The 55,623-nt window shown below is 73.2% G+C and carries 52 protein-coding genes and 1 pseudogene; 24 read left to right on the top strand and 29 right to left on the bottom strand.

The genetic code is table 11. From position 1 onward, the window contains the following. Positions 1-13: 13 nt before the first annotated feature. The 15 genes from ABZ923_RS24120 to ABZ923_RS24050 form a co-directional block, all read right to left on the bottom strand. Positions 14-904, bottom strand: a complete 891-nt coding sequence (locus tag ABZ923_RS24120) for a 2-hydroxy-3-oxopropionate reductase (RefSeq protein ID WP_361475259.1) — start codon at positions 902-904, stop codon at positions 14-16. A gap of 42 nt (positions 905-946) precedes the next feature. After that, positions 947-1,786 carry a TIM barrel protein gene (locus ABZ923_RS24115; RefSeq protein ID WP_361475257.1) on the bottom strand — a complete coding sequence of 280 codons (840 nt, stop codon included), beginning with the start codon at positions 1,784-1,786 and terminating at the stop codon, positions 947-949. 149 nt (positions 1,787-1,935) lie between these two features. After that, positions 1,936-2,694 carry a hypothetical protein gene (locus ABZ923_RS24110; RefSeq protein ID WP_361475255.1) on the bottom strand — a complete coding sequence of 253 codons (759 nt, stop codon included), beginning with the start codon at positions 2,692-2,694 and terminating at the stop codon, positions 1,936-1,938. 61 nt (positions 2,695-2,755) lie between these two features. Next, complete coding sequence (locus ABZ923_RS24105) at positions 2,756-3,268, bottom strand: hypothetical protein (RefSeq protein WP_361475253.1); 513 nt, start codon at positions 3,266-3,268, stop codon at positions 2,756-2,758. Next, positions 3,241-4,515, bottom strand: a complete 1,275-nt coding sequence (locus tag ABZ923_RS24100; RefSeq protein WP_361475251.1) for an MlaD family protein — start codon at positions 4,513-4,515, stop codon at positions 3,241-3,243. The genes ABZ923_RS24105 and ABZ923_RS24100 overlap by 28 nt, the downstream gene beginning before the upstream one ends. Beyond that, positions 4,512-5,795, bottom strand: coding sequence for an MCE family protein (locus ABZ923_RS24095; protein ID WP_361475249.1), 1,284 nt, complete (start codon positions 5,793-5,795; stop codon positions 4,512-4,514). The genes ABZ923_RS24100 and ABZ923_RS24095 overlap by 4 nt, the downstream gene beginning before the upstream one ends. Further along, a complete protein-coding gene (locus ABZ923_RS24090) occupies positions 5,792-6,901 on the bottom strand; it encodes an MCE family protein (RefSeq protein WP_361475247.1) in 1,110 nt (369 codons plus the stop codon). The genes ABZ923_RS24095 and ABZ923_RS24090 overlap by 4 nt, the downstream gene beginning before the upstream one ends. Next, positions 6,898-7,878 carry an MCE family protein gene (locus tag ABZ923_RS24085; protein ID WP_361475263.1) on the bottom strand — a complete coding sequence of 327 codons (981 nt, stop codon included), beginning with the start codon at positions 7,876-7,878 and terminating at the stop codon, positions 6,898-6,900. Before ABZ923_RS24085 ends, ABZ923_RS24090 begins: the two co-directional genes overlap by 4 nt. A gap of 176 nt (positions 7,879-8,054) precedes the next feature. Then, positions 8,055-9,095 carry an MCE family protein gene (locus tag ABZ923_RS24080; protein ID WP_361475245.1) on the bottom strand — a complete coding sequence of 347 codons (1,041 nt, stop codon included), beginning with the start codon at positions 9,093-9,095 and terminating at the stop codon, positions 8,055-8,057. Then, entirely contained in the window at positions 9,092-10,339 is a 1,248-nt protein-coding gene (locus ABZ923_RS24075; protein WP_361475243.1) for an MCE family protein, read from the bottom strand. The genes ABZ923_RS24080 and ABZ923_RS24075 overlap by 4 nt, the downstream gene beginning before the upstream one ends. Before the next feature lie 5 nt (positions 10,340-10,344). Further along, positions 10,345-11,160, bottom strand: a complete 816-nt coding sequence (locus ABZ923_RS24070) for an ABC transporter permease (RefSeq protein ID WP_361475241.1) — start codon at positions 11,158-11,160, stop codon at positions 10,345-10,347. 3 nt (positions 11,161-11,163) lie between these two features. Beyond that, positions 11,164-11,934 carry an ABC transporter permease gene (locus ABZ923_RS24065; RefSeq protein ID WP_361475239.1) on the bottom strand — a complete coding sequence of 257 codons (771 nt, stop codon included), beginning with the start codon at positions 11,932-11,934 and terminating at the stop codon, positions 11,164-11,166. Beyond that, positions 11,931-12,857, bottom strand: coding sequence for an ABC transporter ATP-binding protein (locus ABZ923_RS24060; RefSeq protein ID WP_361475237.1), 927 nt, complete (start codon positions 12,855-12,857; stop codon positions 11,931-11,933). The genes ABZ923_RS24065 and ABZ923_RS24060 overlap by 4 nt, the downstream gene beginning before the upstream one ends. Before the next feature lie 108 nt (positions 12,858-12,965). Beyond that, complete coding sequence (locus ABZ923_RS24055; RefSeq protein WP_361475235.1) at positions 12,966-13,976, bottom strand: sigma-70 family RNA polymerase sigma factor; 1,011 nt, start codon at positions 13,974-13,976, stop codon at positions 12,966-12,968. Between the two features lie 117 nt (positions 13,977-14,093). Continuing rightward, positions 14,094-15,137 (bottom strand): lytic murein transglycosylase, encoded by a 1,044-nt coding sequence (locus ABZ923_RS24050; protein WP_361475233.1) that lies wholly within the window; start codon positions 15,135-15,137, stop codon positions 14,094-14,096. A 240-nt stretch (positions 15,138-15,377) separates the two neighbouring features. Here ABZ923_RS24050 and ABZ923_RS24045 point away from each other — a divergent pair, with 240 nt between their 5' ends. From ABZ923_RS24045 to ABZ923_RS24010, 8 genes and pseudogenes are all read left to right on the top strand, one after another. After that, complete coding sequence (locus tag ABZ923_RS24045) at positions 15,378-15,629, top strand: hypothetical protein (protein ID WP_361475231.1); 252 nt, start codon at positions 15,378-15,380, stop codon at positions 15,627-15,629. Continuing rightward, entirely contained in the window at positions 15,626-15,994 is a 369-nt protein-coding gene (locus ABZ923_RS24040) for a helix-turn-helix domain-containing protein (protein ID WP_361475229.1), read from the top strand. The genes ABZ923_RS24045 and ABZ923_RS24040 overlap by 4 nt, the downstream gene beginning before the upstream one ends. Before the next feature lie 130 nt (positions 15,995-16,124). Beyond that, positions 16,125-16,637, top strand: coding sequence for a 2-oxo-4-hydroxy-4-carboxy-5-ureidoimidazoline decarboxylase (gene uraD, locus ABZ923_RS24035; RefSeq protein WP_361475227.1), 513 nt, complete (start codon positions 16,125-16,127; stop codon positions 16,635-16,637). 4 nt (positions 16,638-16,641) lie between these two features. Next, complete coding sequence (gene uraH, locus ABZ923_RS24030) at positions 16,642-17,049, top strand: hydroxyisourate hydrolase (protein ID WP_361475225.1); 408 nt, start codon at positions 16,642-16,644, stop codon at positions 17,047-17,049. A gap of 4 nt (positions 17,050-17,053) precedes the next feature. Then, on the top strand, positions 17,054-18,001 hold the full coding sequence (gene pucL / locus ABZ923_RS24025; RefSeq protein ID WP_361475223.1) for a factor-independent urate hydroxylase: 948 nt from the start codon (positions 17,054-17,056) through the stop codon (positions 17,999-18,001). Between the two features lie 244 nt (positions 18,002-18,245). Next, positions 18,246-18,581 (top strand): annotated as a pseudogene (locus ABZ923_RS24020) (solute carrier family 23 protein); the annotation flags it as partial. A gap of 80 nt (positions 18,582-18,661) precedes the next feature. Continuing rightward, on the top strand, positions 18,662-20,047 hold the full coding sequence (locus tag ABZ923_RS24015; RefSeq protein ID WP_361475221.1) for an 8-oxoguanine deaminase: 1,386 nt from the start codon (positions 18,662-18,664) through the stop codon (positions 20,045-20,047). Positions 20,048-20,244: 197 nt separating this feature from the next. Next, positions 20,245-21,660 (top strand): nucleobase:cation symporter-2 family protein, encoded by a 1,416-nt coding sequence (locus ABZ923_RS24010; RefSeq protein WP_361475219.1) that lies wholly within the window; start codon positions 20,245-20,247, stop codon positions 21,658-21,660. 16 nt (positions 21,661-21,676) lie between these two features. Here ABZ923_RS24010 and ABZ923_RS24005 read toward each other — a convergent pair whose 3' ends face one another. The 5 genes from ABZ923_RS24005 to ABZ923_RS23985 form a co-directional block, all read right to left on the bottom strand. Then, positions 21,677-22,297: an exonuclease gene (locus ABZ923_RS24005; protein ID WP_361475217.1), complete on the bottom strand. Its 621-nt coding sequence runs from the start codon at positions 22,295-22,297 to the stop codon at positions 21,677-21,679. Positions 22,298-22,360: 63 nt separating this feature from the next. Beyond that, on the bottom strand, positions 22,361-22,783 hold the full coding sequence (locus tag ABZ923_RS24000) for an acyl-CoA thioesterase (RefSeq protein WP_361475215.1): 423 nt from the start codon (positions 22,781-22,783) through the stop codon (positions 22,361-22,363). Positions 22,784-22,835: 52 nt separating this feature from the next. Next, a complete protein-coding gene (locus ABZ923_RS23995) occupies positions 22,836-23,456 on the bottom strand; it encodes a hypothetical protein (RefSeq protein WP_361475213.1) in 621 nt (206 codons plus the stop codon). 164 nt (positions 23,457-23,620) lie between these two features. Beyond that, complete coding sequence (locus tag ABZ923_RS23990; protein WP_361475211.1) at positions 23,621-24,220, bottom strand: histidine phosphatase family protein; 600 nt, start codon at positions 24,218-24,220, stop codon at positions 23,621-23,623. A 79-nt stretch (positions 24,221-24,299) separates the two neighbouring features. Further along, positions 24,300-26,102, bottom strand: coding sequence for a trypsin-like serine protease (locus tag ABZ923_RS23985; protein ID WP_361475209.1), 1,803 nt, complete (start codon positions 26,100-26,102; stop codon positions 24,300-24,302). A gap of 326 nt (positions 26,103-26,428) precedes the next feature. Between ABZ923_RS23985 and ABZ923_RS23980 the strand changes: the two genes are divergently transcribed. From ABZ923_RS23980 to ABZ923_RS23970, 3 genes are read left to right on the top strand one after another with little or no spacing between them, the layout of a single operon-like run. Beyond that, positions 26,429-28,780 (top strand): MMPL family transporter, encoded by a 2,352-nt coding sequence (locus ABZ923_RS23980; RefSeq protein WP_361475207.1) that lies wholly within the window; start codon positions 26,429-26,431, stop codon positions 28,778-28,780. Continuing rightward, complete coding sequence (locus tag ABZ923_RS23975) at positions 28,773-33,410, top strand: aminotransferase class I/II-fold pyridoxal phosphate-dependent enzyme (RefSeq protein ID WP_361475205.1); 4,638 nt, start codon at positions 28,773-28,775, stop codon at positions 33,408-33,410. Before ABZ923_RS23980 ends, ABZ923_RS23975 begins: the two co-directional genes overlap by 8 nt. Positions 33,411-33,425: 15 nt before the next feature. After that, entirely contained in the window at positions 33,426-34,064 is a 639-nt protein-coding gene (locus ABZ923_RS23970; protein WP_361475203.1) for a 4'-phosphopantetheinyl transferase superfamily protein, read from the top strand. 15 nt (positions 34,065-34,079) lie between these two features. On the opposite strand, the gene ABZ923_RS23965 is transcribed toward ABZ923_RS23970, so the two are convergent. Next, entirely contained in the window at positions 34,080-35,288 is a 1,209-nt protein-coding gene (locus tag ABZ923_RS23965; RefSeq protein ID WP_361475201.1) for a pyridoxal phosphate-dependent aminotransferase, read from the bottom strand. 81 nt (positions 35,289-35,369) lie between these two features. Between ABZ923_RS23965 and ABZ923_RS23960 the strand changes: the two genes are divergently transcribed. Further along, positions 35,370-35,996 (top strand): winged helix-turn-helix transcriptional regulator, encoded by a 627-nt coding sequence (locus ABZ923_RS23960; RefSeq protein ID WP_361475199.1) that lies wholly within the window; start codon positions 35,370-35,372, stop codon positions 35,994-35,996. A 61-nt stretch (positions 35,997-36,057) separates the two neighbouring features. Here ABZ923_RS23960 and ABZ923_RS23955 read toward each other — a convergent pair whose 3' ends face one another. From ABZ923_RS23955 to ABZ923_RS23945, 3 genes are read right to left on the bottom strand one after another with little or no spacing between them, the layout of a single operon-like run. After that, a complete protein-coding gene (locus ABZ923_RS23955) occupies positions 36,058-36,855 on the bottom strand; it encodes a hypothetical protein (RefSeq protein WP_361475197.1) in 798 nt (265 codons plus the stop codon). Beyond that, a complete protein-coding gene (locus ABZ923_RS23950; protein WP_361475195.1) occupies positions 36,855-38,117 on the bottom strand; it encodes a VWA domain-containing protein in 1,263 nt (420 codons plus the stop codon). Before ABZ923_RS23950 ends, ABZ923_RS23955 begins: the two co-directional genes overlap by 1 nt. Before the next feature lie 9 nt (positions 38,118-38,126). Then, on the bottom strand, positions 38,127-39,641 hold the full coding sequence (locus ABZ923_RS23945; RefSeq protein ID WP_361475261.1) for an IucA/IucC family protein: 1,515 nt from the start codon (positions 39,639-39,641) through the stop codon (positions 38,127-38,129). A gap of 130 nt (positions 39,642-39,771) precedes the next feature. Here ABZ923_RS23945 and ABZ923_RS23940 point away from each other — a divergent pair, with 130 nt between their 5' ends. Both ABZ923_RS23940 and ABZ923_RS23935 read left to right on the top strand, forming a co-directional pair. Beyond that, complete coding sequence (locus ABZ923_RS23940) at positions 39,772-41,271, top strand: IucA/IucC family protein (protein WP_361475193.1); 1,500 nt, start codon at positions 39,772-39,774, stop codon at positions 41,269-41,271. Positions 41,272-41,291: 20 nt separating this feature from the next. Beyond that, positions 41,292-42,206 carry a HipA family kinase gene (locus ABZ923_RS23935; RefSeq protein ID WP_361475191.1) on the top strand — a complete coding sequence of 305 codons (915 nt, stop codon included), beginning with the start codon at positions 41,292-41,294 and terminating at the stop codon, positions 42,204-42,206. A 52-nt stretch (positions 42,207-42,258) separates the two neighbouring features. Here ABZ923_RS23935 and aceB read toward each other — a convergent pair whose 3' ends face one another. Together aceB and ABZ923_RS23925 are read right to left on the bottom strand one after the other, a co-directional pair. After that, positions 42,259-43,884 (bottom strand): malate synthase A, encoded by a 1,626-nt coding sequence (gene aceB, locus ABZ923_RS23930; protein WP_361475189.1) that lies wholly within the window; start codon positions 43,882-43,884, stop codon positions 42,259-42,261. A gap of 184 nt (positions 43,885-44,068) precedes the next feature. Further along, on the bottom strand, positions 44,069-44,677 hold the full coding sequence (locus tag ABZ923_RS23925; RefSeq protein WP_361475187.1) for a nucleotidyltransferase family protein: 609 nt from the start codon (positions 44,675-44,677) through the stop codon (positions 44,069-44,071). A 144-nt stretch (positions 44,678-44,821) separates the two neighbouring features. Here ABZ923_RS23925 and ABZ923_RS23920 point away from each other — a divergent pair, with 144 nt between their 5' ends. Next, on the top strand, positions 44,822-45,136 hold the full coding sequence (locus tag ABZ923_RS23920; protein ID WP_361475185.1) for a DUF5955 family protein: 315 nt from the start codon (positions 44,822-44,824) through the stop codon (positions 45,134-45,136). A gap of 366 nt (positions 45,137-45,502) precedes the next feature. On the opposite strand, the gene ABZ923_RS23915 is transcribed toward ABZ923_RS23920, so the two are convergent. After that, complete coding sequence (locus ABZ923_RS23915; protein ID WP_361475183.1) at positions 45,503-46,300, bottom strand: IclR family transcriptional regulator; 798 nt, start codon at positions 46,298-46,300, stop codon at positions 45,503-45,505. 273 nt (positions 46,301-46,573) lie between these two features. Between ABZ923_RS23915 and allB the strand changes: the two genes are divergently transcribed. The 5 genes from allB to ABZ923_RS23890 all read left to right on the top strand — a co-directional run bounded on the left by allB (position 46,574) and on the right by ABZ923_RS23890 (position 51,048). After that, positions 46,574-47,914: an allantoinase AllB gene (gene allB / locus ABZ923_RS23910; protein WP_361475181.1), complete on the top strand. Its 1,341-nt coding sequence runs from the start codon at positions 46,574-46,576 to the stop codon at positions 47,912-47,914. Positions 47,915-47,962: 48 nt separating this feature from the next. Continuing rightward, positions 47,963-49,078: an allantoicase gene (alc, locus tag ABZ923_RS23905; RefSeq protein ID WP_361475179.1), complete on the top strand. Its 1,116-nt coding sequence runs from the start codon at positions 47,963-47,965 to the stop codon at positions 49,076-49,078. Positions 49,079-49,204: 126 nt separating this feature from the next. Next, on the top strand, positions 49,205-50,011 hold the full coding sequence (locus tag ABZ923_RS23900; protein WP_361475177.1) for an AIM24 family protein: 807 nt from the start codon (positions 49,205-49,207) through the stop codon (positions 50,009-50,011). A 103-nt stretch (positions 50,012-50,114) separates the two neighbouring features. Continuing rightward, positions 50,115-50,741, top strand: a complete 627-nt coding sequence (locus tag ABZ923_RS23895) for a dihydrofolate reductase family protein (protein ID WP_361475175.1) — start codon at positions 50,115-50,117, stop codon at positions 50,739-50,741. Between the two features lie 64 nt (positions 50,742-50,805). Next, complete coding sequence (locus ABZ923_RS23890; protein ID WP_361475173.1) at positions 50,806-51,048, top strand: hypothetical protein; 243 nt, start codon at positions 50,806-50,808, stop codon at positions 51,046-51,048. Between the two features lie 35 nt (positions 51,049-51,083). Here the strand turns inward: ABZ923_RS23890 and ABZ923_RS23885 are convergent, their stop codons facing one another. Continuing rightward, complete coding sequence (locus tag ABZ923_RS23885; protein ID WP_361475171.1) at positions 51,084-51,563, bottom strand: hypothetical protein; 480 nt, start codon at positions 51,561-51,563, stop codon at positions 51,084-51,086. Between the two features lie 130 nt (positions 51,564-51,693). Here ABZ923_RS23885 and ABZ923_RS23880 point away from each other — a divergent pair, with 130 nt between their 5' ends. Together ABZ923_RS23880 and ABZ923_RS23875 are read left to right on the top strand one after the other, a co-directional pair. Continuing rightward, positions 51,694-52,602: a DMT family transporter gene (locus ABZ923_RS23880; protein WP_361475169.1), complete on the top strand. Its 909-nt coding sequence runs from the start codon at positions 51,694-51,696 to the stop codon at positions 52,600-52,602. A gap of 85 nt (positions 52,603-52,687) precedes the next feature. Beyond that, positions 52,688-53,083: a ribonuclease domain-containing protein gene (locus ABZ923_RS23875; RefSeq protein WP_361475167.1), complete on the top strand. Its 396-nt coding sequence runs from the start codon at positions 52,688-52,690 to the stop codon at positions 53,081-53,083. A gap of 24 nt (positions 53,084-53,107) precedes the next feature. Here the strand turns inward: ABZ923_RS23875 and ABZ923_RS23870 are convergent, their stop codons facing one another. Then, complete coding sequence (locus ABZ923_RS23870; protein WP_361475165.1) at positions 53,108-53,311, bottom strand: hypothetical protein; 204 nt, start codon at positions 53,309-53,311, stop codon at positions 53,108-53,110. A 201-nt stretch (positions 53,312-53,512) separates the two neighbouring features. Here ABZ923_RS23870 and ABZ923_RS23865 point away from each other — a divergent pair, with 201 nt between their 5' ends. Together ABZ923_RS23865 and ABZ923_RS23860 are read left to right on the top strand one after the other, a co-directional pair. Next, positions 53,513-54,772: a histidine kinase gene (locus tag ABZ923_RS23865; RefSeq protein ID WP_361475163.1), complete on the top strand. Its 1,260-nt coding sequence runs from the start codon at positions 53,513-53,515 to the stop codon at positions 54,770-54,772. Positions 54,773-54,851: 79 nt separating this feature from the next. Then, the gene (locus tag ABZ923_RS23860) at positions 54,852-55,532 is read left to right on the top strand and encodes a response regulator transcription factor (RefSeq protein WP_361475161.1); all 681 of its coding nucleotides are present in this window, start codon (positions 54,852-54,854) and stop codon (positions 55,530-55,532) included. Positions 55,533-55,623: the final 91 nt, after the last annotated feature.

The following is a 55,623-nucleotide window of genomic DNA, read 5'->3' as shown; positions in this document are numbered from 1 at the left end:
TGGAGGAGGGCTGTCAGACCTGGGCGCCGGACAGGCGCTCCACGGCCCGCAGCAGGGCCGAGTGGTCCAGGCCGCCGTCGCCCTGCGCGCGCAGGGAGGCGACCAGCTGGGCGACCACGGCGCCGACCGGCAGGGCCGCGCCGACGTTGCGGGCGGCGTCGGTGACGATGCCCATGTCCTTGTGGTGCAGGTCGATGCGGAAGCCCGGCTTGAAGTCGCGGTTCAGGAAGTTGTCCTTCTTGCGCGTCAGCACGGTCGAGCCCGCGAGGCCGCCGCCCAGGACGTCCAGCGCGGCCGCCAGGTCCACGCCCGACTTCTCCAGGAAGACCACGGCCTCGGCGCACGCCTGGATGTTCACGGCGACGATCAGCTGGTTGGCCGCCTTCACGGTCTGGCCGGAGCCGTGCGGGCCGCACAGCACGATGGTCCTGCCCAGCGCCTCGAAGATCGGCTTGGCCTCGTCGAAGTCGGCCTGCTCGCCGCCGACCATGATCGACAGCACGGCCTCGACGGCGCCGGCCTCACCACCGGACACCGGGGCGTCCAGCACCCGGATGCCCTTGTCCTCGGCGGCCTTCGCGAGGTCCACGGAGGTCTGCGGGGTGATCGAGGACATGTCGATCAGCAGGGCGCCCTGCCGGGCGTTCTCCAGGATGCCGTCCGGGCCGTAGGCGATGGCCTCGACCTGCGGGGAAGCGGGCACCATCGTGATCACCACGTCGGCGTCCCGCACGGCCTCGGCGATCGAGCCGGCGACCGTACCGCCGGCGGCGGCCAGCCGGTCCAGCTTCTCCTGCTCCAGGGTGAAGCCGGTGACCTGGTAACCCGCCTTGATCAGGTTCTCGGACATGGGGGAGCCCATGATGCCGAGGCCGATCCAGGCGATCTTGGGGAGTGTGCTCATCGGAGGGGTGCCTTTCTCACTGCTCTGCAAAGTCAAGGGGGTTCAGCGGGCGGCGCGCGCTTCGCGCGGGAGCCAGTCGAAGGCCTCGGCGCTCGGGCGGTCGCCCGGCTTGTACTCCAGGCCGACCCAGCCCTCGTAACCTGCCTTCTTCAGCTGGTCGAGCAGCTCCTCCAGCGGGAGCGAGCCCGTGCCGGGGGCGCCGCGGCCGGGGTTGTCGGCGATCTGGACGTGGCCGGTCTTCGCCGCGTACTGCTCGATGACCGAGGGCAGGTCCTCGCCGTTCATGGACAGGTGGTACAGGTCCATGAGGAACTTCGCGTTCCCGAGGCCCGTCGCCGCGTTCACCTTGTCGACGACCCCGACCGCGGCCGGCGCCGACACCAGCGGGTACCGCGGCGACTCGGGCTGGTTGAGGGCCTCGATCAGCAGGATCGCGCCGATCCGGTCGGCCGCCCGGGCCGCGAGGGCCAGGTTCTCCAGGGCGAGCGCGTCCTGCTCGGCCGGGTCCACACCCTCGACGCGGTTGCCGTAGAGCGCGTTGAGCGCCGTGCAGCCGAGGGAGGCGGCGAAGCCGGCGGCCACGTCGATGTTGGCGCGGAACCTCTCCGACTCCTCACCCGGAATCGACAGGGCGCCGCGGTCCGGGCCCGGCAGCCGGCCGGCGTAGAAGTTCAGCCCGGTGAGCTGTACGCCCGCGTCCTCGATCGCCTTCTTCAGCGCGGCCGGCTCGGACGGGGCGGGGGTGGGGGAGTCGATCCAGGGCCACCACAGCTCGACCGCGGAGAAGCCCGCCGCGGCGGCGGCCGCGGGACGCTCCAGGAGCGGGAGTTCCGTGAAGAGGATCGACAGGTTGACGTTGAAGCGCTGGTCTGCAAATCCCACGGGGGCGGCGCTCCCTTCCCTGTAATTCCGTATTGCGGAAGTTCGTTTCTGCTTAATGGAAGATTGCCTGTGGGAGGGGAGGACTGTCAAGAGAGCCCACGAAAAAGTGCCCCCGCGCGTACTGCGCGAGGGCACTCGTGGCGGACGGGTCAGAGGGCGTCGATGCCGCTCACCTTCCAGCCGTCGGAGGTGCGCGCCAGGGTCATCCGCACCCGGTTCAGGTCCAGGCGGGGCCCCGAGACCCGGGTGCTCTCCGTGACCTGGTTGACGAAGAGCAGGACGACGGCCTCGTCCGGCGCGGCCGACACGACCGAGACCGCCGGCGCGCCGCCGTCGGCGGGGGCGGCCACGGTTGCCGTCACCACGCCGTGGTACTTCCTCGCCGTCGGCGCCACCACCGTCCTCGTGGTCCTGCCGTACTGCTCGCGGAAGTGCCCGGTCAGCTGGGCGCGGGCCCGGGCGAAGTCACGGTCCAGGTGCCGGTAGTCGTACGACAGCACGACCGGCGCCGCCTTCCGTGCGGCCGCGAGGGCCTCGCCCCGGGTCAGCTCCGCCCGCCGCCCCTCCCGGTACCGCCACCCGAGTACGGCGGCCACGACCAGGCCGGCCACCAGGACGGCGCACAGTGCGGCGGTGAGCAGCCTCCGTCCCGCCCGGCGCGGCGGCGTGCCGTCCTCGGGCTCTTCCCCGCACGACTCGGCCGGCGCGGGCTCCGGCGGGTCCTCCCAGCCGGTCGCCGGGGGCTCGATGAGCAGGGTGCGCCCGGACGGGGTCTCCTCCTTGCCGCGGGCACCGTGCTCGGGGCCCGCCGGCCGCCCGGCGCGCTTGGCCGCCGCGCGGGCGGCCGCGGTCATCGTGCGGCGGGCCGGGGAGCCGGTGCCGCGGGTGCGGGAGGTCGGGTTCGCCACGGTGTCTCTCCTTACTGGTGGGGCGCTGGGGGGACAGCGCCGATGAGGGCAGGCCGGCGGGTCAGCCCACGAACGTGACGTCCGAGGTCAGCCAGCGGCCGTCCGCCCGCACGAGGTCGAGCTGGAGCCGGTACGTGCGCGACTGGCCCTCGGGTGCGGCGGCGTTGGTCACCTTGCTGTCGGCCACGACCAGCACCCGGGCCGAGCGCTCGTCGGACCGCACGATGCCCGCTTCCAGGACCTGCCCCTCGGACACCGACTTGTTCCGGGCGACGAGCTTGGTCAACTGCGACGTCTGCGCGGCGAACTGCTTCCTGAAGTCGCCGGTGGCGCCCTTCAGCACGTTGCCGCTGTCCCGGTCGTAGTGCCGGTAGTCGAGCGAGGTGAAGTTCAGCGCCGACTGGCGGGCCGCCGCCAGGACGTCCTGACGGCGCTGCTCCGCCTCGCGCTGGTCGGCCAGCCTCAGGCTCAGCCACGCGGACAGCACGGTCGTCAGCGCGGTCGCGGTGACCAGCCCCACCGACAGCAGCCTCCTGCGCACCCCTGTCATGCCATCGGTCCCACGAGCAGCCATTGCCAGGACTCCTTTCCGAACACGGTCTGTTCGCCTCCCGTCGAGCCGATCTCGACGGGGGTGCCGTCCGGACCGGCCGCGGTGCCGGTCTCCGGGTCGTACGGGGCCACGAGCGTGGCCTGGTTCACGCCGGCCGAACCGGCCCTCGCGCCGGGGGCGTTCTGCGCGCCGCGCACCGAGGTCTCGCTGCCGCGCGGTGCCGTGCAGCGGGCCTCGGTGTTCGCCGGGCGCGTGCCGGTGTCGGCGGGGTCGCGCCGCTGTGTGCCGTAGCCCTGGGTGCAGGCGGGCGGGTCGTCGGCGTTCACGGTCAGCCCGAAGTGGGTGGTGCCGTCGCCGGGGATGACCGTGTAGCTGCCCGCCACGTTGAGCGGGAGGGTGACCAGGGCCTGCTCGACGCCGGGCAGCCGGGCCACGGTGACCTGGCCGCCGCTGATGAGGTTGGCCAGCAGGACCGGCACGTGCGGTCGCGTGGACCTCAGCAGGGAGCCGACCTCCTGCGCGGCGGGCACCGTGTTGCCGATCAGCCGGCGCAGATCCCCGTCGCTCGACTTCAACTGCGCACTGAGCGCGGCGAGATCGCGCGAGAACGACTTGATGGCCGAGCCCTGGTCGGCCTGCGTCCCGAGTACCTTCCGCGAGTCCTCGATCAGGGAGACCGTCTGCGGGAGCGACTCGGACGCCGACTCCACCAGCGCGTTCCCGGAGTCCACCAGGCGGCTCAGATGCGGCCCGGTGCCGGAGAACGCCTTGCCCAGCTCGTCGACGGTGACCCGCAGATCCTCCTTGCCGACCGACTCGACCAGCCGGTCGAGGCTGAGGACCAGGTCGGTGACCGGAAGCGGGGTCCGGGTGCGGCTGCGCGGGATCGGGCTGCCGTCGATGAGGTACGGCCCGCCCGACCGGCGCGGCTGGAGGTCGACGTACTGCTCGCCCACCGCCGAACGGTTGGCGATCACCGCGAGGGTGTCGGCCGGGATCTCCGGGGCGCCGTCCTCGATGTCCAGGGCCACGGACACCCCGGATCCGGTCAGCTTCAGATCGCCCACGCGGCCCACCGGCACACCCCGGTAGGTGACCTCGGCGCCGGGGAAGACGCCCCCGGACTCGGCGAAGTCGGCGCGCACGGTGTAGCCGCGGGCGAGGAGGCCGTCCACCAGGCCGGTGTACCGCGCGCCGACGTACGACACCCCGAGAGCGGTGACGGTCGCGAAGGCGAGCAGCTGGGCCTTGACCGTACGTGTGATCACGGCAGTATCCCCTTCAGCATCAGCTCGGCGAGGCCGAGGTCGGTCCCTGGCGGCAGGCGACGCGAGCCGTCCCCGGTGCCGTACGCCGCGGTGCACACCGGCGGGCACAGGAGCGTGCCGCCGTCGGAGGGCGTCGAGGGCACGGCGGGTGCGGACGGGGTGTCCGGCAGGGACGGGGTGTCCGGGACGGACGGCAGGGACGGGAGCGGGGTGGGCGTGGGGACGCCGGGAAGGTCCGGGGTCCGGGGCGTCGGGGAGGGCCTGCCCTTGCCCGGTGTGCCGCCGACGTTGCCGTAGACGTCCGTCAGGTCGAGGTCGGCGGTGATCCCCAGGTTGACGTAGTCGCCCTTGACGGCGTCCGTGGCGTTGCGCGGGAACGGGTAAGTGGTCAGGATCTCCAGCGAGTCGGGCAGGTCGTCGCCCGCCTTGTCCAGCTCCCGCAGGATGGGCCGGAGCTTCCCCAGGTTGGCGACGGTGTCGTCCCGGGAGGCGTTCACCACCTTGGTGCCGGTCCTGCCCAGCTCGGACAGGGCGGTGAGCATCTTCGTCAGGTCCTTGCGCTGGTCGGCGAGGGCCTTCAGGGCGGGCGGCATGGTGTCGACGGCCCGGGCGATCGTCTTCTTCTCCTTCTTCAGCCGCCCGGCCAGCCGGTCGACGCCCTTGAGTGCACGCACAATCTCCGCCCGCTGCTCGTCGAGGCCGCCGAGGAACGTGTCGAGCTGCTTCAGCAGGGACTTGACCCGGGTCTCGCGGCCGCCGAGCGCCTTGTTCAGCTCGACGGTGATCGTCTTCAGCTGGGCCACCCCGCCGCCGTTGAGGAGCGCGGACAGGGCCGACAGGACCTCCTCGACCTCGGGGTTGCGACCGCTGCGGGAGAGGGGGATGCGGTCGCCGTCGCCGAGTCGTCCGACGGGCCGGGTGCCGCTCGGCGCGGACAGGGCCACGTACTTCTCGCCGAGCATGCTGGTCTGCCTGAGGTCGGCGACCGCGTTGCCCGGCAGCTTCACCGAGTCGGCGACCCGCAGCCGCACGCGCGCGTGCCAGCCGTTCAGCTCCACCTTCTCGACCGCGCCCACCGTGACGTCGTCGACCTTCACCGCCGACTGCGGGACCAGGTCCAGTACGTCCCTGAACTCGACGGTGACGTGGTAGGCGTGGCCGTCCGAGGCGGCGCCGCCGGGAAGCGGGACGTCGTACCAGCCGTTGAACTCGCAGCCGGTCAGCACCAGCGAGCCGACCGCCGTCCAGGCGGCCACCCGCCCGTTGCGCAGGACGCTCATGCCCGTGCCCCCAGGATTCCGCCGAGGGTCTTGTCGACCGTGCCCGTCCCCGCCGGGGCCGACGGAACCTCGGGCAGGGAGTCGAAGAGTTTCTCCAGCCCGGCACAGTTGTCGTGGTCGTCCCCGGTCGTCTTCAGGACCGAGCAGAGCAGGGACGCCGGGTCCTGCGACGTCTGCGCGTTGTTGCGGGTGTCGAGGGTGCCGGCGGCCGGGTTGTAGGCGTTCTGGAGGTTCGACAGACCCGTGGGGGCGACGGTCAACAGTTCCTCCAGTGCGGCCCGTTGGCTGACGAGGACCTTGGTGACCTTGGCCAGGCCCCGCACGTCCGAGGTCAGCGCCTTCTTGTTGCCCTTCACGAAGCCGGCCACGTCACCGAGCGCGGCGGCCAGGTACTTCAGCGCGGCCGCGAGGTCCTTGCGTTCCCCGGCGAGCTGCTCGGCCACGTCGGCGAGGCTGGTGTTGAACGACCGCACGCTCTGGTCGTCCGCCGCCAGCGCGGCCGTGAACACCTGGAGGTTCCGCACGGTCCCGAACAGGTCGCCGCGCCCGTCGGAGAGCGTGGTGACCGCCTGGGAGAGGTCCTGGACCGTCTGGTTGAGGTTCTCCCCCTGTCCCTGGAGGTTGTCCGCGCTCACCCCGAGCAGCCGGGACAGCGAGCCCTTCTTGCCGGCGCCGTCCGGGCCGAGCGCCTCGGCAGTGGTGTGCAGGCTGTCGAAGATCCGGTCCAGTTCGACGGGAACGGCCGTGCGGGACTCGGGGATGACGTCACCGTCGCGCAGCACCGGGCCCCTCCGGTACACCGGCAGCAGCTGCACGTAACGGTCGCTGACCACCGAGGAGTTGACGATCGCGGCCTGCGCGTCCGCGGGGACCTTGCGGCCCTGGTCGTACTCCAGTTCCACGCGTACCCGGCCGCCTTCCGGCGTGATCTTCTCGACCTCGCCGATGCGGACACCGAGGACGCGGACGTCGGAACCGGGGTAGATGCCGACGGTGCGCGGGAAGTACGCCGTGACCCGGACGGGGTCGGGGTGCGGCCACAGGACCACGGCGAGCGCCACGACGACGGCGAGCGCGGTGAACAGGGCCAGGAGTCTGCGGATCACCGGGTGCCTCCCGTCCGCGGCGTGACCGGAGCGGCGACCATGTTCTGCACATAGGAGTCGAACCAGCGGCCGTTGCCGAGAGTGTTGGTGAAGAGCCGCACGTAGGGAGCGAGCAGCCGGACGCTGCGGTCGAGGCTCTCCTGATTGCGTTCGAGCATCTTCACGAAGATGTCGAGGTTCTTCAGGGCAGGCCCGATCTCCTTGCCGTTGTCGTCGACCAGGCCGGACAGCTCGATACCCAGCAGCGCCGAGTTCTTGAGCAGCTTGTGGATCGCCGCACGCCGCTTGCCGATCTCCTTGAACAGCTCGTCGCCGTCCTTCACCAGCGCCGAGAAGTCCTTCGTGTGGCCGGCCAGCACCTTGGTGACCCCGTTCGCGTGGTCGAGGAGCCCGCGCAGCGCCTTGTCACGCGAGGCCACCGTCTTGGAGATCCTCGACAGTCCCTTGATCGACGCGCGCACCTCCGCGGGGGAGTCCTGGAAGGTGACGGAGATCGTGTCCAGCGCCTTCGCGAGCCGGTCCGTGTCGACCTCCTCGGTGGTGGTCGTCAGGTCGCTGAAGGCCTGGACGACGTCGTACGCCGACACGGTCCGCCCGATCGGGATCTCGCTGCCCGGCCTCAGCCGGCCGCGCCCCTTCGGGTGCAGGGCCAGGTACTTGGCCCCGAGGATCGTCCTGACCCGGATCGACGCGCCGGTGTCGGCGCCGAGCGCCGGGTCGCCCTTCACCTTGAAGGTGACCTTGACGTGGTCGCCGTCGAGGTCGACGTCCCCGACCTTGCCGACCTTGACCCCGGCGATCCGCACCTCGTCACCCGGCTTGAGCCCGCCCGCCTCCGAGAAGGCCGCACTGTACGTGTCGCCGCCGCCGATCAGCGGCAGGCTGTCGGCCTTGAAGGCGGCGACCGTGAGCAGCGCGAGGACGGTGAGGCCGACGGCGCCGACGACGACGGGGTTGCGGTCGCGGAAGGGCTTCAGCCGCGGGCGCTTCAGCCGGATCCTCGGCAGCTTCGGCGGCAGGACACGCACCTTCACCAGGGGTTCGGGGCGGGCCTTGCGCCGGGGCAGCCGGGGGAGTTTCGGCAGCCGCGGTGGCAGCACCCGTACCTTCACCAGGGGCTCGGGGCGGTGACGCCGCCATGGGACACGCAGTCTCATCCGCCACACCTCGCCCGTGCCACGTGCAGCTCCGGGTTGATCACCTGCTTGGTCCTCGGCAGCACGATCCGGCCGTCGAAGTCGCAGAGGTAGAAGTTGAACCACGAGCCGTAGGACGCCGTCCCGGTCAGTTTGTCGAGCTTGTTCGGCAGCCGTTGCAGGACGCCCTCCACGGTCTTCTCGTTGTCGTTCAGCGTTCCGGTGAGCCGGCCCAGACCGGCGATGTCGTCCTTCAGCGGCGGACGCGCGTCCTTCAGCAGCCCCGACGTGACCTCCGTGAGGTCGCCGATGCTCACCAGCGACCTCCCGATGGGCTTGCGGTCGGCGGACAGCCCCGAGATCACCCGGCGCAGTTGCGTCAGCAGCCCGGAGAAGCGGGAGCCGCGCTTGTCGAGCGTCTGCAGCACGGTGTTGAGGTTGTCGATCACCGAGCCGATCAGCTCGTCGCGGTCGGCGAGGGTCGTGGTGAGCGAGGCGGTGTGCGCGAGGAGGCTGTTCACCGTGCCGCCCTCGCCCTGGAGCGTCTTGATGATCTCGGTGGCGAGCTGGTTGACGTCGCCCGGGCTGAGCGCGGCGAACAGCGGCTTGAAGCCGTTCAGCAGCACGTTGAGGTCCAGCGCCGGCCGGGTCCTGGACAGCGGGATCGTGCCGCCCGGCCGCAGCCGGGTGGTGCCGTCGCCGGTGCCCTCGGTCAGCGCGATGTACCGCTGCCCGACCAGGTTGCGGTAGCGGACGACCGCGTGGGTGCCCGCGAGCAGCGGCCGGTCCGTGGTGACGGTGAACGTGACCTCGGCCAGGGTCCGGTCCTTGATCCGGATGTCCTCGACCTCCCCGACCCGTACGCCGGCCACCCGGATGTCGTCGCCGGTCTCCAGCCCGGTGACGTCGCTGAAGACCGCGTGGTAGCTGTTCCTCGGGGTGAACGAGACATTGACGATGGTCGCGGCCAGCAGGGCCGTCGCCGCGATCGTCACCAGCGCGAAGAGACCGAACTTCATCAGTGGGGCGGCGGTCCGCCGGGCTCCTGACCTGCTCATGCGACACTCACCGCCGTTCCGCGCGCGAGCGGCCCGAACAGCAGGGTCGCAACGGGCGGCACCTCGTCCGCGGGGACACCCATGGCGGGGGCCACGAGTGAGCCGACGGCCCGCTGCTCGGCCTTTGTGGCGGACACGTCGGCACCTTTGGGGAGCGCGCCGCCGGAACTCCGGGCGGTCGTACCGTCGTCGAGACGGGGTTTCGGGCCGGGCACCCGCGGATGCGGCAGGCCACGGCAGTCGGGACCGGATCGCTCGCCGTAGACCGGCTCCTCACCGGGCCGGTACGCCCCCTGCGGCCGGACGACCTCGAGGGTGATCCGCATCTCGCCGCCCCGGAACGCGTCCTCCGACGCCTTCTCCTGCCGGACCAGGCCCTGGAACAGGCACGGATACTCGGGGGAGTAGCGGGCGAACAGCTCCAGCGTGGGGCGCGAGACCCGGCCCAGGGTGATGAGCCGGTCGCCGTTCTCGGACAGGAAGTCGTTCGCCGTGCCCGCCACGGCAGCGGTCGAGCGGAGCCCTGCGGCCAGCTGGTCCTGCTTCTCCACGATCGTGCGGCTGGTGGTGACCGTGTTGCGCAGGACGCGCATCAGGTCGGGCGTGGCGTCGCCGTAGACCTCGGCGACGTCGGCGAAGCGCGCGATGTCCTCCTTGATCGACGGCAGGTGGGGGTCGAGGCGGCGCAGATAGCCCTCGACCCGGGTCAGGTTGTCGCCGATCCGGTCGCCGCGGCCCTCCAGCGCGGTGGCGAAGGCCGAGAGAGTGGCGTTGAGTTGGGCCGGCCTGACCGTGCGGAGCAGCGGCAGCAGGTCGTTCATCAGCTGCTGCACCTCGATGCCGACCTTCGTGCGGTCCTGGGTGATGACGTCGCCGGCGCGGATCGGCCGGGCCGTGGACCGGGCGGGAGCGACGAGGTCGACGTACTTCTCGCCGAACAGGGTCTTGGGCAGCAGCCGCGCGTGCACGTCCGCGGGGATGTCCGTGACGTACTCCGGCCTGAGCGCGATGTCGAGGGTCGCCTTCGTGCCGTCGGCGTGCACGCTCCGCACCTCGCCGACCAGCAGCCCGCGCAGCTTGACGTCGGCGCGCGGATCGAGCTGGTTGCCGAGGGTGTCGGCCTCCAGGGTGACCCGTACGACGGACACGAACGCCTGCTGGTAGACGGCCACCGCGAGCGACAGCAGCAGTGCGAGCACGACGAGGAACGCGATGCCGTACAGCCTTAGTCTCAGCACTCTCACCCGCCTCACCCCGAGATCCGTACGGTCGTGTTGGCGCCCCAGATCGCGAGGCTCAGGAAGAAGTCCAGGACGTTGACGGCGACGATCGACGTCCGCACCGCCCGGCCCACCGCGACGCCGACGCCCGCCGGGCCGCCGCTCGCGTAATAGCCGTAGTAGCAGTGCACCAGGATGATCAGCACGGCGAAGACGATCACCTTGCCGAAGGACCAGAGCACGTCCACCGGCGGCAGGTACTGCTGGAAGTAGTGGTCGTAGGTGCCCGTGGACTGCCCGTAGTAGCCGGTGGTGATCGTGCGGGCGGCGAAGTACGAGGAGAGCAGACCGACCACGTACAGCGGGATCACGGCGACGAAGCCGGCGATCATCCTCGTCGTCACCAGGAACGGCAGCGACGGGACGCCCATCACCTCCAGCGCGTCGGTTTCCTCGCTGATCCGCATCGCGCCGAGCTGCGCGGTGAAGCCGGCGCCGACCGTCGCGGACAGGGCGAGTCCGGCCACCAGCGGGGCGATCTCCCGCGTGTTGAAGTACGCCGACAGGAACGCCACGAAGTTGGAGGTGCCGAGCTGGTTGAGGGCCGCGTAGCCCTGGAGACCGACCTCGGTGCCGGTGAAGAAGGACAGGAAGGCGATCACGCCGACCGTTCCGCCCACGACGGCGAGCGCGCCGCGCCCGAAGCTCACCTCGGCGAGCAGCCGCAGGATCTCCTTCTTGTAGCGGCGCAGGGTGCGGCCCGTCCACGCCAGTGAGCGGCCGTAGAAGGACAGTTGGGTGCCCAGCTCTTCGAGTGAGCGCAAGGGGCGGTCGAGAAGTCTCATCGGCTAACCCCTCTGCGGGACGACCTGGAAGTACACCGCGGTCATCACGAAGTTGGTCACGAACAGCAACATGAAGGTGATCACCACGGACTGGTTCACGGCGTCGCCCACGCCCTTCGGGCCGCCCTTCGCGGTGAGCCCCTTGTACGAGGCGACGATCGCCGCGATCGCCCCGAACACCAGCGCTTTGATCTCGGCCGCCCACAGGTCGGACAGCTGGGCGAGCGTCGTGAAGGAGGCCAGGTAGGCGCCCGGCGTGCCGTTCTGGAGGATGACGTTGAAGAAATATCCGCCCGCGACACCGACCACCGAGACCAGGCCGTTGAGCAGCACGGCCACGACCATGGAGGCCAGTACGCGCGGTACGACGAGCCGGTGGACCGGGTCGATGCCGAGCACCTGCATCGCGTCGATCTCGTCCCGGATCTTGCGCGCCCCGAGGTCCGCGCAGATCGCCGTACCGCCCGCACCCGCGATCAGCAAGGCCGTGACGATCGGCGAGGCCTCGCGCAGGACGGCGAGCACGGACGCGGCACCGGAGAAGGACTGCGCACCCAACTGCCGTGTCAGACTGCCGATCTGGAGCGCGATGACCGCCCCGAAGGGGATCGACACCAGCGCCGTCGGCAGGATCGTGACGCTCGCGACGAACCACGCCTGCTGGATGAACTCCCTCGCCTGGAAGGGCCGTCGGGGCACGGTTCGGGCGACGTCCAGCGCCATCGCGAACAGGTTGCCCGACTGCCGGAGCGCACCCGTCGGGGAGAGCCTCATGCGCTGTTCACCTCCGTCCCGTGCAGCTGGGCCTCGCGTCTGGCGATCGCCTCCCAGCGGGGCGGGCGGGTGATGCCGGGGCTGGGCAGCAGGCGGGGTGGCAGCGCGTCGGCCGTGCCGTCGTCGATCCCGGCCAGCTCCTGCTCGACCTGCGCCGCGTCCTTCTCCTCCGCCATGCCGATCGGCCCCTGCATCCGGCCGTTCAGAAACTGCCGGACGACGGGCTCGTCACTGGTCAGCAGCTCCTCGCGCGGCCCGAACATCACCAGCTCGCGCCGGAACAGCAGCCCGATGTTGTCGGGCACCTGACGGGCCGATGCGATGTCGTGCGTGACGATCAGGAAGGTCGCGTCGATCTGTGCGTTGAGATCGACGATGAGCTGGTTGAGATAGGCGACGCGCACCGGGTCCAGGCCCGAGTCCGGCTCGTCGAACAGGATGATCTCCGGGTCGAGGACCAGGGCGCGGGCCAGCCCGGCCCGTTTGCGCATACCGCCGGAGATCTCGCCGGGCAGCTTTCCCTCGGCGCCGATCAGCCCGACCATGTCCATCTTCCCGAGCACGATGCGCCGGATCTCGCTCTCGGACTTGCGGGTGTGCTCGCGCAGCGGGAAGGCGATGTTGTCGTACAGGTTCATCGAGCCGAACAGCGCGCCGTCCTGGAACAGCACGCCGAACAGCTTCCGCACCTCGTACAGGTTGTGCTCACGCAGGCGGGTGATGTCCCGGCCCGCGACCTTCACCGAGCCGCGCTCCGGCTTCAACAGCCCGACGAGCGTCTTGAGGAACACCGACTTGCCCGTCCCCGAGGGGCCGAGCATCACCGACACCTCCCCGGCCGGCAACGTCAGCGAGACGTCCTGCCAGATGACCTGGTGGCCGAAGGACTTGCTCAGCCCTTCCACACAGATCTCGACACCCATCCGGTTCCACCCTTCGCCCGTGGAGCAGCTCCGACATCTGCTCTACGGGGAGGGGCGGGGCGTCCGTCGCGGCGACCGCGAATTTTTTTCGGACGTGTGCACGGCCTGTTACGGCAGCTCCGGGGAAGGCACGCTCGGGGTGGGCACGGGGAGTGAGACGGACGGGAGCGACGGTGCCGAGGGGACCGTCGGGACCGTCGGGACCGATGGCACGGGTGGCACGGGTGGCACGGACGGCACCGAGGGCGCCACCGGCAGCGTGGGAAGGGCAGGCGAGGAGACCTCCGGCAGGGGTGGCACGGACAGCGGTACGACGGGTTCCGCGGCGGACGGCCGAGTCGCCGCCCGACTCGGAGCCGCCGCGGACGGCCTGCGTGTCTCCGGTGCGCGCACCCGCATGCCGCTGCCGGTCCGCAGCACCTGCGCCGCGCCGGACACCGCCGGCTGCCGTGGGGTGGGAACGGTCCCGCCACCGTCCCCGTCCAGTGCGTACGGCAGCATCAGGCCCGCCACCGCCAGGGTCGCCGCCGTCGAGGTGACCGCCACGGCCTGCACCCTCCCGCCCCCGCGCGGCCGCCCGCGCCCGATCAGGAACAGGACGAGCCCGAGCGTCCCGGCCAGCGAGGCGCGCAGCGTCCGCCGGGCCCGGGCGAGCAGCGACTCGACGGTCCGGTAGCTGAGCCCCATCCGCACGGCGACCTGGCTCACGTCCAGGTCCTCGGACTTCAGCCGGAGCGCCTCCGCCTGCCGGGCGGGCAGCTCGCCGCTGCGCACGGCGAGCCATTTCGCCTCGGCCCGGTCGCACACCGCCTCCTCGACGGGCACGGGGCCCGGTGCGACGAGCGTGGGGCGGCTGCCGACCTCGGCCTCGCGGTTGACCTGCCGGTACCGGTCGACGCACAGCCGCATCGTCACCGTCGTCAGCCAGGCGCCGAGCCGCTCGTCGTCGAGGTCCGCGCGCTCCGCGGCCCTGAGCATCGCCTCGTGCACGGCGTCCTCGGCGTCCTCCGGGCTCATCGAGCGGCGCCGGGCCACCTTGAGCAACTGCTCGCGGTGGCTCCACATACGCTGCCAACGCTCGTCGGCGGCCTCCGTCTCCGCAGGCATGTCCGTCGCCATGAGGGCCCCTTCGCACTCACCCGCCGGTCCTGTGCTCCCGGCGGGTGGCGACATTACCGCCGAGTATCCGCGGTTGTGGAGGGGGCGACTCCGATCGTTTTCCAGCCGTTGCCGACGCTAGCTGTCGCTGGTCAGTGGTCCCGCGTCGGGCAGCACGCCGCCGCCGGGCAGTGTGAGGGTGGGTTCGGGGACGGGGACGCGCGGCGTTTCCGGCTCCTGGGGCACGCCGGGCGTACGGGACGGGGTGGGGGAGGGAGCGGCGGGCGGCGTCGACGGCCTGCGCGACGGGCCCGGGCTCGGCTTCCGGTCCTTGGACGGCTCCGGCGAGAGCTTCGGCGAGGGCTTCGGGGGCTTCGTACGGGACGGCTCCGGCCGGTCCCGGGACTCGCCGGACGCGTCCGGCACCACGCGGTGCCCGGTCAGGTAGTACGCGTACCAGGCCGTGACCGTGCGCAGATAGGCCTCCGAGTGGTTGTAGCCGAGGATCGCCCGGTCCAGCTCGGCGGGGTCCGACAGGTCCCGGCCGCCCGCGCACAGGTAGCGGCCGGCGGCCAGCGCCGCGTCGTACACGTTGTCCGGGTCCGCCCGCCCGTCACCATTGCCGTCCGCGCCCCAGCGGGCCCAGGTCGACGGGATGAACTGCATGGGGCCGACCGCGCGGTCGTACTCCGTGTCCCCGTCGTAGGCGCCGCCGTCGGTGTCCGGTACGACGGCGAAGGCGCCGCCCGTCAGCCGGGGACCGAGGATGGGCGACACGGTCGTACCGTCCGAGGTCACCCGGCCGCCCCGCGCCTGCCCCGACTCCACCTGCCCGATCGCGGCCAGCAGCTGCCAGCGCAGCCGGCAGCCGGGCGTGGTGCGCGCCAGCTCCGCCTCGGCCCGCCGGTACGCGTCGAACACGCTCGCGGGCAGGGCGCCGCCCGGCACACCCGTGGCCGAGCCCTTGTTCCGGGTCCGCAGCGGGGGAAGAGCGGTGCGGTAGGGCGTGTCGCCGGACACGCTGGGGCCGTGCTCGGCGGATGCCGCCTTCGGCGCCGGATCCGAGGCCCCGGCCGGGACCGCCCCCGGCGCCTGCGACGCGGTCAGCGCGGCCGTCACCGCCGCCGCGATCGCCGTACCCCTGGCGCTCCGCAGCGCCCCCTTTCGTGCACGCACTGTCACTGTGCAGTCCCCTCCTCGAACGAATCCGTCGTCTGCTCTACGCGGCCGGACGGCGGGTCCGTCGCGCCGGAGGGCACGGATTCGGCGGGGCGCGTCGCGGGGAGCGGCGGGGACGCCCTCGGGGCAGCGGTGCACGCACGCGTGTCCGTTAAGGTCTCACCAAGCGGTCGGGTCGCTCACCGGCCCCGATCGCCGGCCCGCCGGCACGCAGCGGGCCGGAACAGATGCCATGGGGGCACAGTGCGACTGAGAGTGGAGTTCACGACCGAGCCCTTCGATCTGGACGAGGCGCCCGCGCACGCGCTGGTCGCCCGCGAGGTCGTCGAGGCGGCGCAGCTGGACGCGGTGGACGTCGGTCCGTTCGGCAACACCGCGGAGGGCGGTGCCGACGCGGTGCTCACGGCCGTGGACGCCCTGCTGCGCAGGACGCTGGAGGCCGGCGCGACCCGGGTCTCGCTCCAGGTCAATGTGATCGAGGAGGGGAGACAGTGACCGGGACCGGGGACGAGGCGTTCATCGCGGCTGTGAAACCGCTGGTCGACGCCATGGGCGGGGAGATCCTCCCGCCCGACGAGGCCGGCGCCGAGGATGTCGTCCTCGCCTGGCAGGGCGTCGACGTCGTCGCCGTACGCCTGCCCCAGCTGGCCGACTCCCTCGACCACATCCTGGCCGCCATGGAGCGCAGGCGCGGCAAGCCGCTGGCCGACCTGGACCGCAAGTCCAAGCAGGAGATCGTGCGGATACTGGAGGCGCGCGGCGCCTTCGCGGTGCGGCACGGTGTGGAGACCGTGGCGAGCGCGCTCGGGGTGAGCCGCTTCACCGTCTACAACTACCTCAACCGGGAGAAGGGCGCCTGAGCGAGCGGGGCCTGCGGAATCCGCGTTGTTACGCGGAATTTTCAACAAAGTGTTGACGCCGTGTTTCGGAGGGCGTTAGCTGTTCGCAGCCCGTTCAGCACGAAGGCCGAATCCGGCCACGGAGGCTCCCGTGACTTCGACTTCCACGCCCCCGGGCCTGGCCCGGTTCAACGCCCTGGAGGAGAGCGCGGCCTCCGCCGCCCTCCACGAGGCGTGCGCCTCCACCGAGTGGGCCCGGCGACTGCTCGCCGCCCGCCCCTACGCCACCGCGGAGGACCTGTACACCGCCAGCGACGCCGCCATGGCCGAGCTGAGCACCGAGGACCTTCAGGAGGCGATGGCCGGGCACCCGCCGATCGGGCGCCCCAAGCCCGGCGACCCGGCCTCCGCGCGGGAGCAGGCCGGCATGGCCGGCGCCGCCGAGGAGCTCAAGGCGGAGATGCTCGAACTGAACCTGGCCTACCAGGAGAAGTTCGGCCATGTCTTCCTCATCTGCGCCACCGGCCGGACCGGCGAGCAGATGCGCGACGCGGTCAAGGAGCGGATCGGCAACGCGCCGGAGCAGGAGCGGGAGATCGTCCGCACCGAGCTGGGCAGGATCAACCGCATCCGACTGGCCCGACTCGTCGAAGAGGACGCCTGACACCATGAGCACCAGCACCACCGCCTCCGTGTCCACGCACATCCTGGACACCTCGCTCGGCCGCCCCGCCGAGGGCGTCGCCGTCCACCTGTCGGCCCGCAGCGGCCGGGAGACGGACTGGCAGGCGCTCGGCGGCTCCGCGACCGACGCCGACGGCCGGTGCAAGGACCTTCCGGACCTGCCGGAGGGCACCACCCACGTACGGCTCGACTTCGCCGTCGAGGCGTACTTCGAAGCGAAAACTGCGAAGAAGCAAGCCGATGCGCAGCAGGACGCCCCCGCGAATCGGGACAGCGGACCGGCGGTGTTCTTCCCGGAGGTGGCGATCACGTTCGCCGTCGTACCGGGCGAGCACTACCACGTACCGCTGCTGCTCAACCCGTTCGGCTACTCCGTTTACCGAGGGAGCTAGCTAAATGACCGTCAATTCCCGCCCTGCCCGCCCTGTGATCCTGGGACAGAACCAGTACGGCAAGGCCGAGAACCGAGTCGTCAAGATCACGCGGGACGGCGCCACCCACCACATCAAGGACCTCAACGTCTCCGTCGCGCTGAGCGGCGACATGGAGGAGGTCCACTACTCCGGCTCCAACGCCAACGTCCTGCCGACCGACACCACCAAGAACACGGTGTACGCGTTCGCCAAGGAGTACGGCATCGAGTCCGCCGAGCAGTTCGGCATCCACCTGGCCCGGCACTTCGTCACCAGCCAGGAGCCGATCCACCAGGCCCGCATCCGCATCGAGGAGTACGCCTGGGAGCGGATCGAGACCTCCGACGCCAACAGCAGGTTCATCGGCGCCGACGAGGTCAAGCACTCCTTCGTCCGCAAGGGCCAGGAGACCCGCCTCACCCAGATCACCTACGACGGTGAGCAGTGGGAGGTCGTCTCCGGCCTGAAGGACCTGGTCGTGATGAACTCGACCAACTCCGAGTTCTGGGGCTACGTCAAGGACAAGTACACCACCCTCCAGGAGGCGTACGACCGCATCCTGGCCACCCAGGTCTCCGGCCGCTGGCGGTTCAACTGGACCGACGACGAGCAGAAGATGCCCCACTGGGAGAAGTCCTACGAGCAGGTCAGGAAGCACATGCTCCAGGCCTTCGCCGAGACCTACTCCCTCTCGCTGCAGCAGACCCTGTACCAGATGGGCTCGCGGATCATCAACAACCGCAGCGAGATCGACGAGGTCCGCTTCTCGCTGCCGAACAAGCACCACTTCCTGGTGGACCTGGAGCCGTTCGGTCTCAAGAACGACAACGAGGTCTACTTCGCCGCCGACCGCCCCTACGGCCTCATCGAGGCCACCATCCTGCGGGACGGCTGTGAGGCCCGGATCCCGGTCGACATGACCAACCTCTGACGCGGGACGCGCGCCCCCGGCCCCGCCACCCGGGCCGGGGGCCCGCCACACCGGAGGGAACGAAATGGCACAGCCAGCGAAGGGGCCCGACACCGCCCCCTGTCCCACCCCGCCGGTGCACACCGAGGACGCCGTCACGTCCGTGCACCCGGTGGACGAGAAGCTCCACCTCTCGCGGCTCGTCCCCGCCGCGCTCCAGCACATCGCCGCCATGTACGCGGGCGTGGTCACTCCTCCGCTCATCCCCACCTCCGCCTTCGCCCAGAACGTCGGCGTCGTCTCCCTCACCCGGGTGCGCAGCCGGTACGTCGTCGCCGTCGCCGGCGCCACCCTGCTCGTCCTCGGCGCCTTCCCGGTCCTCGGCGCGGTCGTCTCCCCGGCCCCCATGCCGGTTCTCGGCGGCGCCGGCATCGTCCCGCCGGCCGCGCCGACCTTCTACGCCGGTTTCCCGGCCTGGGCGCAGACCGTGCTCGGCTCCGGCATCAGCGCGGGCGCGCTCGCCGCGGTCCTGCTCAACCTCTTCTTCCACCACTTCGGCACCCGGGGCCGCCAACCCGCCCCGGCACTCAAATCCTCCTAGGGTCCTGCCGTGCCCTCCCCGTGGACACCCCCTTCGGTCCCTCTGTCCACGGGTCCGCCACTGAAAGACAAGGAAGCACGATGGCACCATCGGCAGCCCAGCGCATCGTCATCGAGAACTGCGCGATCGCCACCGTGGACGCGGGCGACACGGAGTACGCCTCCGGACACCTCGTCCTCGCCGGCAACCGGATCGAGTCGGTCGGCGCGGGCAAGGCCCCCGAGGGCCTGGAGAACGTGGTGCGCCGGATCGACGCGAGCGGCCATCTGGCCACGCCCGGTCTGGTCAACACCCACCACCACTTCTACCAGTGGATCACCCGGGGCCTGGCCACCGACCACAACCTGTTCGACTGGCTGGTCGCGCTCTACCCCACCTGGGCGCGCATCGACGAGCAGATGACGTACGCCGCCGCCCAGGGGTCCCTCGCCATGATGGCCCGCGGCGGAGTCACCACCGCCATGGACCACCACTACGTCTACCCGCACGGCTCCGGCGACCTGTCCGGCTCCATCATCCGGGCCGCCGCCGGGATGGGCGTACGGTTCACCCTGGCCCGCGGCTCGATGGACCGCAGCGAGAAGGACGGCGGCCTGCCGCCGGACTTCGCCGTCGAGACCCTCGAGGACGCCCTCGCCGCCACCGAGGAGACCGTCAAGCAGCACCACGACGCCTCCTTCGACGCGATGACCCAGGTGGCCGTGGCCCCCTGCTCGCCGTTCTCCGTCTCCACCGAACTCATGCGCGAGGGCGCCGAGCTGGCCCGCCGCCTCGGCGTACGGCTGCACACCCACGGCTCGGAGACGGTGGAGGAGGAGAAGTTCTGCCACGAGCTGTTCGGCATGGGCCCCACCGACTACTTCGAGTCCACCGGCTGGCTCGGTGAGGACGTGTGGATGGCGCACTGCGTCCACATGACCGACTCCGACATCGCCGCGTTCGCCCGCACGAAGACCGGCGTCGCGCACTGCCCGTCGTCCAACGCCCGCCTCGCGGCCGGCATCGCCCGCGTCCCCGACATGCTCCAGGCGGGCGTCCCGGTCGGCCTCGGCGTCGACGGCACCGCCTCCAACGAGTCCGGCGAACTCCACACCGAACTGCGCAACGCCCTGCTGATCAACCGGCTCGGCGCGCACCGCGAGGCCGCCCTCAACGCCCGGCAGGCGCTGCGGCTCGGCACCCACGGCGGCGCCCGGGTGCTCGGCCGGGCCGGGCAGATCGGCTCGCTGGAGCCCGGCAAGCTCGCCGACCTGGTGCTGTGGAAGATGGACACCCTCGCCCACGCCTCCATCGTCGACCCGGTCACCGCGCTGGTCTTCGGCGCCGCGGCCCCGGTCACCGCCTCCTTCGTCAACGGCCGGCAGATCGTGGAGAACGGCCGCCTGCTCACCGTCGACGAGGACGCCGTCGCGGCCACCACCCGCGCGGAGGCCCAGCGCCTGGCCCGCATCGCCGCGCAGGCCTGATCCGCACCGGGTCTCCCCAGGACTCCGGCCGGGAGGGACGGCTCCCGGCCGGGACCGTGGATCCGAGCGGGATCCACGGCACGCCGGCTCCGGGGCGCGTGCGCCCGCACGCACCCCGGAGACGGTCACCCCCACACCGCCCCACCGCTCGAGCGCCACCCCCGTCACGGTCCCGCACGACCACACGCACCACCTCCATGAAACCCGCGTCGCCTACGACGTGTTACCCGCCCGGAGGAGCCGCCGTGGCCGCCCATCCAGTTGACGAGAAACTCCCCGCCCTCAAAATGGCGACCAGCGGTCTGCAGCACGTGGCCGCCATGTACGCCGGGGTCGTCGCCCCACCGCTCATCGTCGGCGCGGCCATAGGCCTGTCCGCGACCGACCTGACCTTCCTCACCGGTGCCTGCCTGTTCACCGCCGGCCTCGCCACCTTCCTCCAGACGCTCGGCTTCTGGAAGATCGGCGCCCGGCTGCCCTTCGTCAACGGCGTCACCTTCGCCGGTGTCGCCCCCATGACGGCGATCGTCGCCTCCACCGAGGACAAGTCCGACGCCCTGCCGGTCATCTTCGGCGCGGTCGTCGTCGCCGGCCTCCTCGGCTTCCTCGCCGCGCCCTTCTTCAGCAAGGCGATCCGCTTCTTCCCGCCGGTCGTCACCGGATCCGTCATCACCCTGATCGGCGTGTCCCTGCTCCCCGTCGCGTTCGGCTGGGCCCAGGGCCCCGACCCCAGGGCCGACGACTACGGTTCGACCACCTACCTCACCCTCGCCGGCGTCACCCTGCTGATCGTCCTGCTGCTGCGCCGCTTCACCCGTGGCTTCGTCAAGCAGATCGCCGTCCTGCTCGGCCTGATCGCCGGCACGCTGATCGCGATCCCGTTCGGCGTGACGGACTTCGGCCCGGTCGCCGACGCGGACGTGGTCGGCTTCCCGACCCCGTTCCACTTCGGCGCCCCACAGTTCCAGCTGGCCGCCATCCTCTCCCTGTGCGTGGTCATGGTGGTCTCGATGACCGAGTCGACCGCCGACATGCTCGCGCTCGGCGAGATCGTTGAACGCCCCGCCGACGAGCGGACCATCGCCGCCGGTCTGCGCGCCGACACCCTCGGCTCGGCGATCAGCCCGCTGTTCAACGGCTTCATGTGCAGCGCCTTCGCCCAGAACATCGGCCTGGTCGCCATGACCAGGATCCGCAGCCGGTACGTCGTCGCGACCGGCGGCGGCTTCCTGGTCCTGATGGGCCTGTGCCCGATGGCCGCCTCGCTCATCGCGGTCGTCCCCCGCCCGGTCCTCGGCGGCGCCGGTGTCGTGCTGTTCGGGTCGGTCGCCGCGAGCGGCATCCAGACCCTGGTCCGGGCCGGCCTCGACAGGGACAACAACGTCCTGATCGTCGCCGTGTCCCTCGCGGTCGGCATCATCCCGATCACCGCGCCCGGGTTCTACCACGCGTTCCCCGAGACCGCGAAGATCGTCCTGGACTCGGGCATCTCCACCGGCTGCGTCACGGCCGTCGTCCTGAACCTGCTCTTCAACCACCTGGGCAAGGGCCGCGAGGCCCACGACGTCACCCATCCCATGGAGGCGGGGGAGGAGATCGCCGCTGCGCACTGAGACCGACGGCCGGGAGTTACGGGGCCGGGGGAGCGGGCGAAGACGCCGCGGCCCCCGGCCACTTCATGAGGTTGGCCAGCAGCTCCGCCTGCTCGATCGCGTCGTCCAGGGCGTGGTGCGTGTGCCGGCGGCGGGACAGCAGCGCGCGGGGCATGGTGCCCTTCGCCACCGCCCGCAGCGGCAGCCGGGCCTTCGTCGCGTACAGCGTCTTCAGGTCCAGGCACCCCGAGTGCCCGAACGGGCTGGAGCCGGTGAAGCGGATCAGGTACCAGTACAGGAACGTCCAGTCGTACGACGCCGGGTAGCCGCACATCACCGGCTGCGCGCCCGCACTCACCTCCCGCACCCACGCGGCGAACTCCGCGAGCGCCACGGCCGGTTCGGCTCCTCCGGCGGCCAGCCGGGCCCGGTCGAGACCGCTCACCGCCAGCGCCTCGGGCACGAACTCCTCGCTGATCGGGCACAGTTCGCGGTAGAAGGTCCGCTCCTCGGGGTCGGCGGCCGTGAAACCGGCGGCGTCCTGCACCCCGGCGACCGCCGCGCCGAGGCTGAGCATCGAGTACGGCCCGGGAATGGGGCCGTCGGCCTCGATGTCGACGGAGATGTACAGGCTGGGCTTGACGCGACGTGCGGACATGACCCGGAAGCATCCCACCCGCGGCGCATGCCCGCACGCCGATGTGCCGTGGGCCGCCGGCGGCTACAGGCCGAACAGGGTGACGTCCGTCGTCAGTTCCTTGAACACCTCCCGCGGGTCCGCCACCAGTTTGCGCTCCGCGAGGTTCAGCAGGCCGCCCACCGCGGTGACCTCGGCCGCCACGGTGCCGTCGGTTTTGAGGACTTCCTGCCGGATCCGGAAGGTCTTGCCGCCACCCCACTCGAACACGCACGTGACGTCGACCTCGTCACCGGCGAGCAGTTCCCGCAGGTAGCGGATGTTCGTCTCCAGCGCCACCGGGCCCACGCCCCGGGACAGCAGCCGGGCCTGGCTGATCCCGGCCGCCTGGAGCAGCGACCAGCGGGCGTGCTCCGCGTAGTTGAGGTACACCGCCTGGTTGAGGTGTCCCTGGACATCGGTCTCGTATCCGCGGACGGTCACACGGACGGAAAACGGTTCGGCCACTGCTTGCCCTTCTCGCGTGCGGTTCTGCGGTCGACCGATCCTGACACGCCGGTCACACCCGGCGCGGCGAGGCCAGCAGATAGCGCGCCCTCGTCCGGGGCTCGGTGTACTCGCCGGCCTGCCAGCCGGCCCGCTCCAGGGTGGCCGCGCAGTCCGCCAGGGCCCGGGCGTCCGGCGCGTACACCGCGACGGCCTCGGGCTGCGGGGTCGCCCGGACCCGGTAGCCGTCCGCGTCCCCGCCCGCCGGAGGGTGCCCGGCGGCCTCCAGCGCGAGCGCGGCGGCCCGCACCAGGTGCGTGCGCTCCCATCCGCAGGGCCGGTCCGCGGCGCCGTCGGGATTCGTCATCCGGCGCAGCTCCAGCAGCCCCTGCCAGGCGCTGTGCACCTGGCGCCGCCGGGCCGGACCGGTGCCGGGCGGCTCCTCCTCGCCGCCGACACGGGCGGTGAACACCCCGGTGTCCGGCGCGGGCCCGGCCGGTGTCCCGGGCACCGCCTCACGGATCCGGTGGCCCGCCGGGGTGAGGAAGTGGTCGTGCGGCGGCCGAGGGTGCCGGAAGGCCAGCCCCCGCTTCACCAGCGCCGCGAGCTGGGCCTCGGTACCGCGCAGCCGGCCGGTGACCGGGTCGGCGCTCTCGATCAGCCGCCGCTGCGCGGCGGTCGGCGGTCGGGTCACGGGAGACTCCTTCCGGTACCGCTCGCTCCACGGAACCGCCGGACGGACGGCCCCTCCGCAGAGTACGGCCCGCCTCTGACACGGCGGGTCCCGCGGCATCGCGCTGCCGGCCGGGGCTCCGCGCGGACGGCGTGCGGTCCGGCCGTGTCGCCGTTGCCGCCCCCTCACTCCCGGGGCCGGATGTTCCACCCCGCCACCACCGGCCGGTCGTGTTCGGTGCCCAGGCGGCACAGGGTGCCGGTCGCGAGCTGGAAGAGGGCACCGTGCCGGGGCGGCAGGCCCAGGCGGCGGGCGGTGAGCACACGGAGGAAGTGGCCGTGGGCGATCAGCACGACGACGCCCTCGGTGCTCGCGAGCGCGGCGTCGGCCTTGGCCAGCATCCGGTCGGCGCGCTCCCCGACCTGCTCCGGAGTCTCGCCCGGGTGGTCCGGCGGCCCGGGCGCGACCCCGTCCGTGAACAGGAACCAGCCGGGCCGGCTCCGCTGGATCTCCGGGGTGGTCACCCCCTCGTAGCCGCCGTAGTCCCACTCGCGCAGGTCGGTGTCGACCCGCGCGTCCGGGATCCCGATGAGCTCGGCGGTCTCCCGGGCCCGCTGCAGGGGGCTGACGAAGGCCGCCCCGATCCGGTGGGAGCGGATCAGCGGCACCAGCCGGCGCGCCTCCTCCCGCCCGTGCTCGGTGAGGGGTACGTCGGTCCAGCCGGTGTGCCGCCCGGACCGCGACCACTCGGTCTCCCCGTGCCGGACGAGAAAGAGGTCACCCATGACGGCACGGTGGCACAGGGGCGGCGCGGCCCGCAGGGCGGACTGCGCCAGACGGCCGTTCCCGCACCGGCGCCGGGTGTCAGGTGCCGGGGTGGACCAGCGTGTACTCGGTGCCGAGGGCCTTGGTGCCGGTGTCGGCGTACAGCGTGGTCTCCCCGTCGGACCAGCGCACGACCAGGTCGTCGAGGGCGCGGGCGTGCCGGAGGGCGCCGGCCGTCAGCACCTGCGCGTGCGGCCAGAGGCTGTTGGGCCCGCGCAGCCGGGTCCTGGTGCCGAGCCCGGCGGGCGAGGTGCCGGCGTACGTGTCGAGCGTGCCGTCGGCCCAGCGCACCAGCAGGTCGCCGGTGCCCGTGCCGTCGAAGTCGCCGCCGGCCAGCAGGGCGGCCTTGGTCCAGGTGGCGCTCGCCCCGAGGAGCGGGGTGCCGGTGCCGAAGCCGCCGGCCCCGATCCGGTCGTACAGGGTGAGCGAGCCGTCGGCCCGGCGCACCAGCAGGCCGGTCCCGCCGTCCGCACGGAACGGGCCGGCGGCGAGCTGGACGGCGTTCTTCCACGCGGAGCCGGCCGGCGCCATCCGGATCTCCCGGCCCAGGCCGGACGGCCCGGGCTGCGGGTAGAGGGTGACCGCGCCGTCGGACCAGCGCACCAGCAGCCCGGCCCGGCCGCCGCCGGTGAAGGTGCCGCCGGTCACGGCCCGGGCCCGGGTCCAGGTGGAGTTGGCCTTCCGCAGCTGCTTCTCGGCGCCGAAGCCGCCCCTGCCGTCGCCCGGCTGCAGGGTGACCGCGCCGTCGGACCAGACCACGAGCAGGTCCCCGCGCGAGTCGCCGGTGTAGTCGCCGGAGGCCATGAGCACGGCCTTGCGCCAGCGTGCCGCGCCGCCCGGCAGCGTGCCCTTCACACCCCGGTACGGCGGCAGGTCGGCGGGCGGGGCCTGGTCGGCGACGGCGTCGGCGAGGAGGTTCGCGGCGTCGGCGCCGAACGCGGTGGCGTAGCTGATGTAGTCGACGCTCGCGTCGTTGCCGCCGCCGTTGTAGCCGCCGAGGTTGCCGATGACGTGCCCGGTGCGGGCGTCGTCCTTGTAGTCGGTGATCCACGGGCTGCCGGACACCCCGCCGTAGTAGCCGCCGCAGGTCATCGACAGCTGCCGGTAGCCGCGCAACTGCGTGGTCGGGACGGTGCACTTGACGGCGCGTCCGGCGCTGTTGTGCCGGTGGGAGGGGTAGCCGACGACGGTGACGTTCCGCAGCTTGTAGCCGGCGGGCCGGGTGAAGGTCAGCCCGCCGCCCACCGCGTCCTGCAGGGACTGCCCCCGCTGGTTGACCGAGACCCGGGCGAACGCGGTGTCCAGGTCGGAGGCGGCCTTCTTGGTGGTGGACGAGCCGCGGTCGGGCACGTACCGGGGGTCGATGAAGATCCGCTGGATGTGGAAGATGCCGTACGGCTGCCGGTCGGGTGCCGCGCCCTTCACGAACTTCGGGACGAAGATGTAGTCGCCCTTCATGTTCAGCGCGCAGTGGGCCGCGGTGAGCACGATGTTCCGGACCTTGGTGTCGATCACGCTGCCGGTGCAGTGCCAGGTGGTGCCGCGCGGCCCGTCCGAGCCGAAGAACGTCCCCACCAGCCGCGTCCCCTTGAACAGCGTGCCCTGGGGGCGGCGCGCGGCGGCCGGCCCGCCCGGCGCCGGCGGGGCCTGCCGCGCCGCGTCCAGCGGCCGTGCGCCGGCCATGCGCTGCGCGGTCCAGAACCGCGCGGCCTGCTGCGCCTCCTGCCCGGCGGCCGGGCGCGGCGGCGCGGGCGGCGCCGCCTGTGCGACCGGCGCCGCGAGCCCGATGGGCGCCGCGCACAGCACGGCCACGGCGGCCCGGCGTATTCGATACGAGAACAACGGTGCTCCCCCTGGTCTGCTCGATCGGGACCAGGGAGGCGGGCGGCGCGCGCTGGTCGAGGGCGGCGCCGTACCGCGTACCGGAACAACCCCCTGGTCGTCCCCGCCGCCGGAGACGACGGGACACGTGATCTTCGCACAGGTGCGCGAAACGGGAGCGGCCCGGCCCTCCGCCGATCCGGTGCGCGGCGCCCGATACCGCGCGGCGCACCCCCCGTCAAGTAACGAACAGTCGGGGCTGGGGCGGCTCCGCGGTCCCGGGGGACGGTGGCAGCCGACCGTCCCCGCGACCCGCCGCCGTGGACACGAACCGGAAAGGAGGCGGGATGTACCGCTCGCTGGGCTCCTTCGCCACCCGTCACCCCCGGTGCGTGCTGCTCGCCGCCCTCGGCTTCCTCGTCCTGTCGCTCGTCGCCGGCTCGTCGGCGACGAGCCGGCTGAAGACACAGGGCTACGACGACCCCGCCTGCGACTCCCGCTTCGCGGCCCGCGTGATCGCGCCGTACCAGGGCACGTCCGCGAACCTGGTCGTCGTCGTGCGGTCCCGCCACGGCGGAGTCGACGCTCCGGCGGCGCGCACCGAGGGACGGGCACTGACCCGGCGCCTGGCCGCCCAGCCGTACGTGAGCGACGTGTCCTCCTACTGGAGCGGCGGGCCGGCGCGGCTGCGCGGCCGCGACGGCCGCTCGGCGCTGCTGGTCGCGCACGTCGACGGCGACGGCGAACAGCTCGGCCCGCGCGCCGAGCGGGTACGCGCGGCGCTGTCCGGCCGGTCGGCCCTCACGGTGCACGTGGGCGGCACGGCCCTGGCCGACCAGGAGATGCAGGACCTGGCCGCCTCCGACCTGAAACGGGCCGAGGCCGTCGTCCTGCCCGGCACCCTCCTGCTCCTGGTCCTGGTGTTCGGCAGCGTGCTGGCGGCGGCCCTGCCGCTGCTGATCGGCGTGCTGGCGATCTGCGGGACCCTGCTGGCCCTGAGCCTCATCGGCGGCGTCACCGACGTGTCGGTGTTCGCGCTGAACCTCACCACCGCGCTCGGGCTCGGCCTGGGCATCGACTACGGGCTGTTGATCGTCTCCCGGTTCCGGGAGGAGCTGACCGCCGGGCACGAACCCCGCGAGGCCGCCCGGCGCACGGCCTGCGCCGCGGGCCACACCATCTTCTTCAGCGCCGCCACGGTCTGTGCGGCGCTGGCGGCGCTGCTGCTCTTCCCGCCGTACTTCCTGCGCTCCTTCGCCTACGCCGGCATCGCCGTGGTGGCCCTCGCCGCGGTCGCCGCCGTGACGGTGCTGCCGGCGCTGCTGGCGTTGCTCGGCCCCCATGTGAACGCGTGGGCGGTGCCCTGGCGGCACAGGACCCGGGCCGGCTCCGCGTCGCGGTTCTGGGAGCGGCTGGCACGGTGCGTCGTACACCGCCCGGTGTTCGCCGCGCTGCCGGTGCTGGCCCTGCTGGCGGTGCTCGCGGCACCGTTCACCCACGCGGGGTTCGCGACCCCCGACGACCGGGCGCTGCCCCGGACCACCTCCAGCCGTCAGGCCGGTGACCTGCTGCGCGGCGACTTCGACCGGGGCGGCGCCGACGCCCTCACGGTGTTCTTCACCAGCAGCACGCCCCGGAGCGCGCTCGACTACGCGCCCGGGCTGTCCGCACTGCCGGGCGTGGCCGAGGTCGTCGGACCGTCCGGGGTGTGGCGGCACGGCGTCCGGGTGGCCCCTCCGGGCTCCGCGGCGACCCGCCTGCTGCCGTCCGGTCCCGACGCTCCCGCGCTGTTCTCGGTGGTGCCCTCGGCCGGCCCGCACTCGGCCGCCGCCCAGCGCCTGGTCCGCACCATCCGCAGGACGCCGACGCCCGCGGACACCGAGATCCACGTCGGCGGCCCGAGCGCCGCGCTCGTCGACGCGAAGGACACCATCGCCCGGCGGCTGCCCCTCGCCGCGACCGCGATCGCCGGCACCACGTTCCTGCTGCTGTTCCTCTTCTCCCGCAGCCTCCTGCTGCCGGTGAAGGCGATCGCGCTGAACTGCCTGAGCCTCGCCGCGGTGCTCGGCGCCATGGTGTGGATCTTCCAGTCCGGGCACCTGCGGACGCTGCTGGGGTTCACGCCCGGGCCGCTCAGCACGACCATGCCGGTGCTGCTGTTCTGCGTCGTCTTCGGGCTCTCGGTCGACTACGAGGTCTTCGTCCTGGCCCGCATCAAGGAGGCGCACGACGCCGGACACGACACCGCCGACGCGATCGTGACCGGCGTGGCCCGCACCGGCGGCATCGTCACGACGGCGGGCGCCCTGCTCGCCTTCACGCTCCTCGCCTTCGGCTCCTCCCGGGTGTCCCTCCTGCAGTTCTTCGGGATCGGGGCGGGCCTGGGCGTCCTGCTCGACGCGAGCCTGGTGCGCGGTGTCCTCGTGCCGGCGTTCATGCGGCTCGCCGGCGGATGGAACTGGTGGGCGCCGCGGCCGTTCGGCGCAGGCACGCGCACCGGGCCGCCCTCGTCCGGGCCGGCCCAGGAGCCTCCCCGCCGGCCCGGCCACGCGGGCACACCACCGGCACACCCGCCGCCACCGCCACCGCCGCGGCCGTCACCACCCCCGTCCCCGTCACCCTCCCCGTCCTCTCCCCACCCCTCCCGCACCGGCTGCCCGCACCGGGCACCAGAACAGAGGCAGGTCTCCCATGAATGACATCGCCGTCGTCGGCCTCGGCTGCCGTTTTCCCGGCGCCCACGGCACCCGCGCGTACTGGCGGCTCCTCCTCGGCGCCGAGCGGCGGTTCACCCCCGTCCCGAAGGAGCGCTGGAACCACGCCGCGTTCCACGACCCCGTCGACCGGTCCGCTCCGGACACCGCCTACACCGACCGGGTCGCCTTCCTCGACGGAGTGGACCGCTTCGCCGCCGCGCACTACGGTCTGCCACCCCGCCGTGCGGAGGCCATGGACCCGCAGCACCGGCTGATGCTCGACGTCACCCGCGAGGCCCTCGACGACGCGGGGCTCGGCCGGGGCGGCTTCGACCGGGAGGGCACCGGCGTCTTCCTCGGCCTGTCGGCGTCCGACTACCGGGAGCTGATGACGGCGAGCCTGAGGGCACGCGGCATCGCCCAGGGGTCGTCCGATCCCGTCCTCGTGCGGGCGATCGAGGACCGGGCCCTGGCACGGCTCGCGGCCGCCGACTCCTTCGCCCTCCCGGGAAGCCTGCTCAACATGGCGCCCGCCGCCGTGAGCCGGCACTTCGGCCTGGGCGGGCCCAGCTTCGCCGTCGACGCCGCGTGCGCCGGCTCGCTGATCGCCCTCGAACAGGCGGTACTCCACCTGCGCCAGGGCAGCTGCAGCACGGCCGTCGTCGGCGGAGTCCACCTCAGTCTCACCCCGGACAGCCTCGTGGGCTTCTCCCGTCTCGGCGTGCTGTCGGCCGACGGCGTGTGCCGCCCGTTCGACGAACGGGCCGACGGCTTCGTCCTGGGCGAGGGGGCCGGCGCGGTCGTCGTACGGCCCCTGAGGGACGCGCTCGCCGCCGGCGACCGTGTCTACGCCGTCGTCAAGGGCATCGGCTCGGCCAACGACGGCGTCACGCCCGGCCCGCTGAGCCCCTCACCGGAAGGACAGCTGCGGGCCATGCGCCGCGCCTACGCCGACGCGGGCCTGCCGCCCTCCGCCGTGGGGTTCATCGAGGCCCACGGCACCGGCACCACGGTCGGCGACCGCGTCGAGGTGGAGGCGCTGCGCCGGCTGCGCGCCGAGTACCCGGACGAGGACCCCGCCCTGAGCTACCTGTCCTCGGCCAAGGCGCTCATCGGGCACTCGTTGTCCGCGGCGGGTATCGCGGGGCTGATCAAGACCGCCCTGGTGGTGCACCACCGCACGGTCGTACCCCAGCCGGACTTCACCCCCCACCCGGGTCTCGGGCTCGACGCCGCCGGCCTGCGCGTCGCCGGCACCGTCCGCCCCTGGCCGGACGGCGGCGCCCCGCGGTGCGCCGCCGTCAGCTCGTTCGGCTTCGGCGGTACGAACGCCCACGTCGTCCTGCAGCAGGCGCCGGCCGCCGCCCCCGCACGGCGGCCGGCGGGCACCCGGACCGCGCCCGCACCCCAGCTCGCCCTGATCTCGGCGGGCAGCCCGGAGCTGCTCCGGAAGCACATCGACGAGCTGCTTGCCACCCTGGATCACACGCCCGGCGCGTCGATGGCGGCACTGGCCCACACCCTCGGCGGCCGCGAGCCGCTGCCCAGCAGGCTCGCGATCGTGGCCGCCGATGCCGCCGCGTTCACCGAGCGGCTGCGCCGGGCCCGGAGGCAGCTGGCCCAGGGCGCCCGGGGCGACCTCGGTGACAGTGCCTTCGCCGCCGACGCGCCCCTGCCGCCGGCCGGGCGTCGGCTGGCCTTCGTCTTCCCCGGCCAGGGCAGTCAGCAGCCGGGCATGCTGCGGGACCTCCACCAGAGGTTCGCCGGGTTCCGCCGCGCCGTCGGCGCGCTGGGCGCCGTGGCCGGGACCGACGTGGCCGGTCTGCTCTACGGCGGCCGGACGCACGAGGAGGTCAGGCGGCGGCTCGCCGACACGGAGGTGTGCCAGCCGGTGCTCGGCACCGTGCAGATCGCCGCCACCCGGCTGCTGGCCGCGTGCGGCGTGGCACCCGACCTCGTACTCGGGCACAGTCTCGGCGAGTTCGCCGCCGCCGCGGCGGCCGGCTTCCTCACCGACGAGGACACCCTGCGGCTGCTCGCCCACCGGGGTGCGGTGATGCAGGGGGCCGAGGCCGAGTCACGTGGCGGGATGCTCGCCGTGCAGGCCGACAGGCACACCTGCCGGCGGCTGGTGCGCGGCATCGACGACGTGTGGCTCGCGTGCTTCAACCACGCGCGCCAGACCGTGGTGAGCGGAACCGAGGAAGGGATCGCGGCGCTGCGGCGGGTCTGTGCCGAGGCGGGGATCGCGACCTCCGCCCTCGAGGCGTCCAGCGCCTTCCACTCGCCGCGCCTGGCCCGGGCCGACGACGCCATGCGCGCGGATCTCGCCCGCCGCCCCCTCGGCACGCCCCGCCTGCCGTTCGTGTCGGCCGTGAGCGGCACGGTGTGCGACGAGCCGGAGCGGCTGCGCGAACTGTGGGCGCGCCACACGTCCGGGCCGGTCCACTTCGGCGACGCCGTGCGCAGCGCCCACCACGCGGGCGCGCGGGTCTTCCTCCAGGTGACGGGGGGCGGTTCGCTCCTCACCTCCGTCCGCCGCAACCTCTCCGACCACGACGGTGTGCACGTCGTCGCCGGTACGGCCCCGGACGACGCGTGGGGCTTCCCACGGGCCCTGGCCCGGCTGGCGGTGCTGGGCGTCCCGGTCGACCCCCGGGCCCTGGTGGGGGAGGACGACCGCCGGCAGCTGGACCTGCCGGTGGCCCGGCTGGAGGAGCGGTCCTACTGGGTGCGCCGCCCGGATCCCGGACGGAACCCGGACAAGCCCCGGCCCCGGCCCGTGGGCCAGACCCAGACCCAGACCCAGCCCCAGCTCCAGCCCGTGGGCCAGACCCAGACCCAGCCCCAGCTCCAGCCCGTGGGCCAGCCCCAGCTCCAGCCCGTGGGCCAGACCCAGCCCCAACCCCAACCCGCGGGTCAGACCTCACCCCGGCCCCAACCCCAGCCCGCGGGCCAGACCTCACCCCAACCCCAACCCCCACCCCAGCTCCAGCCCTCGGCCAAGGAGGCCCCGATGCGCGAACTGCTCGACCTCATCCAGCAGCAGGTCACCGTCCTCCAGCAGCTGAGCGACACCCTGCCGGGCACGGCCGGTGCCCGGCCCGCGGCCGCCGATCCCGAGCCGCTCGCCCCGCCGGGCACGCGTGCGGCCCCCGGGGCCGAGGAGGCCGTACTCGCGCACATAGCCCGTGTCAGCGCCTTCCCGGTGGAGCAGCTGCGGGCCGGTCAGCACCTGGTCGACGACCTCGGCTTCGACTCGCTGATGCTGACCGACCTGTTCGCCTCGCTCAAGGCCCGCTGGCCGTCGCTGACGATCGACGAGCGGTGCGCCCGGCCGACCGTCGGCAGCGTCACGGCGATGATCAGGCAGGAGGCCGCGGAGGGCGGCGCCCCGCCGCCGCAGGAGCAGCGGCGCATCGAGTGCTTCCCCGAGGTCACCGCGCACCACGGGCGGATCGACGGGCTCGGTGAACTCCGGCTGCCGAATCCCTACTTCCTGGTCCACGAGGGCGGCATGACGGACCGGACGGTCGTCGACGGCCGGGAACTCGTCTCCTTCTCCGGCTACAACTACCTGGGCCTGGCCACGCACCCGCAGGTGCGCGAGGCCGTCAAGGAGGCCGTGGACCGGTACGGCACCTCGGCTTCCGCCAGCCGGCTGCTGTCCGGCACCCGTCCGCTCCACCGCGACCTGGAGAGCGAACTCGCCCGCACCCTGGGGACCGACGACGCGATCACCCTGACCAGCGGGCACGCCACCAACGTCACCGTGATCGGGCACCTCGTCGGGCCGGGTGACCTGGTCGTCCACGACGCGCTCGCCCACGACAGCATCCTGCAGGGCTGCAAGCTGTCCGGCGCGACGCGGCGGTCCTTCCCGCACAACGACGCGGCGGCCCTGGACGCACTCCTCGCCACGATCCGTCACCAGTACCGACGGGTGCTGGTCGTGGTGGAGGGCGTGTACAGCATGGACGGCGACATCGCCGACCTGCCGGCCCTGGTCGAGGTCAAGCGCCGGCACGCGGCGCTGCTGATGGTCGACGAGGCGCACAGCATCGGCGTGCTCGGCGCCACCGGGCGCGGTGCCGGCGAACACTTCGGCGTGCAGCGCCCGGACGTCGACCTGTGGATGGGGACCCTGTCCAAGTCCCTGGCCGGGTGCGGGGGTTACGTCGCGGCGCACCGTGCCGTGGTCGGCTACCTGCGCTACACCGCGCCGGGCTTCGTCTACAGCGCGGGCATGACTCCCGCCGACGCGGCCGCCGCACTGGCCGCGCTGCGGCTGCTGCGGGCCGAACCGGAGCGCCTCACCCGGCTCAGGCAGAACGCGGCGCTGTTCCTGCGCCTGGCCCGCGGGGCGGGCGTCGACACGGGAGGCAGCGAGGGCACGCCGATCGTGCCGTGCGTCGTGGGGGACTCGGCGCGGACGCTGCGGCTGGCCCGGGCGCTCTTCGACCAGGGCGTCAGCGTCAACCCGATCCTGCATCCGGCGGTTCCCGAGGAACTGGCCCGGCTGCGGTTCTTCCTCACCTGCGAGCACACGCCGGAACAGATCCGGTACACGGTCGCGGCGCTGGAGGGGCAGCTGCGGCGGGCCGGCGGCGCGGACAGCGCGCCCGCCGCGTGAGGGGCGGGCACCGTCATGCCGAACGCCGTGTTCCCCGCGATCACGCCGGACCGGGTCCACCACTGGGGCGGGGCGGCTCTCCTCGTGGCCCGGCGTGGTGTCCGCGGCGCGCCGCCCTCCTGGTCGCCGCTGCCGTTCACCCCCGCCGAGTGGCAGGTCCTCCACGGTCTGCCGCGGTGGCGGCAGGCCGAGTGGGCAGCGGGCCGTCTCCTCGCCAAGACCGTGGTGTCCAAGGTGACCGGCCGGCCGGTCGGCGAGGTGGAGATCCTCCCGCGCGCCGACGGCAGCCCCCGCCTGTCGGTCCCCGGCCTCCAGGTCTCCCTCAGTCACACGGCCCACCACGTCGCGGCGGCCGTCGCACCCGGCGCGGTCGGCGTGGACCTGTGCGAGGTGAGCGCCGCACCCTCGGTACGCCGCGCCGCGCCCCATGTCCTGTCCCCCGCGGAGCGACGGCTCACCCGCGACTCCCCCGAACTGCTCACCGCGGCCTGGGCCCTGAAGGAGGCGGCGGTGAAGGCCGGCCGCCGGTGCCTGTCCGGCGAGGCCCCACGCCGTGTCCGCATCCTCGCCCTGACCCCGCCGCTGCTGTCCGGCGGCCGCCGGGCCCTGGTCGGCGGCGCGGGTACGGCGACCCTCGCCCTCGTCCTCCCGTGACCGGGGGACCGCGGGCTACTGCCGGTACCCGCCGAGGAACCTGCCGATCCGGCCGATCGCCGCCTCCAGGTCCTCCGCGTACGGCAGGGTCAGGATGCGGAAGTGGTCGGGGCGGGGCCAGTTGAAGCCGGTGCCCTGGACCACCTGGATCTTCTCGCGCAGCAGCAGGTCCAGGACGAACCTCTCGTCGTCGTGGATCGGGTGCACCTTGGGGTCGATGCGCGGGAACGCGTACAGCGCGCCCTTGGGTTTGACGCAGGACACGCCGGGGATCTCGTTGAGCTTCTCCCAGGCCACGGTCCGCTGCTCGTGCAGCCGGCCGCCGGGCACGGTGAGGTCGCGGATGGACTGGCGTCCGCCGAGGGCGGCCTGGATGGCGTACTGGGCGGGCGCGTTGGCGCACAGCCGCATGGAGGCCAGCATGGTGAGGCCCTCCAGGTAGTCCTTGGCGTGCTGCTTCGGACCGGTGACCACCAGCCAGCCGGAGCGGAAGCCCGCCACCCGGTAGGTCTTGGACAGGCCGCAGAAGGTGAGGACGACCAGGTCGGGGGCGAGCGCGGCGGCCGAGTGGTGGACGGCGTCGTCGTACAGGATCTGGTCGTAGATCTCGTCGGCGAACACCATCAGGCCGTGCCGGCGGGCCAGGTCGAGGATGCCCTCGACGACCTCCTTCGGGTAGACCGCGCCGGTGGGGTTGTTCGGGTTGATGATGACCACGGCCTTGGTCCGGTCCGTGATCTTCGACGCCATGTCGGCCAGGTCCGGGTTCCAGTCGGCCTGTTCGTCGCACAGGTAGTGCACGGCCTTGCCGCCGGCCAGCGTGGTGACGGCCGTCCAGAGCGGGAAGTCCGGGGCGGGGATGAGGATCTCGTCGCCGTCCTCGACCAGCGCCTGCACCGCCATGGAGACCAGCTCCGAGACGCCGTTGCCCAGGAAGACGTCGTCCACGCCGACCTCCAGGCCCAGCGTCTGGTAGCGCTGGGCGACCGCGCGGCGGGCCGAGAGGACGCCCCGGGAGTCGGTGTAGCCGTGCGCCTGCGGCAGCATCCGGATCATGTCCTGGACGATCTCCTCCGGCGCCTCGAACCCGAAGGCCGCGGGGTTGCCGGTGTTCAGGCGCAGCACGCTGTGCCCCGCCTCCTCCAGCGCGTTGGCGTGCTCGATCACCGGACCCCGGATCTCGTAGCACACCTCGCTGAGCTTGTTGGACTGCCGGAACTCCATGCGCCCCTCCGGAAACTCGTGATGCTTGGTTTTACCAAGTAGGAGCTTGGAAAGTCCAACAACACGTCTAGACTGCGTCGCATGCCACCTCGCCGAAGCTACGACCAGTACTGCTCCGCAGCCCGCGCGCTCGACCTCGTCGGGGACCGCTGGACCCTGCTGATCGTCCGGGAACTGCTCGCCGGCCCCCGGCGCTACACGGACCTGCACGCGGACCTGCCCGGCGTGAGCACGGACGTACTCGCCTCCCGGCTGAAGGACATGGAGCGGGACGGACTCGCCACCAGGCGCCGGTTGCCCCCGCCGGGCGCGGCCTACGTCTACGAACTCACCGGTCGCGGCCGTGCGTTGCTGCCCGTGCTGCAGGCGCTGGGCAGCTGGGGCGAGGGTGAACTGGGCGAGCGCCGGCCCACGGACGCCGTGCGCGCCCACTGGTTCGCGCTGCCGCTGCTGCGTGCCCTGGACGGCGAGGGAATGGTCGAAGTCGGCCTGGAGGAGGGGGAGTTCCACCTCCGGGTCGGCGCCGAGGACGGACCGGTGTACGGCGACGGACCCGCGCCCGGCGAGGCGGACGCGCGGCTGGTGATGGACGCGGCGACCTGCGAGGCCATCGCCCGCGGGGAGACGGGCCTGCCGGAGGCGGTACGGGACGGACGGGTGACGGTGACCGGCGACGGCACGCTGGCCAAGGCGCTGCGGGAGGCGTGAGAACGGGCCGCGGCGAAGCGAAAGGCCCGCCGGGGAGGCGGGCCTTCGCGTCACATCATCTTCAGCCGTTCGGCGGCACCCGCGACGGCCGGCCCGACCCCCGCGTGAGCACGTACCCGCCGATGCCGGCGAGCGCGGCCAGGACGGCGCCGACACCGGTCCACACCCAGCGGTCGGACCACCAGCCGGAGGACCAGCCGTCGTCCCGGCCGAAGCTGGAGAGCACCGCGGTCTTCGCGTCGTCGTCCTGCGCGGACTTGGCGGCGATGCCGGGGACGAGCGGCTTGCCCAGCGAGCCGTCCACCGCCGCCGCCCCGCCGATGTCCTTGGAGTCGACGCGCACCTCGGCGTCCACCGGCTGCCCGAGGTCGGCGGCGGCGAGGTCCACCACCGTCAGCCGGACGTAGTACGTGCCCGGCAGCGGGTCATCGGCCCACGGCTCCGACCAGCCCCGTACCGTGCGCAGCACACAGGCCAGCTCGACCGAGGCGGCGCCCTGCGCGGCGGTGCGGGTCTGGGCGCCGTACTGGCAGGCCTGGCGGCGGCGCAGACCGTCGTACACGTCGAGCTGCCAGGTCTCGGAGCCGTGCGTGGCGGGGAGTTTCACCGTCGCCGTGACGGTGGGGCGCTGCCCGGTGTCCGCGGGGAACGACCAGTACAGGTAGTCGCCGGTGGAGCCGGAGGCGGTGGCCCGCTGCCCCTGCTCGATCTCGGTGGCCGTCCGGAAGGAGGAGCCCGCCCGGGTCGGCGCGTCGCCGTCGGCGGACGCGCTCGGGGAGGGCGAGGAGTCGGCGGCGGCCGGCCCGGCGGCCAGCCCCAGCGCCAGCAGCGCGGCGCCCAGCACTCGTGTGATCCGCATCAGTTCGTCCTCCAGACCGCGACCCGCCAGCGCGACAGCCAGCCCCACAGCAGACCGGCGAGGAAGCCGGCCAGCACCAGCACACCGAGCAGCCACCAGCCCCGGCCGAGACCGAAGGCGGCCACGTCGTGGTGCCCCGACGGCCCGTCCACCACGTCCACGGTCAGCTCCACCGGCAGTCCGGGGCTCGTCTTGACGCCGGCGGCGGCCGAGAACGAGCTGGTGAGCTGGAGGCACACCGTCTCGGCGGGCGCCGTGTCGTCGTCGCTGTCCGGCTTCGGATAGCGCAGACCGGTGGAGACGGCATCGGTACGGCCGGTGCCGGCGGCCTCGCCGCGCACGATCTCCCGGCCGTGCACCGTCACCGCCCGCAGCAGCACCCCGTAGTCGGGGTTCACGGCGCGGTCGTCCGCCACGCTTGCCGCGACACGCAGCTCCTTGCCGGGCTCGACGGCCACCTTGTACCAGCGCTGCCGGCCGAACTCCACCCGGTCGGTGTACAGCCCGGACTTCAGCTCCGGCGCCTTCTCGCACCGGTCCGCACCCTCGGTGGCCACCGGTGTGACCACCGGATCGGCCGCCCGCTCGACCAGGTCGCCGACCCGGTCGGAGAGTTCCTCCTTGTGCCGTACGTCGGTGTAGGTGCCGCCGGTCGCGTCCGCGATGCAGCTGAGCTGGTCGCGGGTCTTGGCGTCCGGCACCAGGCCGAGGGTGTCGATGGTCAGCCCGATGCCCTTGGCCGCTATCTCCCGGGCCACCTCGCACGGGTCGAGCGGCTGGCAGGTGTCCTCGCCGTCACTGATCAGCACGATGCGGCGGGTGCCGGAACCGCCGTCCAGGTCACCGGCCGCCTTCAGCAGCGCGGGCCCGATCGGGGTCCAGCCGGTCGGCGCCAGCGTGGCCACGGCCGTCTTCGCGTCGGTCCGGTTCAGCGGGCCGACCGGATAGAGCTGCTCGGTGTCCTTGCAGCCCTCCTTGCGGTCGTTGCCGCGGTAGTTGGCACCGAGCGTGCGGATACCGAGCCGGACCTCCTCCGGGGTCGCGTCCAGCACCTCGTTGAACGCCTGCTTCGCCGCGGCCATCCGGGTGCCGCCGTCGATGTCGCGGGTGCGCATGGAACCGCTGACGTCCAGCACGAGTTCGACCTTCGGAGCGGACTGGTCCGTCTCGTCGGCGACCGCTCCGGCAGGGAACGCGATCCCGGCCGTCAGGGCGGCGAGCAGAGCACAGACGCCCGCCGCCAGCCGTTGTCTTGTGATCATCGCCGGATCCTATTGATCAGACGGGCCGGGCTCCAAAACGAGCGGGTTCGGCAGGGAGGTCCACTGGTCGCCCGGCGTCCCCGGGGACAGCCGCATCAGCGTCAACGCCTTCGTGGGCAGTGGTTCCTGACGTAGTGCCGGCAGGTCGGGGGTCGGCGCCAGGTCCGGCAGGGCGGCGGCGAGGGCCGCGCCGAGGGCCGGTCCCGAGCCCGCCGTGGCGGCCAGCGCGCCCGCCACCAGCGACCCGAACAGCTTGCGGCGCAGGGCGGTGTCGTCGTCGGTGATCAGGCGGCCGGTGAGGCCGGGCGGGGTGATGCCGTGCCGGGCCAGCCGGGCGGGGCTGATCCGGATGTCGGCCAGGTCCCGGTAGACCAGGCGCCGCGGGCTGCCGTCGGCCGCCAGGACGACCAGCAGGTTCTGGCCGTGCGCCTCCAGGGCCACGCCGAGGTCCAGCAGACGCAGGCCCACCGTGAGCGCCAGCCGGGCGAACGCGGCCAGCCAGCCGGGGGAGGCGGGCAGGGACGTGGTGGCGAGGGCGGCCACCGGCAGGACCCGCTCGCCCGGCCCCGCGTACACCTGCGGCGACTCCCGCAGCAGCGCGGCCAGATCGGGGGAGTGGGCCGTCGCCGCGCCCAGCGTGCGGGTGACGTGCAGCAGGCCGTCGGTGCGCGCCGCCAGGTCCTCGGCGAAGGCGGACAGGGACGCCGCGGACCGCACCGAGTACACGGAGATGTCCCGCACCGACGACGTCAGCCGGGCGCTGAGCGCCGTCTTGACGTGCGGGCCGCCGGGCAGCGCCAGGGTGCGCAGGGACATCAGCGGACGGGCCGGGCGCCAGACGTCGTACGACCGCCCCAGCACATGCGCGGCCTGCCAGGGGTGCACCGGCAGCAGGAGCCGTCCGCCGTCCCGGAGTTCGTCCGGCCAGTCTCCGGACAGCAGGCAGTCGGCCGCCGGCACCGGCACCGTCCCCAGCTCCACCACCGGCCGGTGCTCGGGGCCGTACGCCAGCTGGTCCGCCACCGAGAAACCGGGCCGGGACCGGCAGTTCGGGTGGAACGGATGCCCGTCGACCACCCGCTGCTCCCACTCCCAGTCCCGCTCCGGCCACTCCTGGGGGTGATCCGCGCCGGCCCGGGACAGCGCCAGCGAGGCGACGCTGTGCGCCAGTTCCGCAGCGAAGGCGGACCCGTGCCGCACCCCGAGCGCGGCCACCAGCCGCGCCGGATCGTCGTACCGCTCCCGGTCCAGGCGCACGGCGGTGACGTACCCGCCGGTGGCGTACGGGTCCGCGGGCGGCCCGTACAGGGTCCGGCCGTCGGCCAGGCGCAGCGCGAGACCGTCCGCCCCCGGCACCCGGCCGGTGAGCCACGGCAGCGGTTCGTGGGCCAGCGCCCGCCACAGCCGGGTCAGCACGGCGGCGCGGGCGCCCGGCAGCCGAGCCGTGTACCGGGGCAGCAGGCCGGGCCGGACGGCGGCCAGCTCCTCGGCGATCCCGGCGTCGGCGGTGGGGGGACGGTGCACGGTCGGCTCCTCGGGTACACGGGGCACGCCACGATTGTCCGGGACGGCAGCCATACTGATCGTCACCGGCTCCCGGACGGCGCACCCGGCGTGCGCGGGGAAGACCGCGGGGCCCCCGGACGAAGAACGAATGGATCGCGTGGACCTCACACCCCCCACCGGTGCCGTCGGCCGCCGCGCCGACGCGTACGCGACCGCGCCCCTGCTCAACTGCCTGCTGCGGGAGGTGGCCGAGCCGCTCCCGGACGACGGGGACCGGCGCGTGCACCGGCTGCCGGACGGACGGCTGCTGCGGGTGCGCGCCGGGCGGCGGCCCGCGGACCCCGAGGTGTACACGGCCGGGTCCTGGCACCCGGTCGGCCACCCGGAACTGGTCAAACTGGTCGCCGAGGAGCTGCGCCGGCACACCGGGCTGCCCGGCGGCGACCTGCCCGCCGAGATGATCGACAGCCGGGAGGCGGTCGCCGCCCTGCTCACCGCCCGCGCCCGGGCCACGGCCCCCGCGGACCCGTACCTGCGCTCCGAGCAGTCCCTGCTCACCGGCCACCCCTACCACCCGGCGCCCAAGGCGCGCGGCGGCGGCCCGGTCGCCTCCTGGCTGCCGTACGCCCCCGAGGCGCACGCCCGCTTCCCGATGGTGCTGCTCGGCGTCCGCGAGGACCAGGTGGCCGAGGAGGGCGACACCCGCGCCCTGGACGCCCTCGGCACCGCCCCGCCCGGCTACCGGCTGCTGCCCGCCCACCCCTGGCAGCTCGACCTGGTCGCCCACGACCTCGCCCCCGCCTTCGCCGACGGCCGGCTGCTGCGGCTCGGCACGACGGCGTGCGACACCTGGCCCACGGCCGCCGTCCGCACGGTGTACGAGCCGCGCCGCGACCTGTTCCTGAAGTTCAGCCTGGACGTGCGCATCACCAACGACATCCGCCGGCTGTGGCGCCACGACCTGCGCCGGCTCCGCCGCACGGACACCGCGGCCGGGCACGCCTTCGCGGCGATGGGGCCGCCCGCGGCCTGGCTGAGCGACCGCGGCTACCGCACCGCCGCCTTCGCCTTCGAGGAACTGGCGGTCCTGGTCCGCGACGGGCTGCGCGGCCACCTGCTGCCGGGCGCGACCCCGCTGCTCGCGGCCGGGCTCGCGGAGGGCTTCGAGGGCAGCCCGCTGGCCGCCGCCCCCGACCCGGCCGGCTGGTGGGAGGCCTACCTGCGGCAGGTCGTACCGCCCGCCCTGACCGCGTTCGACGCGCACGGGGTCGTCCTGGAGGCCCACCTGCAGAACACGCTCGTCGCCGTCGACCCGGCCGGCACCCCCGTGCAGGCCCTGTTCCGGGACGCCGAGGGCACCAAGCTGCTGCCCGAGGTCACCCGGGCCGCCGGCTGGGAGCGGCTGGTGTACTGCCTCGTCGTCAACCACCTCGCCGAGATCGCCGGCGCCCTCGCCGACCACCACCCCGGCCTCGACCCGTGGCCCGCCGCCCGCCGCGAACTCGCCCGGCACCCGCTCCCCGAGATCCCCGCCCTGCTCACCGCGCCCACCCTGCCCGGCAAGACCAACCTGCTGCTGCGCTGGACCGGCGCGGACGGCGCGGACGCCCGCTACCTGCCCCTGCCGAACCCGCTGGCCGCCGCCTGACCTGCCGTACCCTGGCCGGTGTGCTGCGCGACGTGACTGCTGTTCGATACGTGACCCCGCTCCGGTCGGGCGGCTCCGTACCCGGTGTCGTCGAGGCCGACGACCTCGGGACGTACGTCGTGAAGTTCACCGGCTCGGCGCAGGGGCACAAGGCGCTGGTCGCGGAGGTCGTCGTCGGTGAACTCGCCCGCGCGCTCGGGCTGCGCTTCCCGGAGCTGGTCCTGGTGCACTTCGACCCGGCCATCGCCGCCGCGGAACCCCACCAGGAGGTGCGCGACCTGCACAGTGCCAGCGCGGGCGTCAACCTCGGCATGGACTACCTGCCGGGCGCCGTGGACCTGACCCCGGAGATCGCCCGGGCCTTCCCGGTGGACCCGCTGGAGGCCGGCCGGATCGTCTGGCTGGACGCGCTGACCGTGAACGTCGACCGTACGGTGCACAGCTCCAACCTGATGGTCTGGCCCACGCTCGGCACCGCACCGCCGCGCCTGTGGCTCATCGACCACGGCGCCGCCCTCGTCTTCCACCACCGCTGGGACACCACGGCCCCGGGCCGCAGGTACGACTTCCGGCACCACGCCCTCGGCCACTACGGCCCCGACGTGCGCGCCGCCGACGCCGAACTGGCGCCCCGCGTGACGGAGGAGCTGCTGCGCGGGATCGTCGCCGAGGTGCCGGACGCCTGGCTGGCCGAGGACGCCGGGTTCGCCACGCCCGACGACGTCCGGGACGCCTACGTCGGTTACCTCCTGGACCGGGTCCGGCTCTCGGCCGAGTGGCTGCCCACCGACTTCCCGAGCCGCGAACAGCTGGCGGCCGAGGAGGCCGACCGCGCGGCACGCACCCAGGCGGGCCGCCCGGCCTGGCTGAAGCGGGTGCCGGACCTGCACGGCAAGCCGGCGGCGGAACAGGACTGGTCGGCGCACCTCGGATGACCCGCCGCCGAGCGGCCCGCGCAGGTCCCCGGGCCGCTCGGCGCGGCGGGGCTCAGCCGCGCAGCTGCCGGTACGCCGGCAGGGTGAGGAAGTCGACGTAGTCCTCGTCCAGGGACACCTTCAGCAGCAGGTCGTGCGCCTCCTGCCAGTGCCCGGCCGCGAAGGCCTCCTCGCCGATCTCCTTGCGGATGGCGTCGAGTTCCTCGGCGGCGACCTTGCGAGCCAGCTCCGGCGTGGCCCGCTCGCCGTTCTCGAACTCGACGCCGGCGTTGATCCACTGCCAGATCTGCGAGCGGGAGATCTCCGCGGTGGCCGCGTCCTCCATGAGGTTGAAGATGGCGACCGCGCCGAGCCCGCGCAGCCAGGCCTCGATGTAACGGATGCCGACCTGGACGGCGTTGACGAGACCGGCGTACGTCGGCTTCGCCTCCAGCGAGTCGATCGCGATCAGGTCGGCGGCCTCGACACGGACGTCCTCGCGTAGCCGGTCCTTCTGGTTCGGCCTGTCGCCCAGCACCCTGTCGAAGGACTCCATGGCGATCGGCACCAGGTCGGGGTGGGCGACCCAGGAGCCGTCGAAACCGTCGTTCGCCTCCCGGTCCTTGTCGGCGCGGACCTTCTCGAAGGCGACCTTGTTGACCTCGGCGTCCCTGCGGGACGGGATGAAGGCCGCCATGCCGCCGATGGCGTGCGCGCCGCGCTTGTGGCAGGTGCGGACGAGGAGTTCGGTGTACGCCCGCATGAACGGGGCGGTCATCGTCACCGCGTTGCGGTCCGGGAGGACGAACTTCGGCCCGCCGTCACGGAAGTTCTTGACGATGGAGAACAGGTAGTCCCAGCGGCCGGCGTTCAGCCCGGAGGCGTGGTCGCGCAGTTCGTAGAGGATCTCCTCCATCTCGTACGCGGCCGTGATCGTCTCGATCAGCACGGTGGCGCGGACGGTGCCCTGCGGGATGCCGACGTAGTCCTGGGCGAAGACGAACACCTCGTTCCACAGGCGCGCTTCGAGGTGCGACTCGGTCTTCGGCAGGTAGAAGTAGGGGCCCTTGCCGAGGTCGAGCAGCCGCTGGGCGTTGTGGAAGAAGTACAGGCCGAAGTCGACGAGGGCGCCCGGGACGGCACGGCCGTCGGCGTCGGCCAGGTGCCGCTCGTCCAGGTGCCAGCCGCGCGGGCGCATGACGACGGTGGCCAGCTCCTCGTTCGGGCGCAGGGCGTACGACTTGCCGGTGCGCTCGTCGGTGAAGTCGATGTTCCGGGTGTAGGCGTCGATCAGGTTGACCTGGCCGAGGACCACGTTCTCCCAGGTGGGCGCGGAGGCGTCCTCGAAGTCGGCGAGCCAGACCCGCGCGCCCGAGTTGAGCGCGTTGATGGTCATCTTGCGGTCGGTGGGTCCGGTGATCTCGACGCGCCGGTCGTTCAGCGCGGCCGGGGCCGGGGCGACCTGCCAGGAGTCGTCCGCGCGCACCGCGGCCGTCTCGGGCAGGAAGTCGAGCGTGGAGGTGCGGGCGATCTCGGCGCGGCGCTCGGCCCGGCGGGCCAGGAGTTCGTCACGGCGCGGGGTGAACCGCCGGTGCAGCTCCGCCACGAAGGCGAGCGCCGCGTCCGTGAGGACCTCCTCCTGCCGGGGCAGGGGCTCGGCGTCGACGATGGCCAGCGGGGACGGCGCTGGTGTGGACATGAGCTGTCACTTCCTTCAGCGGTGGCACCGGGTGCCTAGCGGCACGTATAGGGCAAAGAGCGCCGACTGTGCGGGCAGGCGCTTCTGATCAGTGGATAGTAGTTTCCTCATCGTGGAACTTCAATGGTTTGTTGATGTCGAGATTCTCCGGGTCGAGGCAAGGTGGCTCGGCGTGCCACCCCGTTCACTCAAGGTGGCTCAGGTCGGCCTCGGTGTCGATGTCGTACGGCTCGGCGACGTCCCCGCACTCCACGAGCCGGACCTCCGCCTCGTGCGCCTTCAGGTAGGCCCGCGCCCCGCGGTCCCCGGTGGCCGCCTCGGTGACGCCCGCCCAGTGCGCGACGCCGAACAGCACGGGATGCCCGCGCACCCCGGCGTAGGCGGCCGAGACCAGCGACGTCCCGTCCGTGTACGCGCCGAGGACCCGGGCCGCCGCGGCCGGTCCGATACCGGGCTGGTCGACCAGGCTCACCAGGGCCGCCCGGGCTCCCGTCGCCGCGAGCGAGGCCAGCCCCGCGCGCAGCGACGAGCCCATGCCCTCTGCCCAGTCCGGGTTGTCCACCAGCACGCAGCCGGCCAGTTCGGCCCGGTGGCGCACCTCGTCCGCCGCGGCGCCCAGCACCACGTGGATCCGCTCGCACCCGGCCGCGCGCAGCACCCCGACGGCGTGCTCGACCAGGGGCCGCCCCCGGTGCGGCAGCAGCGCCTTGGGACGCCCGCCGAGCCGCCGGCCGCCGCCGGCGGCGAGCAGCAGCCCCGCGACCTCCCCCTGAAGATCCTGGTTGTCCGTCATGGGTCCTGCATACCCGACGGCGGCGGAACCGGACGGCTTTCCGGCACCGGTTCCGTTGGGCTGAATTTCGGTCCGCCCTGTGGCGCTCCCGCACGGCGTGGCGTTTACTGACCCGCGCACGACGGCGTGCCAGGGGGGAGGGCTGTGTTGCGGAGCTTGGGGCAGAGGCCAGTGACCGGCAGCGACGAGGATCCGAGGGTGGCGGAACTGCGGACCGCGGTGTCCCGGCTGCGCCGCGAACTCGCCGCGTTACCGGCGGACTTCCCCGACCGGGCGATAGCCGAGGACGAGCTGGCGGCCCTGGCCGCGATGGCCGCCGGCGGCCTGCCGGAGATCCCGCGCCTGCGCAGCTCCCTGTTACTGATCGCCGGCGCCATAGGCTCGATGAGCGCGCTGGCCCGCGGGCTGTCGCAGGTACGCGAAGCCGTGGACCTGTTCGGCGGGCCACCCCGCGACTAGCCGCCTGCCGCTGCCGCTGCCGCTCGTCGCCCCGACGCCGACGGCGGGTCACGGCGGAACGGGTCCAGGCACGCCGGGTGGACCGTGACGGGCTGGCCGGCGACGGTCCCGACCGCCCCGACCCGCGGGGTGCCGGCTCCGCCGTGCGGGTGCGCCCCGGACGCCGCGGGCGCCGGCGCCCGGTGCCGTACGGGCCGGCCCCCTGGCCAGGGCGACCCTTGCGCCGCCGTGAACGGACCGGCGCCCGGTGCCGTACGGGTCGGCCCCCCACGCCTGGCCCGAGGGCGACCCCTGCGCCGACGTGCGACCGACGGCCGGCCGGGCGGCGCGCAGCCCCGGCGCAGGCCTCGCCGGCGTCGTGTTCCGTCAGGCCTGGTTCTGGCTGGCCAGTGCCGCGGACAGTTCGCGGGCGATCTGCTGGAGCACCGGCACGATCTTCTCCGTGGCCGCCTCCGTGACCCGCCCCGCGGGCCCCGAGATGGAGATGGCCGCCGCCGTGGGGGAGTCGGGCACGGACACCGCGAGGCACCGCACCCCGATCTCCTGCTCGTTGTCGTCGACGGCGTACCCCAGGCGCCGTACGTCCTCCAGCGCCGCGAGGAAGCCCTCCGGCGTGGTGATGGTCTTCTCCGTGGCGGCCGGCATGCCCGTCCGGGTCAGCAGCGCCCGCACCTCGTCGTCCGGCACCCCGGCCAGCAGCGCCTTGCCCACCCCGGTGGAGTGCGGCAGCACCCGGCGGCCCACCTCGGTGAACATGCGCATCGAGTGCTTCGAGGGCACCTGTGCCACGTACACGATCTCGTCGCCGTCGAGCAGCGCCATGTTCGCCGTCTCGCCGGTCTCCTCCACCAGCCGGGCCAGATACGGCCGCGCCCAGGTACCGAGCAGCCGGGCCGCGGACTCGCCGAGCCGGATCAGGCGGGGGCCGAGCGCGTACCGCCGGTTGGCCTGCTGGCGGACGTAGCCGCAGGCGACCAGGGTGCGCATCAGCCGGTGGATGGTCGGCAGCGGCAGTCCGCTGGCCGCGGACAGTTCGCTCAGGCCCACCTCGCCGCCCGCGTCCGCCATCCGCTCGAGCAGGTCGAAGGCGCGCTCCAGGGACTGCACCCCGCCTGCGGCGGAGGGCTTGGCGGAGTCGGTGGTGCTGGCGCTGGACGTCGGCACGGCGCGTTCCTTTCGGGACTGGCGGGAGGGCAGAAGCCTACCCGGCGGCCGGTTGACTCCCCGCTTGTACGTAGCTACGTTCTGCTTGCTGGAATTCTAATTCCGCTTTGTGGAAACGTCCAGGGTGGCGGCTCCTGCCGTCCTGCTCGGAAGTGTGCCTCTTGACGGCGGAGAAGCGGGAGTGAAGACTCCTTCAACAGAACGTTGAAATCCGTTACGTGGGTGTACATCCCGTTTCCTGGACGTAAAACGGCGGTAGAGAGAGGGGTTCGGGTGTCCGACGCTGAACTGGTGCTGCGCTCCACGCGCGTGATCACTCCGGAGGGGACGCGGGCCGCCACCGTCACCGTGTCCGCCGGGAGGATCACCGGCGTCCTGCCCTACGACGCCGAGGTCCCGGCCACGGCCCGGCTGGAGGACCTCGGCGACCACGTCCTGCTGCCCGGCCTGGTCGACACCCACGTGCACGTCAACGACCCGGGGCGCACCGAGTGGGAGGGCTTCTGGACCGCCACCCGCGCGGCGGCGGCCGGCGGCATCACCACGCTGATCGACATGCCGCTCAACTCCCTCCCGCCCACCACCACGGTCGACCACCTGCGCATCAAGCAGGACGTGGCCCGCGACAAGGCGCACGTCGACGTCGGCTTCTGGGGCGGCGCCCTGCCCGACAACGTCAAGGCCCTGCGCCCGCTGCACGACGCCGGCGTCTTCGGCTTCAAGGCCTTCCTGTCCCCGTCGGGCGTGGACGAGTTCCCGCACCTCGACCAGGAGCAGCTCGCCCGGTCCCTGGCCGAGATCGCCGGCTTCGGCGGGCTGCTGATCGTGCACGCCGAGGACCCGCACCACCTCGCCGCCGCCCCGCAGCACGGCGGCCCCAGGTACGCCGACTTCCTCGCCTCCCGCCCGCGCGACGCCGAGGACACGGCCATCGCCGGCCTCATCGCGCAGGCCCGGCGGCTGGACGCGCGCGTGCACGTGCTGCACCTGTCCTCCGGTGACGCGCTGCCGCTGATCCGCGCCGCCCGCGCCGAGGGCGTACGGATCACCGTCGAGACCTGCCCGCACTACCTCACCCTGACCGCCGAGGAGGTCCCGGACGGCGCCAGCGAGTTCAAGTGCTGCCCGCCCATCCGCGAGGCCGCCAACCAGGACCTGTTGTGGGAGGCGCTGGCCGACGGCACCATCGACTGCGTGGTCACCGACCACTCGCCCTCCACCGCGGACCTGAAGACCGACGACTTCGCCACCGCGTGGGGCGGCATCTCCGGACTCCAGCTCAGCCTGTCCGCCGTATGGACCGAGGCCCGGAAGCGCGGCCACGGCCTGGAGGACGTCGTCCGCTGGATGTCCACGCGGACCGCCGCCCTGGCCGGTCTCGACGCGCGCAAGGGCGCCATCGCCCCCGGCCGGGACGCCGACTTCGCCGTCCTCGCCCCCGACGAGGCCTTCACCGTCGACCCGGCGGGCCTCCAGCACCGCAACCGGGTCACCGCCTACGCCGGCAGGACCCTGCACGGCGTCGTGAAGTCCACCTGGCTGCGCGGCGAACGCATCGTCGCGGACGGCGCGTTCACCGAGCCGAAGGGCACCTTGGTCAGCCGCCCCCGGTAAGCCACCCCCCGCATCCGGCCCGACTCCAGAAAGGACCCCCTGATTCCCGTGACGGCGATACCACGCTTCACCGGCGACGCGAACCCCTACGGAGGCGGCGACCCGTACGCGGACTACCGCACCGCCGACTTCCCCTTCACCCGGTACGCCAACCTCGCCGACCGGCAGCTCGGCGCCGGTGTCATCGCCGCCAACGACGAGTTCTTCGCCCAGCGCGAGAACCTGCTGGTGCCCGAGCGGGCCGAGTTCGACCCCGAGCACTTCGGCCACAAGGGCAAGGTCATGGACGGCTGGGAGACCCGCCGCCGGCGCGGCGCCTCCGCCGAGCACCCGTGGCCGACCGCCGAGGACCACGACTGGGCGCTGGTCCGGCTCGGCGCGCCCGGCGTGATCCGCGGGATCGTCGTCGACACCGCCCACTTCCGCGGCAACTACCCGCAGGCCGTCTCCGTCGAGGGCGCCTCGGTGCCCGGCTCCCCGTCCCCGGAGGAACTGCTGGGCGACGACGTGAAATGGACGACGCTCGTCCCGCGCACCCCCGTCGGCGGCCACGCGGCCAACGGCTTCGAGGTCACCGCCGAGCAGCGCTTCACGCACCTGCGGCTCAACCAGCACCCCGACGGCGGCGTCGCCCGCCTGCGCGTGTACGGCGAGGTCGTACCCGACCCGGAGTGGCTCGCGGCCCTCGGCACCTTCGACGTGGCCGCCCTGGAGAACGGCGGCCGGGTCGAGGACGCCTCGAACCTCTTCTACTCCCCGGCCACCAACACCATCCAGCCGGGCCGCTCCCGCAAGATGGACGACGGCTGGGAGACCCGCCGCCGCCGCGACCAGGGCAACGACTGGATCCGCTACCGGCTCGCGGCCCAGTCCCGGATCCGCGCGATCGAGATCGACACCGCCTACCTGAAGGGCAACAGCGCCGGCTGGGCGTCGGTGTCGGTCAAGGACGGCGAGAGCGGCGCGTGGACCGAGATCCTCCCGCGCACCCGCCTCCAGCCCGACACGAACCACCGGTTCGTCCTGCCGGAGCCGGCGGTCGGCACCCACGCGCGGATCGACATCTTCCCCGACGGCGGCATCTCCCGGCTGCGCCTGTTCGGCTCCCCGACCGAGCAGGGCGCGAGCGGTCTCGCCGCCCGCCACCAGGAACTGGGCGGCTGATCCTCCGCCCACGCGCGCGGGGGCGCCCCGGCCGGACAGCACCGGGGCGCCCCGCGCGCGTCACCCGGGCGGCCCCCTGTTCCGGGCTCCCGGAACTCTTCCCTCCTCCTTTCGCGTTCTCCTCCCGTGACCCTTCAGCAAGAGATCGTCGGCAACGCCATGCAGATGGCGGTCGTCAACCTGCACCCCGGCCAGACCGTGTACTGCGAGGCCGGCAAGTTCCTGTTCAAGACCGTGAACGTGACCATGGAGACCCGGCTGTCCGGCCCGTCCGGCGGGCAGCAGCAGAGCGGCGGCGGGGGCATGGGCGGCCTGCTCCGCCAGGCCATGGGGACGGCCATGCAGGTCGGCCAGCGCATGCTCGCGGGCGAGTCGCTCGCCTTCCAGTACTTCACCGCCCAGGGCGGCGAGGGAACCGTCGGCTTCGCCGGAGTCCTCCCCGGCGAGATGCGCGCGCTGGAGCTGGACGGCACGCGCGCCTGGTTCGCCGAGAAGGACGCCTTCGTGGCCGCCGAGTCCAGCGTCGAGTTCGGCATCGCGTTCGCCGGCGGCCGCACCGGCATGAGCGGCGGCGAGGGCTTCGTCCTGGAGAAGTTCACCGGGCACGGCACGGTGATCATCGCCGGCGCGGGCAACTTCATCGACCTGAACCCGGCCGACTTCGGCGGGCGCATCGAGGTCGACACCGGCTGCGTGGTCGCCTTCGAGGAGGGCATCCAGTACGGCGTCCAGCGCGTCGGCGGCCTCAACCGGCAGGGCATCATGAACGCCGTCTTCGGCGGCGAGGGCCTGTCCCTGGCCACCCTGGAGGGCAACGGCCGGGTGATCCTGCAGTCCCTCACCATCGAGAGCCTCGCCAACGCCCTGAAGAAGGCCCAGGGCGGTGACAAGCAGGGTCCGACCGGCGGGCTGTTCTCCACGCACACCGGCTGAGCCGGATCCTCCCGGGGACCCGCGGCCGGACCGATGAGTTCCGCGCGGGTGCGGGGTCTGACCTGTCGACCGCAGACCCCGCACCGGGAAGAAGGCACCCGCCATGGGCAACCTCGTCTCCACGATCTTCGTCACCCTCGACGGCGTCCACCAGGCACCCGGCGGCCCCCGGGAGGACACCTCCGGCGGCTTCGACCAGGGCGGCTGGAGCTTCCCCTTCGCCGACGACGACTCCGGCAGGTACCTCACCGAGATCTTCGCCCGCGCGGGCGGCTTCCTGCTCGGCCGCCGCACGTACGACATCTTCGCCTCCTACTGGCCGAAGGTGACCGACCCCGCCCACCCGATCGCCGGCAGGCTCAACGCCCTGCCGAAGTACGTCGTCTCCACCACCCTCCGGGCCCCGGAGTGGGCCGGCACCACCGTCGTCACGGGGGACCTGGTGAAGGAGGTCACCGCACTGAAGGAGCGCACGGACGGCGAACTCCAGATCCACGGCAGCGGCGCCCTGGTCCGCTCGCTGCTGGACCTGCGGCTCGTCGACACCCTGCACCTGCTGACGTTCCCGGTCGTCCTCGGCGCCGGCCGCCGCCTGTTCACGGAGGGCATGCTCCCCACCCGCTTCGCCCACCGCACCGGCCACGTCACCGGCTCGGGCATCTCCCTCCAGACCTACGACCTCGCGGGCAGCCCCGAGTACGGGACGTACGACCTCCCCGAAGAGGCCTAGCCGATTCCTGTTGGCAGGCGGCGGGCGCCTCTAGGACAGCCTCTACGTCGAGGACGCCGACGCCGTGCATCGGCAGGCCGTCGCGGCCGGCGGCACCTCGGTCACCGAGGTCACCCACCTGTTCTTCGGCGACCGGGTCGGGCGGGTCCGCGACCCGCTGGGCAACCTGTACTGGATCCGGACCCGCGTGGAAGACCTGAGCCCGCAGGAGAGGGAACGCCGCCTCGGCAGCCCGGAGTTCACCGAAGCGATGGAGTACGTCCAAAGCGCCGACTTCTTCCCGGACCGAGCCTCTGACCTCGACTGAGCAGCGCCGTCGGCGCCGGGGCGGAGCGGACCTGCCTACTCCAGCAGGCGTTCCGCGTCGTCCGGGACCCAGGGGAAGGGCACGTCGGGCCAGCGCGCGGCGGACCACGCGGCGAGGTCGACGGCGAGTACGGCGTCGACGAAGACCTGCGGCGGCCGGTAGCGGTGGGCGGTGACGTAGTGGGTGATCAGGAACGGCGCGGCGTAGGCGGTGCCCGCCTCGCCGGGGATCCGGATCTCCCCGGTCCCCTCGGGGGCCGCGTCCGCCTCCGGGCACAGGTCGCACGCGTGCAGCCCGAGGCAGACGTTCATCCACTGGACCCGCTGGACCGCCTTCAGCCCGGCTACGAACGCCGGGGGGACGGTTCCCGTCGGGTACGGCTTGCCGGCTTCGAGCCACCCGATGTTCAAGCGGGCGTACGCCGGGCGGTACCAGAGCGCGTAGACGCCCGACTCCGGGTCGGTGAAGGCGTCCTCGTCCAGGTACTCGTACGCGCTCAGGTCCTCGTAGAACACCCGCCCATCATGGCGGACGCGACCATCCGGAAAGCTCTGGCCGAAGATCGTCGCCGCCGGTACGGTGAGCGCGACCCGTGCGAGCCGCCGATGTCTGCGCACCCCCCTTCGGAGACCGGGAGCCGCACCCATGTCCTCGCTCGCCGTGCCCGCCGCGCTCGCGCCCCGCCGGGCCTGGCACACCGACCTGCCCGTCCTGCTCGTTGCGGTGTGCTGGGGCGCCAGCTACCTCGCGGCGAAGGAGATCACCACCGCCCGCACCGTGCTCGCCGTCCTGGTGCTGCGGTTCGCGCTCGCGCTGCCCGCCCTGACCCTCGCCGGCCGCCGGGCCCTGCGCGCGCTCAGCGGCGCCCAGTGGCGCGGCGCGGCCCTGCTCGGGCTGGTCCTCGCCGGGATCTTCCTGCTGGAGACGTACGGGGTGGTGCACACCTCGGCGACCAACGCCGGCCTGATCATCAGCCTCACCATGATCTTCACCCCGCTCGCCGAGGCCGCCGTCACCCGCACCCGGCCCACGCCGTCCTTCCTCGGCGCGGCGGCCCTGGCGGTGCTGGGCGTCGTCCTGCTCACCCAGGGCGCCGGCTTCACCCGGCCCTCCCTCGGCGACCTGCTGATGCTGCTCGCCGCGCTGGCCCGCACCCTGCACGTCCTCGCCATGTCCCGGATCAGGGCCGTGCAGCAGGCCGGTGCGCTGCCGCTGACGACGGTCCAGCTCGGCACCGCCGTCGCCGTGTTCGCCCTGCTGTCGGCCGCCGGCGGCGGCCCGGCGCCCTGGACGGTCGCGGCGGACCTCGGCACCCGGCAGTGGGCGGGGCTGCTGTTCCTGTCGGCCCTGTGCACGGTGTTCGCCTTCTTCGTGCAGATGTGGGCGGTGCGCCGCACCTCGCCGTCCCGGGTGAGCCTGCTGCTCGGCACCGAGCCGCTGTGGGCCGCCGGTGCCGGTATCGCGCTGGGCGGCGACCGGCTCGGCGCGCTCGGCCTCGCGGGCGGCGCACTGGTCCTCGCGGGCACCGCGTGGGGCCGCCGGTCGGCAGGTTAACTCCCCGAAAACTCCCCGGGCTTGAAAGGAAAATCTTCAACCTTGACGTTGACATGCCAACGTCTACGCGCGTCATCATGAGGGCATGAGATTCCCCCCACGCGCCACCCGCATCGGCGCCGCAGCCGCGCTCCTGTCCGCCCTCCTCGTGGGCGGCACCGTCACCGCCACCACCGCCGACGCCGCAGCCGCGTCGGCCGGCAGCATCTGCTACGGCGACCTGCCGTCGCAGGCCCACGACACCCTGCGCCTGATCGCCCGCGGCGGCCCCTACCCGTACGCGCAGGACGGGGTCGTCTTCCAGAACCGGGAGAGCGTCCTGCCCAAGCAGCCGTCGGGCTACTACCACGAGTACACGGTCAAGACCCCCGGCTCCTCCACCCGCGGCGCCCGCCGCATCGTCACGGGCGGGGAGTACCAGGAGGACTACTACACCCCCGACCACTACGCCACGTTCGACCTGATCGACTTCGGCTGCTGACCCGGCGCTGCCGGGGGCCGCGGGTCAGCCGGTCCCGCGGCTCTCGGCGGCGGCGAACAGGGCCAGCGCCAGCACGATCAGCGCGATGCTCGCGTAGAGCTCGTAGCCGTCGAGGACACTCCACCGCAGGGTGACGCCCCAGCGCAGCCTGCCCGTGATCTCGTACGCCAGACCGCCCGTGCCCTGCACCAGGGCGAGAAACCCGAAGAACTCCAGCAGACGCTTCATGGCACGACTCTCGCCCCGCGGCCTCCTCCCGGCCATCGGCCGCCGGGCGAGCGCACGGCGCCGAAAGGCTGCGCCCCGGCCGGCGGCCGGTCGACGAAAGTCCACCACGGTGCGACTTGGGTCGACGATCCCGGTCCTCCGGTAGGCGATCGCGGGCACGGGACGACGACACGGCGCCGGCGGTGCGTAGATTGGCCGACCGTGAGCACAGACGAAGGGGCGCGGGCGCCGCAGGAGTTCGCGGGACGTCGCTGGCTGTACCCGTCCGCGCTGGTCCACGAACTGGACCCGGACGCCGCGGCCTCCGGCCGGCGGCCCCGGCGCACCGCGCGCGACTGGGTGGTCGACTTCCTCTGCTTCCTGCTGGCCGTGTTCATCGGCCTGCTGAGCGCGGACACCCTGCGGCACGAGGACCTCCCGGACGGCTACGCCGCCCTGGACCAGGTGCTGGGCGCGCTCGCCTGCGGCGCGGTGTGGCTGCGGCGCCGGTGGCCGGCCCAGCTCGCCGCGGCGATGGTGCCGGTCGCCTTCCTGTCGAACACCGCGGGCGGCGCGGGCGTGGTCGCCCTGTTCACGCTCGCCGTGCACCGGCCCTTCCGGTACGTGGCCTGGGCGGGCGGGGCGTCCGTGGCGCTGCTCCCGGTCTTCTTCCGGCTGCGGCCCGACCCCGACGTGCCGTACGCCGTGGCGGTCGCCTCGGGCGTGCTGCTCACCACGGCGATGGTCGGCTGGGGCATGTTCGTCCGGTCCAAACGGCAGCTCCTGCTGAGCCTGCGCGACCGCGCCCGGCACGCGGAGGCCGAGGCCCGGCTGCGGGCGGAGCAGGCGCAGCGGCTGGCCCGCGAGGCCATCGCCCGAGAGATGCACGACGTGCTCGCCCACCGGCTCACCCTGCTGAGCGTGCACGCGGGCGCCCTGGAGTTCCGGCCGGACGCGCCCCGCGAGGAGGTCGCGCGGGCCGCCGGGGTGATCCGGGAGAGCGCCCACGAGGCGCTGCAGGACCTGCGGGAGATCATCGGGGTGCTGCGGGCCGGCGACGCCGACGAGCCCTCCGGCGGGCGCCCCCAGCCGACGCTGGCCGCGCTGCACGCCCTGGTCGCCGAGTCCCGCGAGGCCGGCATGCAGGTCACCCTCGACCACGGCGTCGCCGACCCGGCCGCCGTCCCCGCCTCCGTCGGCCGCACCGCCTACCGCATCGCCCAGGAGGCCCTGACCAACGCCCGCAAACACGCCCCCGGCACCGAGGTCACGGTCCGCCTCACCGGCACCCCCGGCGACGGCCTGACGGTCACGGTCACCCACCCCGCCCCACCCGCCGAGGCGCCCCCGGTCCCCGGCTCCGGCCAGGGCCTGATCGGCCTCACGGAACGCGCCACGCTGGCCGGGGGACACCTGCGGCACGGCCCGCGCCCCGACGGGGGCTTCGAGGTACGGGGGTGGCTGCCGTGGCCCCGCGCCTGAACGCGGCCCGCACCGGGCCCCGTTCGGGAGGCGGCCCCGGGCCGCTGCCCCCGTCCGCCGCGCGTGATTACGTAACCCCATGACTGCGACGCCGATCAGACTCCTCCTCGTGGACGACGACCCCCTCGTACGCGCCGGCCTGGCGCTGATGATCGGCGGGGCCGAGGGCATCGAGATCGTCGGTGAGGCCGCCGACGGCGGGGAGGCCGAGGAACTCGCGCGGCGGGCCCGGCCGGACGTCGTGCTGATGGACATCAGGATGCCGTCGGTGGACGGCATCACCGCGACCCGGCGGCTGCGGGCGCGGCCGGACGCGCCGCAGGTCGTGGTGCTGACCACCTTCCACGCCGACGAACAGGTGCTGCACGCCCTGCGCGCCGGTGCCGCCGGCTTCGTGCTCAAGGACACCCCGCCCGCCGAGATCGTCGACGCCGTCCGCCGGGTCGCGGCCGGCGACCCGGTCCTGTCGCCCGCCGTCACCCGGCAGCTGATGCGGCACGCGGCCGGCAGCGCCGCCGACTCCCGCCGGACCCGCGCGCGCGACCGGCTCGCCGTCCTCAACGACCGCGAACGCGAGGTCGCCGTCGCCGTCGGCCGTGGACTCGCCAACGCCGGGATCGCCGCGGAGCTGTTCATGAGCGTGGCCACCGTCAAGGCGCACGTCTCCCGCATCCTCGCCAAGCTCGGCCTCGACAACCGTGTCCAGATCGCCCTGCTCGCCTACGACGCGGGGCTGTTGGACGGCGAGGCCGGGCACTAGGCCGTGTCCGCAAAGTCCCTCCTGCCCCGCGACGCCTGGCACGCACTCTCGCCGCACCGGGCGCAGACCCAAGTACGTCCAGTACGAGGGA

It is taken from the genome of Streptomyces sp. NPDC046881 (assembly GCF_040645015.1).
In the GTDB taxonomy this organism is placed as follows: Bacteria; Actinomycetota; Actinomycetes; order Streptomycetales; family Streptomycetaceae; genus Streptomyces.
This window is presented reverse-complemented; position numbering and strand designations above follow the sequence as displayed.

Bases quoted from the DNA above. Each gene is read 5' to 3' on its own strand.
- ABZ923_RS23925 (WP_361475187.1), bottom strand. From the start codon at position 44,677: ATGACGGACAACCAGGATCTTCAGGGGGAGGTCGCGGGGCTGCTGCTC.
- uraH (WP_361475225.1), top strand. From the start codon at position 16,642: ATGAGCACCAGCACCACCGCCTCCGTGTCCACGCACATCCTGGACACC.
- ABZ923_RS23990 (WP_361475211.1), bottom strand. From the start codon at position 24,220: ATGGGTGACCTCTTTCTCGTCCGGCACGGGGAGACCGAGTGGTCGCGG.
- ABZ923_RS24005 (WP_361475217.1), bottom strand. From the start codon at position 22,297: ATGTCCGCACGTCGCGTCAAGCCCAGCCTGTACATCTCCGTCGACATC.
- ABZ923_RS23950 (WP_361475195.1), bottom strand. From the start codon at position 38,117: ATGATCACAAGACAACGGCTGGCGGCGGGCGTCTGTGCTCTGCTCGCC.
- ABZ923_RS24055 (WP_361475235.1), bottom strand. From the start codon at position 13,976: ATGGCGACGGACATGCCTGCGGAGACGGAGGCCGCCGACGAGCGTTGG.
- ABZ923_RS24065 (WP_361475239.1), bottom strand. From the start codon at position 11,934: ATGAGGCTCTCCCCGACGGGTGCGCTCCGGCAGTCGGGCAACCTGTTC.
- ABZ923_RS23975 (WP_361475205.1), top strand. From the start codon at position 28,773: ATGAATGACATCGCCGTCGTCGGCCTCGGCTGCCGTTTTCCCGGCGCC.
- ABZ923_RS24060 (WP_361475237.1), bottom strand. From the start codon at position 12,857: ATGGGTGTCGAGATCTGTGTGGAAGGGCTGAGCAAGTCCTTCGGCCAC.
- ABZ923_RS24015 (WP_361475221.1), top strand. From the start codon at position 18,662: ATGGCACCATCGGCAGCCCAGCGCATCGTCATCGAGAACTGCGCGATC.
- ABZ923_RS23965 (WP_361475201.1), bottom strand. From the start codon at position 35,288: ATGGAGTTCCGGCAGTCCAACAAGCTCAGCGAGGTGTGCTACGAGATC.
- ABZ923_RS23860 (WP_361475161.1), top strand. From the start codon at position 54,852: ATGACTGCGACGCCGATCAGACTCCTCCTCGTGGACGACGACCCCCTC.
- ABZ923_RS23880 (WP_361475169.1), top strand. From the start codon at position 51,694: ATGTCCTCGCTCGCCGTGCCCGCCGCGCTCGCGCCCCGCCGGGCCTGG.
- ABZ923_RS24080 (WP_361475245.1), bottom strand. From the start codon at position 9,095: ATGAGCAGGTCAGGAGCCCGGCGGACCGCCGCCCCACTGATGAAGTTC.
- ABZ923_RS23895 (WP_361475175.1), top strand. From the start codon at position 50,115: ATGGGCAACCTCGTCTCCACGATCTTCGTCACCCTCGACGGCGTCCAC.
- aceB (WP_361475189.1), bottom strand. From the start codon at position 43,884: ATGTCCACACCAGCGCCGTCCCCGCTGGCCATCGTCGACGCCGAGCCC.
- ABZ923_RS24070 (WP_361475241.1), bottom strand. From the start codon at position 11,160: ATGAGACTTCTCGACCGCCCCTTGCGCTCACTCGAAGAGCTGGGCACC.
- ABZ923_RS23955 (WP_361475197.1), bottom strand. From the start codon at position 36,855: ATGCGGATCACACGAGTGCTGGGCGCCGCGCTGCTGGCGCTGGGGCTG.
- ABZ923_RS23970 (WP_361475203.1), top strand. From the start codon at position 33,426: ATGCCGAACGCCGTGTTCCCCGCGATCACGCCGGACCGGGTCCACCAC.
- ABZ923_RS24105 (WP_361475253.1), bottom strand. From the start codon at position 3,268: ATGGCTGCTCGTGGGACCGATGGCATGACAGGGGTGCGCAGGAGGCTG.
- ABZ923_RS23940 (WP_361475193.1), top strand. From the start codon at position 39,772: ATGGATCGCGTGGACCTCACACCCCCCACCGGTGCCGTCGGCCGCCGC.
- ABZ923_RS24120 (WP_361475259.1), bottom strand. From the start codon at position 904: ATGAGCACACTCCCCAAGATCGCCTGGATCGGCCTCGGCATCATGGGC.
- ABZ923_RS24095 (WP_361475249.1), bottom strand. From the start codon at position 5,795: ATGAGCGTCCTGCGCAACGGGCGGGTGGCCGCCTGGACGGCGGTCGGC.
- pucL (WP_361475223.1), top strand. From the start codon at position 17,054: ATGACCGTCAATTCCCGCCCTGCCCGCCCTGTGATCCTGGGACAGAAC.
- ABZ923_RS24010 (WP_361475219.1), top strand. From the start codon at position 20,245: ATGAAACCCGCGTCGCCTACGACGTGTTACCCGCCCGGAGGAGCCGCC.
- ABZ923_RS23960 (WP_361475199.1), top strand. From the start codon at position 35,370: ATGCCACCTCGCCGAAGCTACGACCAGTACTGCTCCGCAGCCCGCGCG.
- ABZ923_RS23875 (WP_361475167.1), top strand. From the start codon at position 52,688: ATGAGATTCCCCCCACGCGCCACCCGCATCGGCGCCGCAGCCGCGCTC.
- ABZ923_RS23980 (WP_361475207.1), top strand. From the start codon at position 26,429: ATGTACCGCTCGCTGGGCTCCTTCGCCACCCGTCACCCCCGGTGCGTG.
- ABZ923_RS23870 (WP_361475165.1), bottom strand. From the start codon at position 53,311: ATGAAGCGTCTGCTGGAGTTCTTCGGGTTTCTCGCCCTGGTGCAGGGC.